Below are 54,683 nucleotides of genomic sequence, written 5' to 3'. Positions count from 1 at the left end.
CAGTCTGCCAAGGTCTTTGACGACATGGCAGAGGAGGAGCACGAGCACCGCCGCCGCTTGATCGAGATGCATCAGCAGCGGTTTGGCGAACAGATCCCGCTGATCTGGCGGTCTCATATTCGTGGCTACTACGAGCGCAAGCCCGACTGGCTGGTCCGTCCGCTGGGACTGGACAAGGTCCGGCCCATGGCAGAGCAGATGGAGGCGCAAGCCTATCGCTTCTATCTGGAAGCTGCCAAGCGCACGAGTGATGCCTCCACCCGCAAGCTTCTCGGGGATCTGGCCGAGGCGGAAAAGGGGCACGAGACCCTTGCCCGCCGGCTGGGCATCGAGCACACGCCTGAGGCCGTTCAGGACGATGAGCGCCATGAGGAGCGCCGCCAGTTCATCCTGACCTATGTTCAGCCGGGTCTGGCCGGTCTCATGGATGGGTCGGTGTCGACGCTCGCGCCGATTTTTGCCGCCGCCTTCGCGACGCAGGACACCTGGCAGACGTTTCTGGTCGGCTTGTCCGCGTCTGTTGGTGCCGGCATCTCCATGGGCTTCACGGAGGCCGCTCACGATGACGGGGTGCTGTCAGGCCGTGGTTCACCGCTGAAGCGTGGTCTGGCCTCCGGCATCATGACAGCCATTGGCGGTCTGGGGCATGCGCTGCCCTATCTCATTCCGGAGTTCTGGACAGCGACCAGTGTCGCGGCGGCCGTCGTCTTCGTGGAACTGTGGGCGATTGCCTGGATCCAGAACAAATACATGGACACGCCCTTCCTTCGGGCTGCCTTCCAGGTGGTTCTCGGCGGGGCCTTGGTGTTTGCCGCAGGCGTGTTTATCGGCAACGCCTGAAGATGAACCCCGGCTGAGCTTCATTGTGGCTGCAGCCGGGGCAACTGATCAGTCGAAATAGATTTCGTTGTCGTCCAGATAGACGTTGCTGGCTTCGCAGATGTCGATGTCGATCGGATCATCGAGAACTTCGCCGCCATCGGTTCCGAGCCAGCCGATGCGCAGGGTCTGCTCGCAGTTCTGGTTGCCCTCGTGGAATTCTGCCTGGGCATCCTCACCCGGGGCGAGGCGGCGGGACAGCCAGTTGGTGCTCCAGCCTTCACCGTCATTTGTGTAGAAGCCGACGACCGTATTGTTGTCGGTGTTATTGTAGATCTGGAAATAGCCTTCGTAGCCAGTGCCGGCAGCCTGGGCTGTTGCACAGCTTGCCGCCGCCGCGAGCAGCATTGCTCCTGCAGCCTTGAAATAGGAATTCATTTTAGAATTAGATCTCCCCCGCTCCGGAACAAAACTGCCCGGACATGCGGCAGATCTATCTATTCTTGGAATTGAGAAGTAATCAATCGGAATCTTGAAAAGAGGAGGTGAAGGCCTCTGCAGGTTGATTTCCGAATATTTCCATTCCGCTGAAGTTGTGTTTGGGAGGGTGGTCCCGCTTTCAGGGGAAGGTGTCCCGGCGAGGAGGCATCCCCTCGCCGGGCGCAGGATCAATAGAGCAGCCAGACGGCTCCCAGAGTAATGCCCGGGAAGAGCGTCAGAATGATCACCCGCAACATGTCTGCCGCAACGAAGGGGACGACCCCCTTGAAGGTCTCGCCAATGGTCACCTGCGGTGCCAGGGCATTGATGATGAAGAGGTTCATCCCCACGGGAGGCGTGATCAGGCCGACCTCGACGACAATCAGGACCAGGATGCCGAACCAGAGGCCGAAATCCTCGACGCCCATGCCGAAGTCCAGACCACTCATCACGGGGAAGAAAATCGGCACCGTCAGCAGAACCATGGAGAGACTGTCCATCACGCAGCCGAAGACGAGATAGAGCAGCAGAACGATTGTCAGGACCAGCCAGGGGCTGTAGCCCTGAGTGGTGACGAAGGTCGACAGTTCCTGCGGCAACTGGGTTGCTGCCAGGAAGGAATTGTAGAGGCCCGCGCCGAGCACGATGATGAAGATCATGCCGGTGGAATTGGCCGTCGACAGGATCGCCTTGACCAGGGCGGAGCCGGTCAGTGTCCGGTTGGCGATGGCGACCAGTGCCGTGCCTGCGGCTCCAATGGCAGCGGCTTCGGTCGGTGTGAAGATGCCGGTGTATATACCCCCGATGACGGCGGTGAAGATCGCGATCACTGGCCAGACGCTCAGCAAAACCTTGAACCGCTCGCCATAGGGCACACGCTCTCTTGCCTGTCCCCCGTCGCCGGTGATGCGGGTATAGACATAGATCGCAAGCATGTAGGAAGCTGCAGCCAGGAGGCCGGGAATGAACGCGGCCGTAAACAGCTTGGCGATGTTCTGCTCGGTCAGGATGGCATAGATCACCAGAATGACCGACGGCGGGATCAGGATGCCAAGGGTGCCGCCAGCTGCCAGCGTTGCTGTGGCAAGGCCACCGGAATAGCCGTATTTGCGCAGTTCCGGCAGGGCGACCTGGCCCATGGTGGCGGCAGTTGCCAGAGATGAGCCGCAGATCGCCCCAAAGCCCGCGCAGGCCGCAATGGCCGACATGGCGACGCCGCCACGCTTGTGGCCGAGCCAGGCTTCAGACGCCTTGAACAGGCTGGAGGACAGGCCGCCAATGGTGGCAAACTGGCCCATGAGCAGGAATAGCGGAATGATCGACAGCGAATAGCTGGAGAATGTGCCGTAAGTCAGATGCTTGAGCTGGGCAAACGTCATCAGCGTCGTGCCGTTCATCAGATAGCTGCCGCCAACGCCAACGGCGAACATGGCAACCCCGATGGGGATCCGGAGAAAGATCAGCAACAGCAGTACGGGGAATGACCAGAGGCCAATTTCCAGACGGGTCATCAGGGGTCACTCCACGGCGCGTTTCAGGCTGCAGCCAAGCTGATAGACGCTGACGATGGTCAGCACGACAGCTCCGAACATGCAGGCGGCATAGGCCTGCCAGACTTGCAACTGAAGAATGAAGGTCGTTTCGAAATAGGACTTCTTGTCCAGCATGCCGAGCCAGAGGCGCCAGGCGATCAGCGCAGCCATCAGCAGGAACAGAAGGTCGCAGATGACATCGATCCACTTGTTGGTCCGGGCGCTGAAGCGGCCGGTCAGCAGCTCGACCGTGGCATGTCCACGCTGCAAATGGCACCAGGGCAGGGAGCAGAAGACAGCAAAGCCGATGCCGATTTCCACCAGTTCGAAGTCGCCTTCGATCGGGCCCAGTCCGAATTGGGACAGGGCACGGCCGGTGACACTGGCGCAGGTCATCAGCACGATGGCGATCAGAACCGCGCCGCCCGCCAAGGCCGTGCCGCTGGCCAAAGCCTTGATGAAGCGCCCGGGAAGACTTGTTGCAATCATGAGCGTGCCCCTTCGGGAATGAGAGACGGCTGGCTGTTCAAGGCGTCGATGGCAAAGCCTGCAATCGCCTTGTATTTGTGGGCATGGGCCGTCAGCTCCTCCTGGGAGATGACGTCATTGACGTGGTTGAACGATCCGCCGCAACGGTCCTCCACCACCTGAAGCACGGCATCGGGGCCGGCGCCCCGGTTCGTCAGGACGATCTTGGCTGTCGCGGGCCGCATCTCGGCTTCGTAGGCCTGCAAGGCGTCTTCGCTTGCACCGTGTTCCAGGAAGGCTGCTCCGAGCTTGCGCGCATCGACAATGGCCTGGCTCGCACCATTGGAGCCGACCGGGTAGGCGGCATGGGCTGCATCTCCCATCAGGCTGACCTTGCCAACGGTCCACTGGCCGATCGGATCCCGGTCGACCATCGGATATTCATAGACCCGGTCTGCTCCGGCCACGAGGGCGGGGAAGTCGAGCCAGTCATAGGTCCAGCCTTCGAACTTCGGCATGAAGTCGTTGATGTCGGCGACCCGGTTCCAGTCTTCCTTGTTCCAGCCCGCACCCGGATCATAGGTCAGTTCGGCAATCCAGTTGATGACGGCAAGGCCCGTTTCCGGATCCGGCTTTGATATGGGATAGGCGACGATGCGCTGGGTCTTGTGCCCGATCATCACCATGGTTGCGCCCGTGCGGAATGGCTTGGCCAGCGCGGTCCCGCGCCAGAGAACTGCGCCGCCCCATTTGGGAGCGCCTTCACCCGGTGCGATCTGAGCCCGGATTGCAGAATGGATGCCGTCAGCTCCGATCAGAAGACTGCCCGTGACGGAGCTGGCTTCACCGGTTGCGGAGCGCAGATGCAGCGTCACACCGTCGGCGGTGTTTTCAAATCCAGTGGCGCGCTGCCCCGTGACGATGCAATCCGGACCAGCCCGTTCGATCAGCGTCTTGTAGAGCAGCATCTGCAGATGACCGCGATGGACGGAATATTGCGGCCAGCTGTAGCCTGCCCACTTTCCCCGCGGTTCTGTCCAGATTTCAAGGCCCTTCTTGGAGAAGAGGCCGAATTCCTGGGTCTGGACGCCGATGCCGGACAGGCCGTCTTCCAGACCAAGTTCAAAAAGCTCCCGCACGGCATTTGGCTGCAGGTTGATGCCCACCCCAAGCGGGCGGATCTCGCTGACAGTTTCGTAAATCCGGAAAGGGAGACCGATCTGATGACAGGTCAGACCAAGGGCAAGCCCGGCGATGCCACCGCCAGCGATTAATACGGTCATAGCGTGCTGCGGGCCGCATTCGCGGCCCGCTCCTGTCTGTCTGGACGTTACTGGGTCTGGTACTTGTCGATCAGGGCATTGGCCTTCTCGATGACTGCATTGCCGTCGATACCGCGTTCCTTGACGCTTGCAACCCAGTGGTCGATCACCGGCTTGGATGCTTCCTTCCAGCGGGCAACTTCAGCTTCATCAAGCGTGATGATGTTGTTGCCGGCCTTCTCGGCGATTGCCCGGCCCGGCGCATCGCCGTCGAGCATCTCCTTGGCAGCCATCGTGCTGAGCTTCATCCCGGATTCAGCATCGATGATCGCACGCAGATCATCCGGAAGGCTGTTGTAGCGGTCCTTGTTCATGGTCATGACGATGGTCGCCGTGTAGAGCGCTTCGTCACCCGAGAACTCGGTGTGGTTCTTCACCAGTTCGGCAAGTTTGATCGACGGGGTCACTTCCCACGGGATAACCGTGCCTTCGATCACTCCCTTGGACAGGGACTCGGGAATTGCCGGGAGCGGCATGCCAACCGGCACGGCGCCCACTTCCTTCAGAAGGTCGTTGATGACGCGGGTCGGGCCGCGCACCTTCTTGCCGGCCATGTCTTCCAGCTTGTTGACCGGGGCTGCGGAATGAATGACGCCAGGGCCGTGAACCCATGCGCCAAGGACTTTCACGTCCTTGTATTCCTCATTCTGCAGTTCCGTTTCGGTGTATTCCCAGAACGCCTTGGACGTGGCGATGGAGCCACGCATCATGAAGGGCAGTTCGAAGACTTCCGTCTTGAGGAAGCGGCCCGGCGTGTAACCGGTCACCGTCATGATGATGTCGACGACACCGTCACGTGCCTGATCGTAAAGCTCCGGCGGGCGCCCTCCCAGCGCCATTGCGTCGTAATGCTCTACCTTGATACGGCCGTTCGAGGCCTTTTCGACATTCTCTGCCCAAGGCTTGAGAATTTTGGCGGGAACAACGGCAACTGACGGCAGGAACTGGTGCAGCCGGAGCGTCACCTCCTGTGCCAGAGAAGCCGTGGTGGCCAGCGTGAGTGCTGCAGCACCCAGCGCGAGATTCCTTGCAATAGTCAAAGGCCGCATTCTATCCTCCCTTGCGTCCTAAACTGCTTTTTCTGATACTTGATATTGTTTATCTTGTAAACGTTCTCTCTGTCCGGCATAGACCAATGGCTCATTGAGGAAACGTCAGGCTGGTTGCGGCTGGTGCCGGAGGTCCGGTCGTTGGTGTTTCCTGACGCAGCGAGAACAAGGGTGAACTGGCCTTGCCTTTGCTGCAAGGCCTTGTTGCCTGCTTGAGTTGCTGGAAATCAAAACCGTGTCCCAGCCGCGGAAAAGAACGAAATCTGGAAACGCCGAGGCTTCTCTCGTCTTATGCCCAACGTGAACTACGGACAGCTCAATGACCTTCTGGGTCATCTTCTGCGCTACGCGGTCAATCGAGGCCACGGAGCGTTTCAGGAGGTCTTTGATCAGGACGAAGTGACCCCGCTGCAATTCATGATCGCCGAATTGATCAATGAGAATCGGGGCATCACCCACTCCGAGATCTGCAAGGCCATGCAGACCTCCGCTTCTGTCGTCACCACGACCTTGAAGCCGCTGCTTGCCGATGGCCGCGTCCGGCGCAGGGACGTGAATGGCGACGCGCGCAAGCTTGCCTATGAGCTCTCGCCCTCCGGCGAGGATTGGTATGCCGGCATCAAGCCGAAGATCGCCTTGAGCGAAGCCCGTCTGGCGGAAGCCTTGACCGATGATGAGCGGACCGCCCTGATCGGCATGCTGAAACGCCTGGCAGGGGTGGAAACATGAACGGAGAAGGGCCGCGGATGCTCGAGCCGAAGCTGAGATATTTCTGTACGCTGACTGTTGAGCTGGCCCCCATTCAGGAGATGGGGCAGGGCATGGCGGGGAAACGCAGGATCATTCCGATCATTGGTGGGACCATTGAAGGACCGGAAATTCGGGGCAAGATCCTGAATGTTGGCGCCGACTGGCAGACCATCTTTGCCGATGGCGTTGCCGAGCTGGATACGCGCTATGCCTTCGAGACGGACGATGGCGCGGTGATCGAAATCCGGAATTTCGGCTATCGCCATGGACCGGCGGATGTGATGGCTGCTGTGGGGCGCGGCGAGGACGTGGACCCGGCGAACTATTACATGCGCACGCAGGCGAGACTGGAAACCGGCGACCCGCGGTATGACTGGGTCAACCGGATGGTGTTCGTCGGTGCAGGCGGGCGCCGGAAATCTTCGGTCGTTGTCGACCTGTTCGTGGTTGAATAATCAGACCACGATATTCAAAGCGCGCATCCGGTCTGAACTCCGGTGCGCGCTTTTGCATTTTAACGGACGGTGACGATAAGGGGCTCGAAGCCGTCGATGGTCGCTTCCATCACATCATCTGGAACCACTGCGCCGACACCGGCGGGGGTGCCTGTCAGAATAACGTCGCCAGCGGCAAGTTCGATGAACCTGGACAGATGTGCGATCATCTCCGGGATCTTCCAGATCATCTGGTTGAGGTCGCCGGTCTGACGTTCCTCGCCATTGACCACGAGCCGGATCGTGCCCTGATGCGGGTGGCCGATGGAGCTTGCCGGAACAAGGGCTCCGACAGGAGCCGACTTCTCGAAAGCTTTCGCGATATCCCAGGGGCGGCCCTGCTTCTTGGCTTCCGCCTGCAAGTCGCGGCGCGTCATGTCGAGCGACACCGCATAGCCGTAGACATGGGCAAGAGCATCTTCTTCGGAAATGTTGACGCCGCCGGATTTCAGAGCGACAGCCAGTTCCACCTCGTGATGCACATCAGACGTTTCGGTCGGATAGGGGAACGTGCCTGTACTGTCCAGATTGTCCGGGTTCTTCTGGAAGAAGAAGGGCGGTTCCCTGTCAGGATCATGGCCCATCTCGACGGCATGGGCCGCATAGTTCCGGCCGATGCAATAGACCCGGCGGACAGGAAACCGGTCATCACTGCCCTTGATGGGCAAACTGGGGCGGGCGGGTTCGGGAATGACGAAGGACATGGGAGCTCCTGGAATGTCAGGCGGCCGGGAAAGGCTCCGGCTTGCTGCGCCGAGAAATGTCCTTCTGCAACAAGGCTGTCAAGGAAAACAGACGATCAACGAGGGCGTGAGATATTTCTGGAGATAGCTTTTGATTGTAAAGAAGTCTTCATACTCGCGTCTCTAGATTTCATTCATTGATATTAGATGATTGCGAGCGTGTGATGAACGTGCAGACCGCTTCGGACGGTGATGCGTCAGACCAGAATGCCCTTCCTGTTACCGTCATTGATCTTGAGAGCCTGAATTGCATTCAGGCGCTGGCGGTCAATTTCAGCGACTGGGGATGCAAGCTCATGGGACCCGAACTGGGGGTCCTCAACAAGAATATCGGTATCCGCCTTGAGGGGGACGACGGTTTCCTGAGGGGCAAGATCACCGGCAAGAAGTCGGATTATGCAACAGTTGTCTTCGATCCGGATGAAAACAGCAATCGCGACAAGCGCCGGGAGACCCGGCATCCGGTAACGGTCGAAGCCGTTCTGACCGATCTGTCCCGGAAGCACAGCTTTCCCTGCACCATCACCAATGCGAGCCGCAGCGGCTGCCGCGTTGATGGCGAGGGGTTGATGGACCTGCCTTCTGAAGTTCTGCTGTGCGTGAAAAGCTTCGGCGCGCCCGTTGTCGGCCAGGTGATGTGGAAGAACGCCACATGTGCCGGCATGGTTCTTAACTGGAACAGTATGCGCAAGGCCAAGACCACGGAAGCCATCAAGAAGACCGCCGCTCAGAAGAAGGCGGAAGAGCATGCCGAAACGATCCGTCTTCAGATTGCCCGGCTTTGAGGTTCATGGCCTTAAATGAAATCAGCCGGGGCATGCCCGGCTGATCCTGATCTTGTCGTGACGGCGGGACGCGGTCAGGTGTTGAACTTGAACAGCAGAATGTCGCCGTCCTTCACCACATATTCCTTGCCTTCGTCACGAGCCTTGCCGGCTTCCTTGGCAGCGGTTTCACCGCCCAGGCTGACATAGTCGTTATAGGCAATCGTCTGTGCACGGATGAAGCCGCGTTCGAAATCCGAGTGGATCACGCCGGCAGCACCCGGAGCCTTGGTGCCAGAGGTGATGGTCCAGGCACGGGTTTCCTTCGGGCCTGCCGTGAAATAGGTGATCAGGCCGAGAAGGTCGTAGCCTGCGCGGATCAGGCGGTCGAGACCCGGTTCTTCCAGTCCAATGGTTTCCAGGAACTCGGCCTGTTCTTCCTTGTCGAGCTGGGAGATCTCGGCTTCGATGGCTGCTGAAATCACGACGGACCCTGCGCCCTGTTCCTTGGCCATGGCAGCAACCTTTTCAGACAGGCTGTTGCCGGTGCCGGCAGAGGCTTCTTCCACGTTGCAGACGTAGAGAACCGGCTTGGAGGTCAGAAGGTTCAATCCTTCAAGGATCTTGCGCTCCTCGAGATCGTCCAGCTTGAGATTGCGCACCGGCTTGCCGTCCTGCAGCAAGGCAAGAGCAGCTTCCATGATCGGCAGAACGGCCTTGGAATCCTTGTCGCCACCGGTAGCCTTCTTCTTCAGCGGCGGAATGCGGCGCTCAAGGCTTTCCATGTCGGAGACCATGAGTTCGGTTTCCACGGTCTCGGCATCGGCGATCGGGTCGATCTTGCCTTCGACGTGGGTGATGTCATCGTCCTCGAAGCAGCGCAGCACGTGCACGATGGCATCAACTTCGCGGATGTTGGCGAGGAACTGGTTGCCGAGGCCTTCGCCCTTGGAGGCTCCGCGCACGAGGCCGGCGATGTCCACGAAGGTGATGCGGGTCGGGATGATTTCCTTGGACCCGGCAATCTTGCGGACGGCTTCCATGCGCGGATCCGGAACCGCCACTTCGCCGGTGTTCGGCTCAATGGTGCAGAACGGATAGTTCGCGGCCTGAGCGGCTGCGGTCTTGGTGAGCGCGTTAAAGAGCGTGGACTTGCCGACATTGGGCAGCCCGACGATGCCGCACTGGAAACCCATGGGTGATCGCTTTCATTCGAATGGCGTGAAACGTTGCCGCTATGTGCCGGATGGAAGCGGGAAGGTCAAGGGTAGCCTCCCATTCCCGGTCCTATTGCTCGTCGCGCAGCTTCTGGAGAATGCCATTGACGGCGGTCAGGATCTTGTCCTGAGCCAGAGCCGATGTGCTGTTCCAGGTGGAGGAGAAACACCACTCGGTTCCGTCCTGAGCGGTCAATGCGTAGGTGAGGTTCAAAACACCCGGCTCATTGCCGCCCTTGAACGCGATGGACTTCCAGTCCTTCTTGTTCAGGTTGCCCGGATTGACCTGGACCGCGGGAATGTCCTTGACCGCGTCAATTGACTTGCAGAGGCTCGAAGCGCTGGCATACCACTCGATGCCTTCCTGATAGGAAGGGGTGACCCGGATCGCATCCGGCAGAGGCAGGTCTGCGAGACCGCTGAGGATTTCGCGTTTTCTATCCAGAGGGGCGGTGGCATAGGCTCCGGCGAGGCTGGTGGAAGCCTTCAGCTGGAAGAACTGGCGCGACTTGAGGAAGGGGATCTGGCCGGAGATCTTCTCAAGGCTTTCCTGAGGGATATGGTCCATCAGGAGATCGGTTGCCGTGTTGTCCGACTGGGACATCATGAGGACTGCGGCGGTCTGAACTGTGACGGGCTGCCCCTCTGGCCAGTCCTGCATGATGCCGGAGGGCAGGGACACCTGGCCGGGCTCCAGCGTCAGAACCGTGTTCCAGTCGAGCTTGCCGGCTGCAATGCTGTCTTTCAGGGCTTCAAGGACGAACAGCTTGAAGGCGGAGCCAATAGCCAGCTTGCGGTCTTCGCGGTAGGTGCCGGCGGGCTCGCCGTTCTTCAGGAGCAGGTAGGATGCGTTGTCTGCGAGCTCAGGCAGATCTCCCAGAAGATCGGTCAGCGAAGCTCGCGAGGCGATCTGCTTGACTTGAAGCGAGTTGATCTTGCCGGCGGTGTTGAGGGCCAGCTGAACCTCGATCGTGTAGCCGCTGGTGGAGATCCGGTAGCGGCCTTCGTCGCCTTCCTCGGTGATGTCCTCGGCCTTGCCATAGGTCTTCTCGAGCTTCTCGATAATGGCCTTCAGCTTGTCATGAGGCACGGCCCGCAGAAACTCGGTCGAAAACGCGGAGGCGTCCGCAGCGCCTGTGTTCCAGGCTTCCATCAACAGCTCGGAACCGGGAGATTTCGCCTGATCATCGGCGGCCTGGACAGGGGAGAGCAGCAGAAAGGTTCCTAGAAGGGCGATGAGGACTCTCTGCATGTCTGCTTTCCTTTTCCGTGGTGTTCCTGGCTGCGAAAGCTCTTGGGTCAGTCTTCCTCTGACTTGCCGAGCAGCTTCTTCAGCATGTCTGCCATCGGACCGGACTTCGGCAGCGGTGGCAGTTTGGTGGTGCGAGCCTGACGGATATGGCTCTGGCCTTTCGGCTTGGCAACCCCGGCAGATGCGGCCGGTGCCGCAGAAGAGGGGGAGGGGGCAGCGGGGCGTGGAGCGCTCTTTCGGGCTTTTTCCGGCTCAAGCGCCAGGGTGAGCTTGTTTGCAAACTGGCTGTCCTTGCCTTCCGCCAGCATGTCGGAATTGTCGGCGATCTGGGCAAGCAGCGGCTCCAGCCACTCGGCGTCGACCTTGGCGAAGTCGCCCAAGACGTAATTGGAGACAAGCTTCTTGTCACCAGGATGGCCGATACCAAGGCGAAGGCGGCGGTAGGTGTCACCGATATGGGCGGAAATGGAGCGCAGTCCATTGTGGCCGCCGTGGCCGCCACCAGCCTTCATGCGGAATTTTGCAGGAGGCAGGTCCAGCTCGTCGTAGATCACGACAACATCCACGGGCTCGGACTTGAAGAAGCGCATGGCTTCGCCAACGGCACGGCCGGATTCGTTCATGTAGGTGGTAGGCTTGAGCAGGAGGACCTTCTCGCTGCCGAGCCGGCCTTCGGACACGAGCCCCTGGAAACGGGGGCGCCAGGGGGAAAAACCGGACTGGCGGCGGTGGATCTCATCCACGGCCATGAAGCCGATGTTATGCCTGTTGCGCTCGTATTTGGCGCCGGGATTTCCGAGGCCGACGATCAATCGCATGGCATTTCCCCGCTTCTGGTGATCCAGTGTGTGTCCGGAAAGCAAGAAAGGCGGACAGGCCGCCTTTCAAAGAACGGGAGACGAAGGGGTCGCCTCCCGCCGATGTGACAGGGAAGATTACTCTTCGCCTTCAGCTTCTGCTTCTTCCTGGGCGCCGCCCGGGGAAGCGATCGTGGCAACCGTGAAGTCACGGTCGGTGATCGTCGGATGGCAGTTGGCCGGAATGGACGTTGCAGAAATGTGCAGGGCGTCGCCGATTTCAGCCTTGGCCAGGTCGAAGACCAGAGCTTCCGGGATGGCGTCAGCCGGAACGATCATTTCTACGGTGTGACGGACAATGTTCAGCATGCCGCCGCGCTTGATGCCCGGGCAGGTTTCTTCGTTGATGAAGTGAACCGGAACTTCGACCGTAAGGGTCGTGCCCTTGCCAACGCGCAGGAAGTCGACGTGCATCAGTTCGTCACGAACCGGGTGCAGCTGGTAGTCCTTGGCGATGACCTGGTGCGCGGTGCCATCGACTTCGATGGTCGCGACGTGCGTCAGGAAGCCGCCCTTGTGCAGGGCAAGCGTGGTTTCCTTCAGCGGAATGGTGATCGGCAGGGCCGGCTTCTTGTCGCCGTAGATAACAGCAGGGATAAGGCCATCGCGACGCAGTGCCCGAGCGGCCCCCTTGCCCACCAGGTTACGTGCCGATGCCTTCAGCTCATAGCTAGCAGCCATGGCAAAACTCCTTCGGATTCATTGAAAATGGACCGGCGTAACGCAAGCAATATGCTCTTGCTCCGGAATCGGTCCAGTTGCGCCTCCTCCAGGGGTGCAGGCGCGCGGGGGTGCTAATAGCCGAAGGTGCGCGGAAGAGCAAGGTTTACGTTGAAAATGTCACGTCGGAAGGGTTGAGAAAGCCGCTGCGTCATTTGGAAACAGATGCGGAGAACCATGATCAGGGTCTCAAGGCTGCCCCATTCAGGCCTCTTTTCACCCTCACTTGCACGGTCGGATTGTTTGATAGCGAGGCTGATTGATGACGCACAGTGGGCAGAACAAACGGATCCAAGGATCTCGTATCAAAGAGATGAGGCAGGCGATCCGGGCAGTTCCGCTTGTCGCGGCCGGTCTGGTTGCCGGCATGGCCGCTTTTCCGGCTCAGGGTATGGCCGGAAACGGGTACGACCGGGTGCCGCCCTCCGAGCAGTTGGAGCAGAGCTGTGATGTGGAGGCCATGAACCGGCTCGATGCAGACAAGGTCATTGCCTACACCTTTGAAGACCCGGTCTACTCCACCCAGCGGATTGATGCGCCCGGCGCGGTGTTCCGCAAGAATGAGGAATGGTATCGCCTGGAATATCATTGCCAGACGGAAAAGGATCACCGGACAGTGGTGTCCTTCGACTGGACGGTCGGTGAAAAGATCCCGAGAAGCGACTGGGACAAGTACTACCTCTATCCTTGAGGCCAAGCGGGTGCCGGTCATCTTGAAGCCGGCACCGCGCCTCTGCGGCTCTCAGTGAGTGCCGCTCTTGATCAGACGCCCTTGAGCCGTCTGTCTGTATTCTCCACGTAGCCACGATCGGTCTTGCGTTGGAAGGAAGCCCGCCAGCTTTCTGCCAGGGGCTTCATGCCTGCCAGTTCAGCAGCCGTCTCCGGTTCCAGCGCCGGGTTGAAGCGGGCGCTGATGAGCCTGGCGAGGGGCCACTGCGGATAGTCGCGCTGGATCAGCCTGACCTTGTCGCCTGCTGCCACATTTCCTTCTTCCAGCACGCGATAGTACCAGCCGGTCTTTCCGGATTTCTGGAAGGATGGGGCCATGGCGGCAATTCCCGTGTGCAGGTTCAGTTTCCAGCAAGGCTGTCGGCCCTGGCAGATCTCCACGGTGGCCGTGCCCATGGTCAGCACATCGCCAAGACAGAGATTGTCTTCGTGCAGGCCCTCGGTCGAGATGTTCTCGCCGAAGCAGCCCGGACGGAAAAGGTCTGCCTTGTCGGGAAACCGGGTCTGCCAGTGGCTCATGTGGTCTGCCGCATAGTGATGCAGCGCCTTTTCCGGTCCGCCATGGACTCTCAGATCCGCTTGTTGATCGCTCGTAAGGCCGGTGAAGGTCAGGCGCTGCGGCCCCTCAACCGGCAGCTTGCCGATTGCACTCGGCTCTTTGCCTTCCCATCGTTGTTCCGGCTTTCCTGCAAAAACGCCCAGAATGGTGGCTTCAAGGGAAAGTGGCATTTATTGCGCTCCTTGGGTTTTGCGCTGGAAAGGCAGTGCAGGGGGAAGGAAAACAAAAAAGCCGGCGCTTGGCACCGGCTTTTTCCGTTTCGTTGCTGCGGTCTCAGACGAAAAGGCTGGAAACCGACTTTTCGAGGGCCGTGCGGTTGATCGCTTCGCCCATCAGCGGAGCGATGGAGATCGTCCGGATGTTTGGCGCTGCGGTGATCGCTGCCGTCGGCTCGATGGAATTGGTGATGACCAGTTCCTTGAGCTTGGAAGAGGACACGCGGGCAACCGCGCCGCCGGACAGAACGCCGTGGGTGATATAGGCGGTTACCGACTTCGCGCCCTTGCTCAGGAGAGCTTCAGCAGCGTTGCAGAGCGTGCCGCCACTGTCGACGATGTCGTCGACGAGGATGCAGTCGTAGCCGTTCACATCACCGATGATGTTCATGACTTCCGATTCCCCAGGCTTGTCGCGGCGCTTGTCGACGATGGACAGCGGTGCCTCGATGCGCTTGGCAAGGGCGCGGGCGCGAACCACACCGCCCACATCCGGGGAAACGACCATGACGTTGTCGGTCGCGTAGCGTTCCTTGATGTCACGGGTCATGACGGGCGCTGCGAACAGGTTGTCGGTCGGAATGTCGAAGAAGCCCTGGATCTGACCGGCGTGCAGGTCGAGCGTCAGAACGCGGTCGGCACCGGCATTGGTGATCAGGTTTGCGACCAGCTTTGCCGAAACCGGTGTACGCCCGGAAGCGCGGCGGTCCTGGCGGGCGTAGCCGAAATAGGGGATGACCGCCGTGATGCGGCGGGCAGAGGAACGGCGCAGCGCATCGATGATGATGAGCAGTTCCATCAAGTGGTCGTTGGCCGGGTAACTGGTCGACTGGACGACAAAGACGTCCTCGCCGCGCACGTTTTCCTGGATTTCAACGAAGATTTCCTGATCGGCAAAACGGCGGACCTGGCACTTTGCCAGGGGCACATCCAGATACTTGGAAATCTCTTCAGCGAGGGCCCGGTTGGAATTGCCCGCGACGATCTTCATAAGCCGCAAGTCCTTCTGGTGTGACGTCAATGTCCGGAGTGCTTGCCGGTCAATCCTTGGACTGAAAGCACTCCGATGAGGTCCCTGTTAAGATAAAGCCGAGCGTCTCATTGCGCCCTTGTCTGCGTGTGGCAGGCGGCGGCGTTGTAACAACCAGTTGGCCTTCCGACAACCACGTGCTTGTGCTGTTTTCGCGCTTTTCGGAATTTAATTAACGCACCTCAGGCAATTAGCCAGCGAGGAAGTCACTTTCGGTTGAGCCAGGCGGAAATCTCGACCGTTGAGCGAACGGCAACGCGCTCAAGGGCCGAGGCGTCGACGGCTTCCCACGGGTCGCCCGTGGAGCCGGAAAGATCCTCGGTACCGGAGACCCGCTTCAGCCGCAGACCGGCGCTGTCCACGATGTCGAAGACGTAGAAGAGGGTCACGGCGGAAGCGCCGCCGGTGACGGACAGATAGCCGTTGACCCGGTAGGTCGCGTCTGCGCCGACCCGGCGCACGAGTGTCAGGCCCTGACCGCGAGCCTGGCTGCCGATCGACTTGGACAGCTCATCGGCAATGTTGCCCGGCGCACCCGTAAAGGGTTCGAAAGCGAAGGTGGCTTCAGCGGCAGGAACGGCCGGAGCGGCAGATCTCGGGGTGAGGGCCGGAGAGGGCTTGCCAGACAGCGGACGGGGTTCCGGCTGGGTCTGGCAGGCGGCAACGGTCAAGGCTGCTCCGATTGCCAGGGCGCGGAACAGGAACGGGGCCGCTGCGGATGCTTTGGAGAAACGGCGGAACGACAGAACATTTGGCATGGGCGCTTTGGGCTCGCTTGGCTTCGGCTCGCAACATTGCCGGCTGCCTGTCCGCGATGCCTTCCGGAATCACAAGGGCTGCCGAATTTTCTAGTGGTTTAGCCTGACTTGATCGGCAGGTCGAGAGGGAGGGAGGACAGGGATTGTGGCCCATCCTCGGTAATCAGGTAGGTTTGACCGAGGGTCATGGCAGTTTCGACAGAGGAATCCATCAGGACCATGTGCTGAAACAGCACCATTCCGGGTGTGATCACCGCGGGATTGGCCTTGTAGGCCATGGGCGGATCCATCCAGCTCGGAGCAAAACGGGCCCCAAGCGAATAGCCGCAGGTGTTGAGCCTGTGGGGCATCATGTCGTGGCTGTCGAGAACCTCGGCGTGAATGTCGAAGAGGTCTCCGAAGGTCGAGCCGGGATAAAGACGTCCCTCGACGGCAGTCAGGGCCTCGCGCGCCGCGTCATAGAGTTCAAGATGCCTGCTGGTCGGCGTGCCGACGACGACCGTGCGCATGGCGGCCGCATGATAATGCCGGTAGACGCCTGCCCATTCGAGGGTGATCTGGTCGTTGTCCTGCAGGGTTCTGCGGCCGCTCTTGTGGCGCACCAGGAGGGCGTCCCGGCCGGAGCCGATGACGAATTCATTGCCCGAATAGTCGCCGCCCCCTTCCAGAACGGCCCCTTGCATGGCCGCGAGGATCCGGCCTTCATCAGCGCCGGGGCGGATTTCTCTGATTCCGGCCTCATAGGCCAGATCCGCAAGTTCCGCTGCCTTGCGGATATAGACGATTTCCTCTTCGCTCTTCACAGCGCGCAGGAACGGGATGATCTGGGACGCGTCCTTCAGTTCGGCGAAGCTGGTCAGAAGCTCCTGCAGTTCGATCCCGACGCGCCCGGTCATGCCGTGTGTGTCATATTCAACGCCGATGCGGGCGCCGAGCAGATCCATCTCGAACAGAAGATCCTTCAGCTGACCGACCGGGCTTGCTTCACCACGGTCGATCCAGATCTGGATTTCCTTGATGTTCGAAGTGTGCCGCGCCTGCCGCTGGTCGGCGGACCGGGTCAGCAGCACGATCCGGCCTTCCCGGGTGACCACAAGGCACTGGAAGAAACAGAAGCCGAAGGTGTCGTAGCCGGTCAGCCAGTACATGCTCTCCTGGGCAAAGAGCAGCATGGCATCCAGTTTTTCTTCTTCCATCCGTGTCTTCAAACGCTCGAAACGGGCGGCAAACTCTTCCGGACTGAAGTGCAGGGCCATGGTCAATCTCCGGTTAGAACGATCACATGCAGCAGGCGGCCATAGTCGGGTTCTTTGCGATGTGTGGTTCTGCGATAGGAGAAGAAACGATCTTCATCCGCATAGGTGCAAAGGTCCAGGTTGACGGCCTGTCCAACGCCGGCAGTCTTCAGCCGGTTCACGATAAAGGCGGGCAGGTCGAAGAAGTGATGATCAGCCCGGTCGGAAGGCGAGAAATAGGCGCTGTTGCCTTCGTCGCTGTCCACAAAGCGCTGTTGGAACTCTGGTCCGACTTCATAGGCCGCGCGGGAAATCGTTGGCCCCAGAACAGCCGTGATCCGCTCGCGCTTTGCGCCGAGCTTTTCCATGGCGGCAATCGTGTTTTCCAGAACACCGGTCACGGCTCCCTTCCAGCCTGAGTGGGCTGCGCCCACGACCCGGGCTTCGGGATCTGCAAAGAGAACCGGGCCGCAGTCTGCGGTCGAAACGCCAATGGCAAGGCCGGGTGTGCTTGTGACCAGAGCGTCCGCCTTGCGGTCCTGATCTTCCGTCCAGGGGGCGTCCAGATGGATCACATCGGGCGAGTGGACCTGATAGGGCGTGACCAGAAGGGATGGATCGACATTGAGTTGCCCGGCAATGCGGCGGCGGTTTTCCAGAACATCGGACCGGTTGTCATCAGATCCCAGGCCCGTGTTGAGGCTGGTATAAATGCCGTTCGAAACGCCGCCCTGACGGGTGAAAAAGCCGTGTGAAATTCCGGGAAACTTCAGTTCCTTTGCCTCGATCATGAGGACTACTCCCTGAGTGGGGACTGTTTTCAATCGTCGAAAGGCACGAGCGATCCGGCATTGCCGCTGATCGCCAGAACCTTGAAAAGCTCGCCCATTTGCTGCGGGGCTGCAAGTCTTTCGACCGCATCCCTGATCTCTTCCTGTGCGCTGTGCGATTTTTTCGCGCCAAGGGTACCGGCTCTTTGGAGAAGTCCGAGCCGCAGGAGGAACTCGCCCTGGGTGAGGGGAGGGAAGACCTTTGCGCCGCCCTTCCGGGCAGCGGACGCCAGTGCTTCGAAGTTCACATGTGCGGTCAGATCCGCCTCTCCCGGATGGGACAGGACATTGTCATAACTGTGGTTGCGCAGAGCCTGAAGCGTGTCGCCATGGGCTGTTTTCAGATAGCCATAGTCGATGAAGAGGGCCGTTCCCCCCTGCTGCACAAGTCTTGCCGCTATTGTCTCTGCAATCGCGTTTGACGCTGGCTGTGTTTCGAGAATGGTGCCGGGCTCCGCCTCCTGGAGATGCGGGGGCAGATCTGCATCGGGCAGCCGTGCAGTCCCTGCGCCGAACTGGAGGGAGCCGTCTGGCCCTGTGCCGACCAGCCGTTCCAGCCAGCCTTCCCTTGCTTTCACATATTGATGGATCGGCAAGGCATCGAAAAACTCGTTGGCGACGAGCAGCATCGGCCCTTCCGGCACGTCTTCGATCCTGTCGGCAAAAGAGGGCGTGAAGCCCGCTTTCTTCAGGGTTTGCTCCTGGATCTGCCTCAATCTCGGACTGGTTTCGACCAGCCAGAGATCTGCAGCTTTCAGGAAGTCCGGCCGGAGCGATGCCATGCGCAGGAGATCGGCCATCAGCGTGCCCCGCCCGGGGCCGATTTCGACCAGCCGGAAGGAGGACGGGTTGCCATGCCTTTCATGGGCCGCCAGGCAGAAGGCTCCAATAAGCTCGCCAAACATCTGGCTCACTTCCGGAGCCGTGATGAAGTCACCCTTTGCGCCGAAAGGCTCCCGGGTCTTGTAGTAGCCGTCCTCGGGATCGGCGAGGCAGGCGGTCATGTACTCGGCGACCGTCATCGGGCCCTGCGCCTCGATCCGGCGGATGAGCCGCTCCTTCAGCTTGCCCGCTGTCATGCGGCGCTCTCGGTTGCGGGGCGGCGCGCTGCCCAGACCATCAGCGCAATGCCGGCCACGATCATGGGAACGGAGAGCAGCATGCCCATGGTCAGCACGCCTGTAAGATAGCCGATCTGGGCGTCGGGAAGCCGGTAGAATTCAGCAACGCAGCGGGCAATGCCGTAGCCACAGGAAAAGGCACCTGCGATGAAGCCCGGACGCTGCAGCATCTGGAACCTGTGCGAGAGGACCCGCAGAACGATGAAGAGCACGATGCCCTCAAGGGCTGCCTCATAGAGCTGGCTGGGGTGACGCGGATCCGGACCGCCATTGGGGAAGACGACGGCCCAGGGCACATCCGCCGGCCGGCCCCAGAGTTCGGAATTGATGAAATTGGCGATGCGGCCAAAGAACAGGCCAATGGGAGCTGCGGTGCCTGCCAGGTCGAACAGTCTCAGGATCGACAGGCCTCTGCGGTGTGCAAACAGGAACATGGCGACGACAGTTCCAAGGAAGCCGCCGTGGAACGACATGCCACCGGTCCAGACCTCCAGCACTTCCAGGGGATTGGCGAGGTACTGGCCGGGATTATAGACGAGCACATAGCCGATCCGTCCGCCAAGGATGATGCCGAGCGTTCCCCAGACGACAAAGTCATCCAGGTCGAGGGCGCTCGGACGGCTGCTGCCGCCCCAGAGCTTGTCGTCCAGCACCAGCCTGCGCATGTAGCGCCAGGCGAGGATGATCCCGACGATATAGGCAAGGGCATACCAGCGCAGGGCAAAGGGGCCGATCTCGAACAGGACCGGGTCGATTGCCGGAAACGGCAGCACAAAAAGCGGCATTGGCCTTTATTCTCCAGAGTGTCTTGCGCTTGTCGCCTGACAGATAGGCAGCCTTGAGGCGGGCGGCCAGACGCTGGCCTATTCGCCCCTGCGGCGTCAAGTCTGGGAGCGAGCACGCATCACCGCTTGCAGTCCCGTGCAAAGCCTCCTAGGTGTGTGGTCAGATTAGTCTGAACCTCAGGAGTTCGCCATGTCCCAGGGTCCCAACCGTCTTTTCGACGATTTCGCCAAGCTGATGACCGATGCTGCCGGCGTGGCTCAGGGTGCCCGCCGCGAAGTTGAAACCGCCTTCCGCGCCCAGGCCGAACGCTTTCTCTCGGATATGGACCTGGTTTCCCGGGAAGAACACGAGGCTGTGAAGGACATGGCTGTGCGGGCTCTCGACCGGATCGAAGAGCTGGAAGCCCGTCTTGCAGCCCTTGAAGCCAAGTCTGCTTCCAAGGCCAAAGCAGCTCCGAAAACTGCCGAATAGCAGTCTTTTTTGACTGATTGCACGTTTTCCGATTTCGGTCAGAAGTTGCGCCCTTGCTGCTTCTGACCGTGTGCAGCTTTGCTGCGGGACGGTATCGTCCACAACTTTCAACGGAATTTGCTTTCAGGAAACTTATGATTAACACTCTGTTGACCTTATATTAGAGGTACAGAGATTCTTCAGCTTGCCTTAAGGCATAACGGGGAACATCTGGGACACTGGGGTTTTTCCCGCCGGCATCGGTCAGGTCATCTTCCTGGTGATACCGATCGCCTCCGGCTCGATAGGGGAGAGGACATCATGAGCCTCATCGAAATCGACTTCGAGCGACCCGGCAATCCTGTCGATACCATCGAAACCATTGCGGCATTGAACGAATGGATGTTCGAGCGGTCAAACGACGATGAAATCACGATCACCGTCGGCGGATATTGGTGCGACTACCACATTTCCTTCTCCTGGATGGAAGAACTGGAAGCGCTCCACCTTGCCTGTGCCTTCGATCTGAAGGTGCCGGAAGCCCGCAAGACTGAAATCGTCCGCCTTCTGGCGCTGGCAAATGAACAGCTCTGGATGGGCCACTTCGATCTGTGGAATCAGGAAGGTCTAGTGATGTTCCGCCAGTCGCTCCTCCTGGCAGGGGGGGCGGAAGCCAATCCCGCGCAGATCGAGGGCATGCTTTCCAATGCGCTGGAAAGCTGCGAACGCTACTTCCAGGCCTTTCAGTTTGTCATCTGGGCCGGTAAGACTGCTTCGGAAGCCGTGGAAACGGCATTGTTCGAAACAGTGGGCGAAGCATGAATTTTACCAAGGAACGGCCTTTCCTTCTCGTTGGTGCGGGAAGGATGGGCGGCGCCATGCTGGCGGGTTGGGTGGCTGACGGCATGGACCCGGCCAGCATTGTGGTCTCGGATCCGCGTCCGGGACCGGAGATGCAGGACTTTCTCTCCAAGCATGGCATCCGCCATGTCACCGAGCCTTCTGCTGATCTGTCTCCGTCCCTGGTTCTGCTGGCCGTCAAGCCGCAGCTGATGGATGCGGTACTGCCAAGCCTCGAAACCTGTGTCCGGGCGGACACGCTGGTCGTGTCCGTTGCTGCCGGAACGCCAATCCGCCGGTTCCGTGAAGCCTTTGGCGACATCGCCATTGCCCGGTCCATGCCGAACACGCCTGCCATGGTTGGTCGTGGCATCACCGCCGTGTTCCCGAATTCCAAGGTATCTGAGGGTCAGAAGGACACCATCGGCAATCTGCTCAGCGCTGTCGGCAAGGTTGTCTGGCTGGAAAACGAAGATCAGATCGATCAGGTGACAGCGGTATCAGGCTCTGGCCCTGCCTATGTGTTTCTGCTGGCGGAATGCCTCGCGGAAGCTGGCCGTGTTGCCGGTCTCCCTGAGGCTCTTGCCCGCGAATTGGCTGAAGCGACAGTCTGCGGCGCTGGCGAATTGATGTATCAGTCCGATGATACGCCTGCCGTCCTGCGCCAGAACGTGACTTCCCCAAATGGCACGACAGCGGCAGCCCTTGCCGTTCTGATGGCAGATGATGGTCTTCAGCCTTTGATGAACAAGGCGGTCGAAGCTGCTGCCCGGCGGGCCCGGGAACTCGCTGGCTAAGGCGATAAAATCAGACCAGATCCATGAACGGCTCCGGAATGCCTTTCCGGAGCCGTTTTTCGTTCCTATCTTGAGGACATACCCAGACGACCAGTGTTCCGGAGGTGTGTGATGGCAACTGCCAAGACTGACGAGAAGATCCTTTCTACCTTCCTCGATCTCCTGTCCCGGCACAGCTATGAGGAGGTCAGCCTGCCGCTGATCGCTGAAGAGGCTGGCGTCAAGCTCTCGGATCTGCGCGCCCGTTTCGGCTCGCGGCTGGACTTGATCGAAGCCTTTGTCGCCCAGATCGACCGGCTGGTCCTCGATGATGCAGATCCGGAAATGTCCGATCAGCCTGCCCGTGAGCGGCTTTTCGATGTTTTGATGACCCGGCTGGATCATTTGACGCCGCATAAGCAGGCTCTCCGGACCCTTGAAAAAGCTGCGCTCTGCGATCCGGGCCTCTTGCTTCACCTGAACCGCATGGCGGTCAATTCCCAGAACTGGATGCTGGCGGCAGCCGGAATTCAAATTCCTGGCGTGAAGGGCAAGCTGGTCACCCAGGGGCTGGCGATTTCCTTTGCCCGCGTCGTTCGCGTCTGGCTCGATGAAGCGGATGAAGGAATGCCGCGAACCATGTCCCGTTTGGACAAGGAACTCGATGCTGGAGAGGACTGGCTTGGCCGCCTCGACAAGGCGCAGAAGATGTCCAAGCCGTTCTTCAGGCTGGCAGGAAAAGTTGCTTGCCGGATTTCTGGCCGCCGCAGTCGGCGCCGCTCCGGTTCGGACTATGGAGCAGATGTAACCCCGGAACCCGGTGGTGAGGATCTTGCCCCGGCCAGCGCCTGATATTGGAAGGTGAAGAGGTTTTGGGGCTGGGGCTTGCCAAGCCGGTTGATGGCTTGGCATTCTTCCGGCCCAACCTTTTGCCTGTCTCTATCCGCGAGCGTTTCCGTGTCCGATCCAAAGCATGACGCCTCCTCAGAGGTGATTTCCTTCGATGATTTCCTGAAAGTCGATATCCGGGTGGGCCGGGTGGTGGAGGCTGAAGTCTTCGCGGAAGCCCGCAAGCCTGCCTACAAGATGGTGATCGATTTCGGGCCTGAAATTGGCCTGAAGAAATCTTCTGCCCAGATCACAAAGCACTACAAGCCGGAGGAGTTGATTGGCCGGCTGGTGATGGGGGTGGTCAATTTCCCACCCCGTCAGATCGGCCCGATGCGCTCAGAGGTCCTGACCCTCGGCGTTCCGGACGCTGTTGGCGAAGTCGTGCTGATTGCCCCGGACAAGGACGTCCCGATCGGCGGCCGTCTGTTCTAACGGGGGCTTGGCAAACTAGCCCGGTATCCTGAGTCGGGCTCGCAGGCCACCCAGAGGACTGTCTTCCAGATAGATGTCGCCCCCATGGCTGCGGGCAATGTCCCGCGCAATGGAGAGGCCAAGGCCGCTGCCGCTGAGGTCCTGATTGCGCGCCGTGTCCAGCCGGTGAAAGGCCCGGAAGGCATCTTCACGGGCCTCAGCCGGAATGCCTGGGCCATCATCGTCGATGGTGATCGTCAACCAGCCATTGGCAAAGGTGCCGGTCACCTCGACCTGTTTTCCGAACTTGGCGGCATTGGATGCCAGATTGGCCAGGCAGCGCTTGATGGCAAGCCGGCGCAGTGCCACTTCAGGAGCGCCGGTAAAGGAGGCGCGAAGATTGGTGCCGGAGATTTCCGCCTCCTCTTCCAGCTCCTCCAGCATCAGGGCCATGTCGGTGACCTGAACAGCTTCGTCCCCGTCGCCTCTTGCGAAGGCGAGATAGTCCTCAAGCATGTGGCTCATCTCGTCCACATCCTTGCGCATGGCTTCGGCTTCCGGGGTCTGCTTGAACAGGGCCACCTGCAGCCGGAGCCGCGTCAGGATCGTGCGCAGATCATGGCTGACGCCTGCCAGCATGGTGGTGCGCTGTTCGATCTGGCGCTCGATGCGGCGGCGCATTTCGATGAAGGCAAGGGCCGCCCTGCGCACCTCGCGCGCGCCACTGGGCCGGAACTCCTCCACGGGCCGCCCCTTGCCGAAGCCTTCAGCCGCATTTGCCAGCCGGATGATGGGCCGGATCTGGTTGCGCAGGAACACCATGGCGATGATGACGAGGACGAGGGACGTGGAGAACATCCAGACGAGGAAGATGTGCGAGTTGGAGGCGAAGGTCTGGCTGCGCCTTGCGAAGACCCTGAGGATCGCATCCTTCAACTGGATGCGGATCTCCACATAGCTGGACCGGCCGACCGTATCGATCCAGAAGGGTTTGCCGATCTGCTCGCTGATCGCCCGGCTCAGGCCTCTGTCGATCACATCGAAGTAGGGCTTGGGCGTGGGCGGCGGCAGAGGCTCCAGCGGCATCAGGGAGGCTGACAGGTTCAGCACACCGCCAAGGGACTCCAGCTTGGTTTCTGCCAGGTCCCTCGGGAAGTTCTCCAGAACGAAGACCATGGAGGCGACTTCCCGCACCACGGCTTCCGACATGCGCTGGGAGACCAGATCGTAATGCCGGTCCATGAAGACCGACACCAGAACCGATTGCAGGATGGCGATGGGGGCCAGGATGATCAGCAGCGCGCGAGTATAGAGCCCCTTCGGCATGTAGCGGTAAAGGAGCTTGCTTGCCGTGATGTAGATCTGCGTCAGGGGCTTGAGCGGTCTCGCCAGCGGGCCGCTGGTCATGTAGCGCTTGATATTGGCCATCTCCGGCGCTCATGCCTCCCAAAGGTCTTTCAATCGCAGACGAGGCGGTATCCGATGCCGCGCACGGTCTGGAGATAGATCGGATTGCCTGGATCGATCTCGATCTTGCGGCGCAAGCGGTTGATCTGGACGTCGACTGTGCGCTCACCGAGGCCGCTTTCGTCACTGACGATCTTGTGGCGGGGAACCGTTGCTCCCGGCTGTTCCGCGAAGATGCCGAGGATCTGCTTCTCCCGGTCGGTCAGACGCACGATCTGGTCGTCGTTCTTCAATTCACCCCGCACCGGATTGAAAACGAAGGGGCCGAACCGCACGTCGCCCAAAAGCTCGGTGCGCTTGGGACCGCCGCGGCGCAGGATGGCGGAAATTCGCAACATCAGTTCGCGTGGCTCGAAGGGTTTTGCCAGATAGTCGTCGGCACCAGCTTCCAGTCCGGCAATCCGGTCCAGTGCGTCGGAGCGGGCCGTCAGCATCAGAACCGGAACGGTGGATTGCTGGCGCAGCCAGACGGCAAATTCCAGCCCGGTCTCGCCCGGCATCATGATGTCGAGGATGATCAGGTCGAAACTCAGGCCACTCAGATACTTCCGTGCTTCGGCCGCGTTGGCAGCCGTGGTGACCCGGTAGCTGTTCTCCATCAGGACGCGGCTCAGGAGATCACGGATACGCGCATCGTCATCGACCAGAAGAATGTGGCTTGCGTTGTCGTCTGGAGGGCTCACTGGGTCTTCCTTGTCTGCGCTGGCCGGACATCATCGGTTCCTGTGCCACTCTACTCGCATGGCGCGAAATAAAGGCGGCAGCAGGGCCGGATCAGAACCGGCGGGAGGGCATACTCGGTCTGTATTTCTTGTTGATCAGCCGCGCAACATCCGGGCGCATTTCCGCGTTGATCATCTGGAACAGAAACTGGCGGACGATGGTCGCAGCTTCCGGCGGGACATCGCCAAAGGCGCGCTCTAGCCGGATGGTCTGGACAGCCATCAGGCGGGTCGCCAGATCATGCCCCTTGCGGGTGGTGTAGAGCAGACGCTGACGGCGGTCGATCGGACCGGGTTGCTGCTCGATGAAATCGAGGTCGACAAGCTGCTTGAGCACACGGCCGAGGCTTTGCTTGGTGATGCCCAGGATTGACAGAAGGTCCGTAACCATGATGCCCGGGTTCCTGTCGACGAAATGCAGGACGCGGTGATGTGCCCGGCCAAAGCCGAATTCGGTCAGCAATTCATCTGCATCTGCCGTAAAGTCACGATAGGCGAAGAACAGCAGCTCCATCATGTCATAGGGCAGGTCTTTGGGAATGCCGTCCTCAGCCTCCTCCGCCGGCCTGCGGTCCTGGCCGGCCAGATCGTGAGTAAGTGGCAGGTTTTTCAAGTTTACGTCAGTCATATTGACTTGTTTCTTGTCGATTGTTACTGAGCGGGCACTCTGGACGAAATGTTTGATCAGTTTGGTGCTCTCAAAGCAATGATCCGAACCGAATCCAACCATTCAATTCCCGGAGATTAAGATACCGATTGTTTGAGCCGTGTGCAAAACACGGGTTCGCACTCAATGATATCGCAGGTGAGAAGCCGAGGGGCAGGGCCTGCGCCAACAAGAACAACCACGCCGTTTGGGCGTTCGGGAGTAATGAAAATGGCAGGTTTGCCTTTCGATCAGCGCGACGGTGTAATCTGGTACGACGGCGAGTTCGTGCCGTGGACAGATGCCAAGGTGCACGTGCTGACGCATGGCCTGCATTACGCAAGCTGCGTCTTTGAAGGTGAGCGCGCCTATGGCGGCCGGATTTTCAAGTCCGAAGAGCATACGCAGCGTCTCCACGCCTCTGCGAACGTCCTGGGCTTCGACATTCCCTATTCCGAAGAGGTCATCAATGCCGCCAAGGAAGAGCTTCTGGCGAAGATGAACCTTGTTGATGCGTATCTGCGCCCGGTTGCCTGGCGCGGCAGCGAGATGATGGGCGTTTCCGCTCAGCACAACACCATCCACCTGGCAATTGCAGCCTGGGAATGGCCGAGCTACTTCAAGCCGGAAGAGCGCCTGAAGGGCATCCGTCTCGACATGGCGAAATACCGCCGTCCGGATCCGCAGACCGCGCCGTTCAAGTCAAAGGCGGCAGGCCTTTACATGATCTGCACGCTCTCCAAGCATGAAGCCGAGCGCAAGGGCTATGCCGATGCCCTGATGCTGGACTGGCGTGGCCAGGTTGCGGAAGCAACAGGCGCCAATGTGTTCTTCATCAAGGATGGCAAGATCCACACGCCGAACCCGGACTGTTTCCTGAACGGTATCACGCGCCGCACCGTGATCGGCCTTGCCCGCGACCGCGGTATCGAGGTCATCGAGCGGGTCATTATGCCGGAAGAGCTGGAAGGCTTCGAGCAGTGCTTCCTGACTGGTACGGCTGCAGAAGTGACGCCAGTGTCCGAAATCGGGCCCTACAGCTTCACTGTTGGCGATATCACCAAGACACTGATGGAAGCCTATGACGCAACTGTTCGCGCAGGGAAGTAAGCTTTAGCCGATTTAATCCATCGGACCGACACAAGACAATGGCGGGGCTTCCCCGCCATTTTTTTGTTTCCAAGCAGGTGTCATTTCACGTGCATGCTTGGAATTGCAGGCACTATGAGTTTAAGTATTTCTGTTTGTATCTGTCTTAGATGGAGTTGAATTTGAAAAAGCTTATTGCGCTGACGCTTCTTGCTGCCGGTTTGGCCGGTCCTGTCTCCGCGGAACCGATGAATGGCAAGGAGCTTTCCGGCTTCATGTCTTCAAATGGCAAGAGCATGCGGTTTTCCGCAGGATCTGTTGCCAGCTTTTCTGGCGGTAAAGTCACGATGAAGCATCAAGGCTCAGCGGCCCTGACCGGCACCTACAGTGTCAGTTCGAAGGGGGTCGTGACCATGAAGCTGAGCGATGGCAGCCAGCATGCGTTCAGGGTCGAGAAGGAAAAGAAGTCTGGGTCATACCCTTATGAGCTGACCTATACGAAGGGTCCCTACAGGGGGCGGTCCTTCACCTTCAAGTGAGGGAATACCTGTGCCTTTCTCTGGTCAGAACCGGCCAGGGGGGCAGATAACATGAATTGGAAAAGCCCGGCATGTTCTATGGGCCGCCGGGCTTTTTGTTGTTTCACGCGGCCTTGTGCAGGGCCTTGAACATACGGCCCTGTTCGGCGAAGAGCACACAAAAGATCGCGCAGACACCGTAGCCGAAGAAGGCAAAACCGAGCGGGATGGTCGTGCCGTCAAAATACTGGCCAACGATATAGCCGAGGCAAGCTCCGCCAAGAGTGGTGCAGAAGCCGATGACGGACGAGGCCGTGCCGGCAATGTCGCCGAGGGGCTCCATGGCCATCGTGTTGAAGTTTGCGCCGACAAAGCCGAAGCAGCCCATGGTGATCGTGACGAGGATCGTGAACAGGACCAGATGTTCGCCCAGGGTCAGCGATGTGATGAGCAGGGCCAGCCCGGTCAGGCAGTAGATCAACGTCGCTGCATGGGAGAGGTAACGCATGCCGATTGCCTCGACCAGCCGCGAATTGACGAAGGAACTGATCGACATGCAGATCGCGATCCCGGCAAAGACAACCGGGAACCAGACGCCGAGGCCGAAGATCTCGACGAAGATCTGCTGGGACATGGTGATGAAGGAGAACAGGCCACCGAACACGAAGGTGACAGCCAGCATGTAGCCGAGGCTCGCCCGGTTGCTCAGCGCCTGCAGATAAGCGCGGCCGATCGTGCCCACATCGAAACTCTTGCGATATTCCTCGGGCAGGGTTTCCGGAAGACGGATCATGCACCAGACCAGCATGATCACGCCGGCAGCCAGCAGCATCGAGAAGATCCAGTGCCAGCCGGCCATAAGCAGGATCACCTGACCAATGGACGGGGCAATGATCGGGACTGCCATGAAGATCATCATCACAAGGGACATGACCTTGCCCATCTGGCGGCCTGTGTAGCAGTCACGCACGACGGAGACCGCGACAACACGGATGGCTGCGCAGCCTATGCCCTGAATGGCGCGGGAGATCAGCAGGAAGTCCAGCGTGTCCGCGAGCAGGCAGGCAACGCTGGCGGCAGCGTAAAGAGCAAGGCCGCCCAGAAGGACGCCCCGGCGGCCGAGAGAATCCGAAATCGGGCCAAAGAACAGCTGTGCGCCGCCAAAGCCTATCAGATAGGCGATCAGCACTTGCTGCCGGTCGTTTTCGTTTGCGATTTGAAAGGCTTTGCCGATTTCAGGCAGAGCGGGAAGCATGACATCCATTGCCAGAGCATTCAGCGCCATCAGCGCCGCGATCATGATCACGAACTCCAGGAATGGAATTCCCGGGTTGGTGTGAACTTCAGTGGATGTTTGCGAACGGGCGGACATGAAACTGACCTCGGGAACCGCTTGAGTGGTTTGGAAAGAGGCGGAAAACCGCCGGGTCGTTCTAAAGAGTGCTTCAGCCGCAAGTGGTGAAGGAATATGTTTTATATATTAGAAGGAGAGTTTTTCTAAGACTCAACCAGGAGTCCAGCGCTTCGCGGCGTCGTCATCTATGGTCTTTGCCTCTACCCAGGATCCTTCACTGCCTTCCTTCAGGTGTTCTTTCTTCCAGAACGGCGCGCGGGTTTTCAGGAAATCCATTAGGTAGTCAGCCGCTTCGAAAGCGGCACGGCGGTGGGAGGAGGCAGCAGCAACGAGAACAATGTTGCCACCTGGAGCAATCTTGCCGAAGCGGTGAATGACAGTCAGTCCGGTGAGCGGCCAGCGGCTGCAGGCTTCCTTGGCGATGCGGGTGATTTCCGCTTCTGCCATGCCGGGATAGTGTTCCAGTTCAAGTGCCGAGAGACGGCCGTCCTCGTCGCGGCACAGACCGGTGAAAGTGACCAGAGCACCCACATCCTTACGTCCGGCGGAGAGTGCGCCGGCTTCCGCCGCAGCGTCGAAGTCCTCAGCCTGAATAAGAACTTTCGGGGTGATCGGGCCGCTCATCTCTTATCCCCCTGTCATGGGAGGGAAGATGGCAATCTCCCGGGCGTTGCCGATCAACTGGTCATGCTCTGAGTGCTCCTGATCGAGAGCGACCCGGATGGTATCCATGTCCTCAAAGGCATGGGCGAAACGTTCATCGCGGTTCTTCAGCCAGGACAGAAGATCGGACACCGTCTGTGTCCCTTCCGGCAGGTCCAGGGTTTCAGCCTCAGTGCCGACCCTTTCGCGAACCCATGCGAAGTAGCGGATTTCAACCGTCATGCCTTTGGTCCTCTCCCGGTTATTCCTCGATCAGATGACCGATGCCGACGCGGAAGTAATCGTAGCCGGTGTAAAGCGTGAGCAGGGCGGCAAACCAGAGCGCGACAAGTCCAGCCAGCACGGTTCCCGGCAGCACAACTTCGCCTGCCGGACCTGCAAGCAGCAAGGCGATGGCGACAAGCTGAACCGTGGTCTTCCATTTGGCAAGTTGCGTCACGGGCACGCTGACCCGCAATTCAGCCAGAAATTCGCGCAAGCCCGAGACGAGAATTTCACGGCAAAGGATGATAATGGCCGCTGCCATGGACCAGCCGCCGATGGTACCGTCCGCGCCGAGCATCAGAAGGCAGACCGATACCAGAAGCTTGTCCGCAATCGGGTCCAGCATCCGGCCCAAGGCAGACTGCTGCTGCCAGGCGCGGGCCAGATAGCCGTCAAAGAAATCCGTGATCGCGGCCACGATAAAGATACCGAGGGCAATCCAGCGCGGCGTGTTGCCTTCAAAATAGAAACAGCCGGCGACGGCGGGAACCGCCGCGATGCGCCCATAGGTGAGAATATTCGGCAGGCTGAGAGCGACGTTTCTTTTCATGGTCTTTCGGATCTTCAGGTCCGGATGGGGAACCGGACACAAGCATGGTACCAGATGGCTGTCAACGCGAGGCAGGTGCTGGCCTGACCATCAGCCGAACAAGGATTGTCCTTGCTGATCAATGACGAGTTTCGCCTTCCGAACCATATTCACTATGGCATCCTTTTCTGACGGCAAGGTGTCAGCACGGATAAACTGATGCACGAGGCGCGTGCCGTCCGGGCCATCCTTCTCAATGCGGCCGGCAATCTGCCATTGGCCATTTACATTGCGCGGGGCGGGAATGATATCGAAGTCCTTGTAGGCGATGGCGGCTTCTTCTTTCGGAGCCTTGGGCTCGGACGATCCCAAAAGCCGTTTCATCAGTCCACCAAGCATGATCTTTCCTTCCACGAGATCCGAGGGCACGGATCCGATGGATCCATCGTCAACGGTTTAGCTTGGTGCGCCCGTCCGCATCAAGTCATACCTCCTGTTGCATGAGCGCTTTTACGGGATCCCGTGCAATCATTGTCGGCTGTGTCCGGTTGCTGGGAGGGAGGAGCTGCAAAATTGCTGCCTTGCATGCTGGCCGGGGCGAGCGGTCCGAGTGCGCAGAAGAGATCGCCGAGGAACGAGCTGTGCCGCCGCCAGCGTCCGACAGATGACTGGTACATTGGCCGGCGCACCTGGGCATTCGAGAAGGTCGTGACCGGCGTGTCGCTGTTGTAGAACTCCAGACAGGCCGCTTCCCAGTCAAGCCCGGCGGATGCAATCAGGTCCCGGCTGACATTCTCCTGATCTGAAACCAGTTTTTCATAGGACAGGGGCTGGATCGTGACGGGAAGGCTCTCCTTCCAATGATCCATCAGACCCGCGTAGGTCCGGAAATATCCGCCGACGCTGGTCTGGCTATGGGCGTAGTTGTGCTCCGGAGACAAGGCATGTGACAGCAGCGACATGCAGGTGTCGGCCGGCTCGCGCTCACAATGAATGAAGGTGGCCTTCGGGAAAAGTAGAGCCATCAGCCAGAGCATCTCGAAATTGTGGGGCATCTTGTCGGTGACCCGTTCGGCGCGCTTGTTGATCCCGTCCAGAACGGCAAGATACCGTGATGCCAGCTTGCGGAAGTCCCGGTCTTCCATTGAACGCAGGCGCTGTTCGAGTGCGGCGCTTGGCTTGCCGGCAAGATCGAGCGCGTCCTGGGCTTCCAGGAAAAAGGACAGTTCTCCACCCGCAGTCACCTTGCTGTGGCGGTTGAAAATCTGCTCGACGAGGGTCGTTCCAGACCGGGGCATGCCGAAAATGAAAAGAGGCTTCTTCGAGGAGGAGCCGGCATCCTGCCGTTCTTCAAAAAACTCTTTCGTGAAGACATCTTTCAGAAAGGCAATCCGTTCTTCATGGGCCACGGCGTCGAAAGGCTTGTAGTGAAGGTTACGGGCGAGCTGGTAGTGCTCCCTTGCACGTTCGGACTCTCCCAAATCGTAATAGACCTTGCCAGCCGCCCAGTGCAGGGAAGCAGCCTCATCCGTGGGCATTTCCTGGCCTGGGGCAGCAAGTATGGCTTCTATCTGGTCGAGTTCCTCCGGGCGCTCCGTGTGCCGGCGGGCGAGTGCCAGACCATGATGAGCGGCACCCAGTTCCTTGCCGGCTGCAATGGCTTTGGAGAACCAATTCTTGGCGCTTTCGATTTCTCCGATTGAGACGTCGAGGCTGCCGAGGCCCACGAGGGCATAACCATTTTCCGGGTCCAGCTTGAGAGCCCGCTCGAAGCATTGCCGGGCCATCACCGGCTTCCGGTCCTGCCGGTAGGCATCGCCAAGCTGAGCGTGCAGCTCAGCCACCTTGGGAGCCAGGGCAATGGCTTTCTTCAAGGCATCCTTGGCGCCCTTGAGATCCCTGTGCTTGAGTAGGGCAAGACCGAGAAGCTGAAAAACCTGAGGGTGCTTTTTGGCTTTCGCGGCCGCGATCTGAAAATGGGCAATGGCTTGGCCGGTCAGACCCGCTTGAAAGGCCGCAATGCCAAGAGAAAAATTGGCCTGAGGATGAGACGGAGACTGATCCAGCACCTCCTTGAAAAGGGAAAGCGCTTCCTCAATGCGTCCTGCATGCTGCAACGCGAGTGCGTCCGCAGCAATGCGTTCGACAGCCTGGTTCATTGTATCGCCAATTTTCTGTTGCGCGGGCTTGGGAGAAAGCGGCGCGGAGAGGGTAAACTCTAGAGTTTAATTTCTGGCAGAAATGGGTCCGAATTAAGGCGTAAATGTGCGAATTTGTATCGGACTGTCTCTGCCGCGAGGGAGGGTTCCAGTAACGCGCTGATATCAGAAAGGCTTTGCAATCCGCCACTTTCTATCATTGCGAAGGTCCTGATCATGTTTTGTTGCCCGCAACCGCAGATTTCCCGGCTCAGGAAAAGTTACAAGCCAGAGGTGCCTGACGGGGATGGCGGTCATTGGCTGCACGGCCTGCTTCAACGGACGATGATCTGATCCCGGGTTCCAGATGCATTTCGCTGGGCGCATGGGGGCCGAGCGCTTCCAGAAGATCACCGAGATAGTCCTTGTGACGGATCCAGCGTCCAACCGAGCTCAGGAAGATCGGTCTGCGGACCTGGGTGTCCGAAATGGTCGTGACCGGGGCGTCGCCCTTGTAGAATTCGAGACAGGCGTCCTGCCAATCCAGGCCGCAATGATCGACAAGACTGCGGCTCTGGTCGACCTGATCATGGACGAGACGCTCATAGCTGAGATCACGGATCTCGACGGGAAGGACCTCCTTCCAGTGCGCCATCAGCGTCATGTATTCCCGGTAATAAGTGCCGACGCTGGTTTGTGTGCGGCAATAATTATGGGCAGGGGACATGGCGTGAGAGAGGAGCGAAACACAAGTGTCTGCAGGTGAGCGGACGCAATGGATGTAGGAGGCCTTCGGGAACAGGATCGCCATCAGCCAGAGCATCTCGAAGTTATGCGGCATCTTGTCGGTTACATGCCGGGTACGGCTGGACACCGCCTTAAGGTCCTCGATGTAGCGTTGTGCAAGGAGCCGGAACTCGCTTTTGCCCATGGCCCGCAGGCGGGCCTCGAGGGCGGCACTCGGTTTTGCCAGCATGCCGAAGTCATTCTGGAAATGACGGAAGAAACGTTGTTCGCCGCCGCTGGCAACATCCGAATGACGGGCGAGGATCTGTTCGGCAAGGGTCGTTCCGGAGCGCGGCATGCCGAAGATGAAGATCGGCTTGGCAGAATTGGTACCCATCCCTGCGCGCTGTTCAAAGAAGCGCTGGTCGAAGGTCTCGCGCAGGAAGGCGAGCCGTTCCTTGTAGGCTGGAATGTCGAACGGGGCGTAATGGATGCGGCGGGCAGTGCGGAAGTGGTCGGAAGCATGGGCTGTGTCGCCCAGGTCATAATAGATCTTTCCGGCGGCCCAATTCAGTTCTGCCTTGGCGGTCGGGTTGGTATCGATTTGACTGCTCTTCAGGAGCTTTTCGATCAGATCGAGTTCTGTGGGACGGGTTTCGTGCTGTTTGGTGAAAGCAAGACGATGGAGGGCCGTTGGCAGTTCCTTGCCGGCCTGAACGGCCTTTGTGAACCAGCCCGTCGCCTGATCGATATTGCCGATGGAGATTTCAAGCTGTCCCATGCCCACCAGTGCGTAGCCATTGGACGGATCCAGCGACAAGGCTTTCTCATAACTCTGGCGGGAGAGGACCGGTTTGTGGCGAAGGCGGTGCAGGTCGCCCATATGGGCATGAATATCTGCGTTGTCCGGGGCGAGGCTGGCAGCCTTGCGCAAGGCGGCGCGGGCACCCGGATATTCGCCTGAGTTCATCAGGGCGAGACCGAAAAGCTGCTGGGTTTGCGGATGCTTGGGGGCTTTCTCGGCAGCAATCGCAAGGTGGGTGAGGGCGGTGCGCAGATCGCCTGCCTGATAGGTGGCGATTCCGATCGAGAAATTGGCCTGTGCATGGGATGGATCCAGCTTCAGGACTTCGCGGAAAAGGGGCATGGCCGCGTCGATCTGCCCGGCATGCTGCAATGCCAGAGCTTCGGCAGCCAGACGGTGGATTGCCTGGGTCATATGTCGCCATTTCCTTGAGAACGAAGCCTGGGAGGAAGCTTCGTGTTTCAGGTAAACTATACAGTGTAGTTTGCGGCGAAATTCGAGTGCAATTGAGGCTAAAAAATGACGAGATGTATCCAGGTGTCACCAGTGGCGGAAATCGGCCTCTTTGGTGACATGAAAAAATCGTGATTGAGACCGCCGTCCGGAAATCGAACTTAGCTGTCGAAGTTGAGATGCTGAAATTACAGGTAACTTCAGACCCTTAGGGAATCAGCTTGGATTTTGAATGTTACAGCTGCAAGCCTAGGGCTTGAGCTTTTTTGCAGCCCAGTGCTTGCGGCAGAGTGAGACATAAGTCTCCTCACCGCCAATCACGACCTGCTCGCCCTCGTCGACAATGTTTCCGTTTGTATCCATACGGGCAACCATTGTTGCCTTGCTGCCGCACCAGCAGATGGTCTTGATCTCCCGCAGATTGTCGGCAATCGCGAGCAGGGCGGCGCTACCGGGAAAGAGCTTGCCCTGGAAATCGGTGCGAAGGCCAAAGCACATCACCGGAATGCGCAGTTCATCAGCAACGCGGGCAAGCTGCCAGACCTGCTTCTCAGTGAGAAATTGAGCCTCGTCGACAAATATGGCGTGAAGTGGCTCAGCGGCCATTGCCGCCTGGATCTGGCTGAACAGGTCATCTTCCCGCTCGAAGATTGTCGCTTCAGAGCTGAGACCGATACGCGAGGCGATCCTGCCCTTGCCGGCACGGTGGTCCAGAGCCGCGATGAACAGCAGCGTGTTCATGCCCCGCTCCTCGTAGTTGTAGGAGGCCTGGAGCAATACGGTCGACTTGCCGGCATTCATGGAGGAGTAGTTGAAATAGAGTTTGGCCATGATCGCTTCCGGCTTGTTATCTGTCGTTCTCGGGAATCGCTTCGCGCGGCCGCGATTGTTTACGCGGCACGCACAAGGCTCAATGATTCTGCGCAAGAACGCGATGATTGACCGGGGAAAACGATCCGCAGGCAAGATCGGTCACGGAGCAAAACGCTCCTATTCGTGGAAATGGTCGTAGACCAGTTTGGCGATGGCCTCTGAAATGCCCGGAACCGCAATCAGGTCATCCATGCCCGCTTTTGACACTGCTTTTGCTGTGCCGAAGTGCCGGAGCAGGGCGCGCTTGCGCGTTGGACCAATGCCGGCAATGTCGTCGAGCGGGTTCTTGGTGATGTCCTTCTTGCGCCGGGCCCTGTGGGAACCGATGGCAAACCGGTGGGCTTCATCACGCAGTCGCTGGACGAAATAGAGCACTGGGTCGCGTTCGGGCAGCATGAAGGACGGCTTGCCCGGAATGAAGAACTTTTCCCGGCCAGCGTCCCGGTCTGGTCCCTTGGCGATGCCGACAAGGGGGACGCCGGTCACACCCAGTTCCGACAGCGTTTCCTGAACCGCGCCGAGCTGCCCCTGACCGCCATCGATCAGCACCAGATCCGGCCAGGCCGGAATGTCCATCGAAGACGCTTCTTCGCCTTCTGCACCAGCCTCCACGGGAAGGTCCGCATCACCCAGGGAAATGTCGTCTTCGGGAGCATCCTGCGTGGTTTCTTCGGGCCTTGCATGTTCCCGCATGAGACGCGAGAAGCGGCGGGTCAGCACCTCCCGCATCATGCCGTAGTCATCGCCGGGCACCAGGTCTTCGGACTTGATGTTGAACTTGCGGTAATGCGCTTTTGCGAAGCCTTCGGGACCGGCCACAATCATGCCACCGACCGCATTGGTGCCCATGATGTGAGAGTTGTCATAGACCTCGATCCGCCGAGGCGTTTCCTTGAGGCCAAAGGCTTCCGCCACGCCTTCCAAAAGACGCGCCTGGCTCGACGTTTCTGCAAGCCGTCGTCCCAGGGCTTCCCGGGCATTGGTCTGGGCATGGTCCACCAGTTCCCGCTTCTCGCCGCGTTTGGGAACGGCAATCTCGACCTTCCGGCCTGCACGTTCGCTCAAAGCCTGCGACAGGAGGTCAAGTTCCTCGACCCCATGGGACAGAAGAATGAGGCTGGGTGCAGGTTTGTCGTCATAGAACTGGGCAAGGAAGCTTTCCAGCACAGCGCTTTCATCGAAGGACTTGTCAGCCTTCGGGAAATAGGCCCGGTTGCCCCAGTTCTGGCCGGTGCGGAAGAAAAACACCTGCACGCAGGTCTGTCCGCCTTCCTGATGAATGGCAAAGACGTCTGCTTCTTCAACGGTCTGCGGGTTGATGCCCTGATGGGACTGAATATGCGAGAGGGCCGCCAGACGGTCACGGTAGATCGCGGCTCTTTCGAAGTCGAGAACCTCCGAAGCGCTTTCCATGTGCTTGGCCAGTTCGGTTTTCACCAGCTGGCTTCTGCCGGAGAGAAAGGCCTTCGCTTCAGCCACCAGTCCGCCGTAGTCCTCGCCGCTGATTTCCCCCGTGCAGGGGCCGGCGCAACGCTTGATCTGGTAAAGCAGGCAGGGCCGTGACCTGTTCTCGAAATAGCTGTCCGAGCAGTTGCGGATCAGAAAGGCTTTCTGAAGCGCGTTGATTGTCCGGTCCACTGCGCCTGCAGAGGCAAAGGGGCCAAAATACTCGCCCTTGCGCTTGCGCGCGCCGCGATGCTTGACGATAGCGGGGGCGGCATGGTCGCCCGTGATCAGGATATAGGGAAAGGACTTGTCGTCGCGCAGCAGAACATTGAACCGCGGACGAAGCCGTTTGATCAGGTTCGCTTCCAGAAGCAGTGCTTCCGCTTCGGTCCGGGTGACGACGAATTCCATGGCAGCCGTGGACATGATCATGCGCATGATCCGGTTCGACTGGCCCTGAAGTCTCGTGTAGTTGGACACGCGCTTCTTCAGGCTGCGCGCCTTGCCGACATAAAGCACGTTGCCTTCTTCATCGAGCATCCGGTAGACGCCGGGCCCCATGGGCAGGCGCTTCACCTGATCGATGATCACGTCCACACCCTTGGCAATCAAAGGAGAGGACTGGTCTTCACCGGTGGTGGCTTCGCCAGTTGGGTCTTGGGTGCTGGGTGTGTCTTGCATGTGTGCTGCTGTCTGGCCGGGCGGCCCCTTGTCTTCGTTCTTCCGGCCGCAGAAAAACTCTATCCGATTCCGTGGTCTGAGGTCATTCCCCGACGTCCGTGACATCCGGTGTCTGCCAGGCCAGATGCTGGCCGCCATCCAGGGCGATCATCTGGCCGGTAACCGAAGGTGCGGACCAGAGATAACGGATCGTCGCGCCGAATTCCGAAGGGTCTGGGCCACGTTGCAGCGGCACGGCATCCTTCTGCCTGGCAAAATCCGTCTCGCTTTGCCGTGGGCTCTTGAAGCTTGGACCGGGGCCAATGGCATTGACGCGGATCTTCGGAGCCAATGCCTGGGCCAGAACCTGTGTCGCAGTCCAGAGCGTGGCCTTGGACAGGGTGTAGGTCAGTGCCTGGGGCGTCAGCTTCCAGACCCGCTGATCAATGATGTTAACCACCAGGCCTTGCTGCCCGTCATCGAGGCTGCTGGCAAAGCCATCTGCCAGGAACAGGGGAGCCTTGGCATGGATGGCCATATGGGCATCGAATTGCGCGGGATCCAGATCTCCTGCGCAGTCATCCTCGAAGATCGATGCATTGTTGATCAGGACATCTGCCCCGCCGAAAGCCTCTAGCGCCTTGCCGAGAAAGCCCTGCCTGGCGCTGTCGTCGGTGAGATCTGCGCTGAGTTCAACCGCCCGGCCGCCACGCGTTTGAACTTCTGCGGCGAGGTCCCGGATCTTGCTGCCATTCCTGTGAGCGTGCAGCACCAACGACCAGCCGGCTTCCGCCAGATCAAGTGCGATGGCACGGCCGATGCGGCTCGATGCGCCGGTAATGATGGCAACGGGCGGCGGTGTTGCAGCCATGATCTCTCCTGTTTCACCATTCCGGCAGAAGAAGATTTCGCCGGAGAACTGGGTACTTACGCAGGTCGCAAGCCGTCAGATCGGGGTGTTGAGGGAATAGACCATAAATGTGTAGAGGCCATAGGCAAGACACAGCAGGGCGCCGGTGATCTTGCCGAGACAGACCCGGCAGCGGGCAAGAGCGAGCAGCAGCACGGCACAACCCAGCATGACCCAGACATCGAAGGAGATGATCTGCGCCGGAACGTGCAGCGGAACGATCACGCTGGTGATGCCGATGATGGCAAGCAGATTGAAGATGTTCGAACCGATCACGTTGCCGATTGCGACTGCGCCCTGTTGACGGATCGCAGCCATGACAGAGGTGGCAAGTTCCGGCAGGGACGTGCCAAGGGCGACGACGGTCAGGCCGATCACTGCATCACTGACGCCCCAGGACTTGGCAATCTCCGTTGCCCCTTCAATGGTGAAATGAGCGCCGAGCGGCAGGCCTAGCAGACCAAGCAGAATATAAAGACCCGCGAGCCACATGGTCTCCGGCACGCCTTCCACTTCTTCCAACTCGTCGTCATCACCGCAGCAGGCCGCCTTGTCCTTGCGGTGGCGGCGGGTGGCCATCACGGAATCGAACAGGAACACGCCCAGCAGCGCCAGAAGCACGAGGCCAGCGAAGAAGCCGATGGGTGAGAGATAGCAAAGGCCGATGAAGACCACCGACACGAAGACCATGAAGACCGAATTGCGGGTTGCCCCGTCTTCGCCGCAGGGGGTGGCCGCAATCAGGGCCGGCATGCCGAGGACGAGCAGGACATTGGCAATGTTGGATCCCACCACATTGCCGATCGCAAGGCCACCCGCGCCATCAAGGCCCGCGCCAAGCGAAATGAACAGCTCGGGGGCAGAGGTGCCGAAGGCGACGATCGTCAGGCCGATGACCAGATTGGGAATGCCGAGACGCTTTGCGATGCCGACGGATCCTCTCACGAGGATGTCCCCTGCCACGATGAGCGCGACAAGGCCGCCTACAAGGCTAACGTATTCAAGCAGCATTTCCTGGAGATCCGATTTTGGGCGTGTAATTTATGAGCGGTGAAGCCCGCCTGAACATGGGTGTTCTGGCGCGCCGGTCTTATAGACAATAGATAGTTGCAGGGGAACCCATCCGCTAGGACCCCCTTGTAAATTTGCAAAATGCGAAAAACTTAACGTGCTGGTAAGCACGTCAAGGAATGACCTTATTTTGCCTCTGAATCTTCAAATTTTACGAATTCATTGGCCACAATGGCTGCTCATAACTTCAGACGGGTGAGGATGGGGACTGCCGGGTGGCGGTCCGCATTTCATACTGGACTAGTACATCTGGAGTTATGATCATGAAGCGTCTCGCACTTGCAGGACTTTCCGCCGTCGCCATCACCGGCGTAGCCGCGCCTGTGTTCGCGGCCGACCTTCCGCAGCCGGCGGAACCGGCACCCTATGTCGACAACTACGCACCAGCCGCTCGCTTCGACTGGTCGGGTTTCTACGCCGGTGCCAATCTGGGCTGGGGTTTCGGCAACTTTGACAATCGCAACGCTCCCGATATCGACGCCAACGGCGTCACCGGCGGCATTCACGCCGGTTACAACATCATGCTGAACCCGAATGTTCTGGCTGGTGTTGAAGCCGACTTCATGTTCTCCGACATGGAAGATTCGAAGACGGTTGGTGGCAACACCTTCAAGAACAGCTCGTCCTGGAACTCCACGGTTCGCGGCCGTCTGGGCTACACCTTCGACAAGTTCATGGTCTACGGTACGGGTGGTCTGGCAATTGCCGATCTTGAAACCAAGGTCAATGGCAACAAGAAAGACAAAACTGCAGTGGGCTGGACCGTTGGTGCCGGTGTTGAAGGCGCCATCACGCAGAACGTGACCGCCCGCATCGAATACGACTATCAGGATTACGGTTCTGAAAAGTACTCGATCGGTGGTGCCGGTTACCGCACTGACTTCGACCAGAGCCTGGTTCGCGCCGGCATCAGCTACAAGTTCTAAGAGCTGAACCGGGGCAAGCCCCTTGCGTTGAGAATTAGGAAAGGCCCGGGCATGACCCGGGCCTTTTGCTTTGGAGCACTTAGCGCAAGGTCGCGACCGTGGCCGGAACCGGAGCCGGATCCAGACGGGTTTCCCCGAAGGCGGGGACTGCCGCATCGAAGCTGTCGAGCCAGGCCACCAGATTGGGGCGGCCTTCCCGCCAGGCGCTTGCAAAGCGCAGGTCTAGATATCCCAGCGCACAGGCAAGAGCGATCGTTCCGGCATCGGCATCTGCGGCAGAGGTCAGTGCTGGAGGCGTGTTGGCCTCAAGCCAGTCCAGGCCGCGGGTGACCTTGGCCTTCTGATAGGTCATCCAGTCCGGGAAACGGTATTCCTCGGGCTTGAAGCGCAGTTCATAGACCTGGAGGATGGAGGCATCCACGATGCCGTCTGCCAGCGCCTGAAGTCGCAGGACGGGGAAGCGGGCTTCGCCTTCCGGCAGCAGACGGTTTCCGCCAGCCATGAAATCAAGATATTCGGTGATGACGCGGCTGTCATAGAGCACGCTGCCATCATCCAGCACGAGCGCCGGGATCTTGCCGAGCGGGTTTTGGGCACGCAGGCTGTCATCCGGATTGGCAGTGTCAGCCACCTCGATGGTGATCTTGTCCATCAGGCCGAGCAGCTTTGCGGCAATCTTGATCTTCCGTCCGAAGGGCGAGGGAGGGGAAGAGCGAAGCACAGGCATTGGTTTGTCCTTTCCAGAGCTCCGGAGTGCCGGAGCGGGAGTGAAGAGAGGCTGCGCCGGTCAGCGGACCGGAGGCGGGATCTTGATCTTTGAAGAGCGGCAGCCTGCCCGGTCGACCGCTTTGCAGGTGCGGAATTTCAGGTCCTTCGTCAGGCAGATGCGGACCTCGTCAATCTCGCCGCGGGAGCAGGTGACGGCCATGGCGGCATCATTGAGGCCCGGATTGGCAAGGCGGAAAGCCTTTTCGACGGTTTCAGGTGCCGCCAGATAGGTCTTGTTCGAATTCTTCAGCGCTGGCGGTATCCGGATCTTCTCGAAGGCAGCGCGAAGCGTGTCCAGATATTCGCCCGCGGACAGGCCCGAGCAGGTGCCGTGCTTGCGCCATTCATGATTGATCAGGCCCCGGCTGGGCATGATGTCGAGCACGGCATCAACCTGGCTCCGGGTCGGACCGGCCACGCCCGTGCGGCAGAAGTCGGGCCAGCCCCGCTCATATTGCGGCCAGAGCCCATGGACGATGAAGCCGAAGGGCTTAGCTGCGCGGCATTGGGTGGGATCGGCATCGCGCCCCTTGGCCGCGCAATAGCTGGGCGACCAGGACAGCGAGAGCACATAATAGTCGAAGTCGCCTGCCTGATCCTCAGCCTGAACAGGCCCCTGGCTTGCGAGCAATGCGGCGGCAAGGACCAGGGTTGTTCTGGCCTTGCGGAAAAAGGATTGGAACATTCGAGGGCAGTCCTCGGCGATCAGCGGGGACGGACAGTGCTGCAGCTTGCGCCGTAGACATGCCATCTGTCGAAGGAGGCAAGGCAGGCCTCGACATTCCAGCTCAGGCCGACAAAGCCCGCATATTCTTCCAGCTTGTAATAGACCGTGTGCTGGCTGCCGTCTGTCAGCCGGGCCAGACCGGTGCAGTAGCGCCGCTCCAGCGGGCTGATGCCATTGGTGTGATTGGCAAGCTCGCGGACACCATCAAGTCCGGTCACCGTGTGGGGATTGCCGGAGTAATGGGCTTCCTGTGCCAAACGGCCACCGACTGCTGCCTGTACGGAGGCCGCTTCGCAGGCCGGAAGGCGGCTCGTGTCCGCAGGGCCATAATAGGGCGCATCCGCTGCCAGTGCACCGGAGATGGGCGTGGCCGCACCCAGACAGAGAGCGGCGGCAAGCAGGGTTCTGAACTTTTTCACGGGGCAGATCTCCAGCCTTCTAAGCAAAAGCGACGATGGGGGAGGCTGGAGACAAGGTCAAGTCATGGAATGGAACTTGAGGTTCATTCCGGAATGATCTGCTTCATCTTCCAGTTGGCATCCGCCCCTTCTCCAAGGATCTCCGTCAGCCAGGGCAGGACGATTTCCATCTCGCCTGCCAGGGTGAAGGGTGGATTGATGATGGTCATGCCGGATCCGAGCATTGGCGTGTCCGGGCCGCTGCGGCCTGTGTTCAGCTCCAGAGCCAGAACATCCCGGACGCCAGCGTCTTCAAGGGCTGCGTGAAAAGCCGCAAGGCCCCAGCGATCCTTCAGAGGATACCAGATGGCAAAGACGCCGGAAGACCAGCGCTTCCATGCCTTGACCACGGCCTTGCCCATCCGGTTGAATTCGTCGGTCACTTCAAAGGCCGGGTCGATGATGGCAAGCCCGCGTTTCTCCTTGGGCGGGACGAAGCTGCCCATGGCGAGCCAGGCGTCCAGATGGATGGTCTTGACCTGATGATCGCCAGCAAAAAGATCAGCCAGCGTCTGGAAGTCCTTGGGGTGCAGCTCTGTCAGCGTCAGCCGGTCGATCGAGCGCATCAGCTTGCGTGCCAACGTCGGAGAGCCGGGATAGGCAGTCAGTTTGCCCTCGCCATTGACGCTGTGAACCACATCAAGCCAGGGCTTCAGGATCTCCGCGACCTCTACGGGTGGCTCGGAAGCCAGAACCTTGCCGATGCCCTTCTGCCATTCGCCTGTCTTCTGGGTTTCTTCAGAGGTCAGGTCATATGTGCCGATGCCCGCATGCGTATCAATGATGCGGAAGGGACGGTCCTTGCGCTGCAGATAGACAATCAGGCGCGCGAGAACGGCATGTTTTAGCACGTCGCCGATGTTGCCGGCGTGATAGGCGTGACGGTAGTTCACTTGCGTTCTGTTCCTTGAGTGGCTGCGTCGTGCTGGAGAAAGACCACGGCCATGTCACCATAGTCCGCCGTGCCGATTTCGTGAAAGCCGATCCGCTCGTGAAAGCGCCGGGAGCCCGGGTTGTCGGGCCGTGTATTCACCTCGCAGACGACCGGGCCATCCTCTGGCGTCAATTGGGCGATGATATGCCGGTAGAGCATTTCGCCTGCGCCAAGATTTCTGGCATGCGGCGCCAGGCAAATCCGGTCGACATAGGCAAAGCGCTCAATCCGCTCGCTCAGCCAACGATAATTCCGGCTGGGGTAGGCGGTGCCTTCCGGCAGGCAGAGAAGAAAACCGGCGGCAGTGCCGTCAAGCTCGGCGGTGACCGCGTGGCTTGCCATGGCAACCAGACCGTCCAGCTTGTCTTTCGTCAATTCACCAACCGCGGGTACGGCCGCATTGTTCATGGCGAGCAGACTGTCGAGATCCTCCGCTCTAATGGGGCGGATCGTGACTGAAGAGGAGGTGTCAGTTGGCATGGTCATCGGTTCAGGGCACGCAACAGGTGGTTCAGGCGGATCATCATTCGCTGTACGCGGCGGAACTGGGAAAGCCGCTCAGGCTGGCTGGGCGAGACGCGCTTGCAGTCAACGGCGCTTCATTCGTTTGCCCGGCGTCATCTCACAAAGGTGGCTCTTGTGCAATCGCCCCCCGAGAGCGAGGAGGACGCGCGATTTGCGCAAGGTGATGACGGTGAAAGCAATGGCGAGGCATGTGCCTGGGCCAGATGCTCTATAATCAACAAAGAAAAGGCGGCGGTCCGTGCGAACCGCCGCCCGTTTCCAAAAGCCTTCAAGGCTTTAGATGTTCTCAGTCTTCGCTGTCGAAATCTGCGTCGGAAGCGTCTTCGCCGCCTTCAGCAATTTCCTGCAGGTTGACGGCCTTCGGGCCCTTGCCGCGACGATCCGGCTCGGTTTCGAAGGAAATGCGCTGACCGCTGTCGAGCGTGGTCAGACCGGAACGTTCCACCGCAGAGATGTGAACGAAGACATCGGCTTCGCCGTTGTCCGGAGTGATGAAGCCAAAGCCCTTGTCGGACTTGAAGAACTTTACCACGCCATCCTGACGCGGGCCGCGTTCGACCGGAGTGTCGAATTCCGGACGCGGACGACGCGGACGGAAACCGCCTTCGCCACCTTCGCCGCCTTCGCGATTGCCGCCGCCGAAGCTGCGTCCGCCGCCGTAGCCGCCGCCACCTTCACGGTTGCCGCCGCCGTAGCCACCTTCACGGCGTCCACCGCCGTAGCCGCCGCCGCCTTCACGGTTGCCGCCGCCATAGCCACCGCCGCTACGGCCACCACCGTAACCACCGCCGCCTTCACGGTTGCCACCGCCGTAGCCGCCGCCGCCTTCGCGGTTGCCGCCACCATAACCACCGTCACGGCCGCCGCCGTAACCGCCACCTTCACGCCGGCCGCCGCCATAGCCGCCGCCGCCATCGCGTCCGCCGGCATAGCCACCGCCGTCACGGCCGCTGCCGTAACCGCCGTCGCGTCCACCGCCGTAACCGCCGCCAAAATCGCCGCCGCCAAAATCGCTGCCGAAGTCCTGCGGACCGCCAAACTCGCGCTTGCCGCCGCGACGTCCACGCGACCGCCGGTCCGAATCGCCATCGTGCATTACTTATTCACCTTAACTTCGTGCCTACCGCTAAAGGCACTTAACCCATTATAATTGCTCGAATTTTTGTACGAGCCGTTCCTTGCGAAACGCATGCCCTGCGTCCGCTACCACTTACAGGATTGGGTTGAAACAAGGATGCCGCATCCCCATCCAGTCCGCTGCACCATCATCATAAGGCTGTGTGCGGGAAAATCGCAAGTGAATCCTTGGAAGGATGCTATTTGGTTGACGTTGGGGCAGGCCAGAGAAGCGGCCAATCCCGGAGCGGCGTTTCCGTTCCATCGCATGTCATGCGTGACGCCTCCGCCGAGAGGGCGAAGGTTGCCCCCGTCCAGCGCCATCTGTTCCAGGTGCCGCAGTCGCCAATTCCCGACCCCTTGTAGAGACCATCAAGCTCCAGCGTGCCCGGGGTCCATCTCGCATTGTAGATGACATCGGATGCAATCGGTCCCTGCTCGGACAGCCGGGCCATCTGCAATTGACGCGCCTTTCCGTCCGCATAGGCCAGCACAGTCACATAGGCCGTGTTGTAAGCGGTTGGGGACCCGCAGGGCAGCAGATAAAGGGTTGTCTTGTCCGGCAGGGGGGCTGCAATCGCATCAAGTCCGGCAAAGATGGCCGGGTCGATCGTCGAGCATGTGCGGCTATGGTCCCAGGCCTGGCGCACGGCAGGCGGCAGGGTTTCCGGAACCAGTACGGGAATGGCATGTGGGGCATCCTGGGGCATGCCGTCACCGGAAATGGCAAGTGCAGTCTGGCTTCCGGAGCGTTGCTGCCGTTGGTCCATCCAGGCAAAGGCCTGCCGCAGTCCCTTGAGCGGAATTGTGATCTCCGACTGGGCGCCGTTCACGGGCAGCGAAATGGTCAGCTGGTTGCCGGCGCGCATGGAATCGAGCAGGGCCATCGTTGCGGGGCCCGCCGGATACCAGAAACCCTCGCCACCGATCGGGCGGAAGCCGGTTGGCGAAACAATGGAGGTTTGAGCCTCAGTGAGTTCCTTGACGGTGAAGGTTTCGATTTCCCGGCCGTCGATGCTCAGAGTGACCGTGCCATTGCCGGCGAGCGGGCTGTTGGCCGTCACCCGCACAAGCGGGGCAGCACCTGCCTGCCAGTCCCGGACGATCCGGATGTCGACCCAGGCAGATTGGCCCCGAACCAAAGAAGAAGTCAGGCACAGGCCGGTGTTACCGCAATCGACGGCCCACTTTCCCCAGGACGGCATGGTGCGGTCGCCGTCTGCCATGGCACCATGTGCCTGAAAGACGGTGAGGGCTGCCACAAGTGTGGTCCGGAAAAGCGTCTGCATCATCGGTTGGATATCCAAATCAGTCTGCTGGCTATCCAGCAGCCTTATCTTCTTGTACGAAAAGCAGAACCGAAGGTGAAGCGGCCCAGGCCTGATAAACGCGCCGGGAAGCCCACTTTGCCCAGCAATTCTCAATTCTCCGCATGACGGGGCAACCGGAGCATATCCTTGTCACAATCCTCCAACGGCTCTGCCGAGGCCGAACTTCCGCCCATCCAGATCCTGATCATCCCGGTGACGCCGTTTCAGCAGAACTGTTCGCTGATCTGGAACCCGGCGACGATGAAGGGGGCGGTGGTAGATCCGGGCGGAGATGTGCCGGAAATTCTGAAGGCAATCCGAGAACATGGCGTCGAGGTGGAAAAGATTGTTCTGACCCACGGCCACATCGATCATGTGGGCGGCGCAGCGGATCTGGCCTCGCAACTAGGCATCCCCGTTGAAGGCCCGCATGAAGAGGACCGGATGCTGATCAAACGGGCTGCGGATCAGGCCAGGCAGTTCGGTCTTCCGCCGGTTGAACCGGTCGAGCCGGACCGCTGGCTGGTGGACGGGGATGTGATGGAGATGGCGGGCCGGACGTTTGACGTCCTGCATTGCCCAGGCCACGCGCCGGGTCATGTGGTGTTCTTCGACAAGGAATTGCGTCTGGCGATCTCGGGTGATGTGCTCTTCGCGGGATCTGTTGGCAGGACGGACCTGCCAGGAGGTGACCATGCGACACTGATCCAGTCGATCAAGACGAAGCTCTATCCGCTGGGTGATGATGTCACGTTCCTGCCGGGGCACGGTCCGGCTTCGACCATCGGCCAGGAGCGGGCGACCAATCCGTTCCTGGTGTGAAGTTCGTGAAACAAAAAGACCGGGCAAACTGCCCGGTCTGAATTCAGAGTGATCCAGCGGATCCAGAAGGCAGTGCCATCAGAGGACCGAGCGGATCTTTTCCAGCCGGTCGTTCACCAGCCAGCCATAGTAGTTTTCGCTGGGCCAGGTGGCGCCGCTGCGGCGGAAACGGGTGGCCCGCTTCCAGGGGTCGCCAAGGTTATAGAGCGTCGCAGTGATGCCCGGGTTCTTGGAGATATCGACCTTGCCGACAGACTTGTAGGCTTCGATCGCGTCCTGGATGACTGCGGCCATATATTCCAGCGAAATATCCGGATCCATGGTGGCCTTGTAGACGGCCTTAGGGTCGGAGGCGCTCAGGGGCCGGTTCCGGCTCTGCCGTGCGACCCGGTCGGTCATCTTGAGGACCGTCAGCGGGCTCAGCTGGCCAAGGCCGAAGCTCTGGCCGGAGAACAGCGGCTGGAAAAAGGTCTCGTTGAAGTTGGTGCCCGGAAACCGAGTGCCGGAAACGCGCTTGTTGCGGAACTTGGATTCCCAGACAGTTTCGTAGCAGCCCCAGCGGCGGTCGCTGTGCTGCTGGATGGACTTGGTCTGGCACCGGTCAAACTCCGGTCGCTGGACGAAGTCTTCGACATTCTCGCCATTGTATTCGAACTTCAGCGGAATGCCTGCGTAGTTCAGTGCCTTGATGTAATAGGACTGGGCACTGTCGAGCGTGTCGTAGTTATAGGTGTGCTCGCCAATGATTGCCCCGATCATGTGGATCGGGTCGATGTTGTATCGGCCGGCGACCCGCTTGATCTTCGAGATGAGGCTGCTGTCGCGCTTCAGGACGGCGATGATCTTGTCGAACTTCTGATCATAAGTCGACTGGGCAGCCTTGGTTCTGCGCGCGGAAGAGAACGGAATGGCAGGCTGGCTTTTATTGCGGTTGCCTTCCGGTACCACGCGGGCACCAGCGGCCTCCGCGGTTGAGGACAAGGCAAGGCTCACAGACAGGCTGCCTGCCGGTACGGCGATCGAAAGGCAGGTGAGACCAATAAGAGCGGCTTTGAAGGTATAACGGAAAGTCACGGGTTTACGCATCGCCTGTTGCTCAGGCCCTCGTCTCTTGGTCGCCACAGTGTCACGCAGACCAAGCCGGGAGGGGCCGAATCGCGTAGTGAACGCTACGGTAGCAGGTGGTTGATCAGGAAACCTGCCCCTGCAGGTAAAAACGGCCGTCGGCACTTGAAAAATCGCCGCCAAAGAACCATTGCTTCTCACCAGTTGCAAGAGCGTGCTTTTGATGTGTCCCCAGTCTGATAGCGCAGAATGGGGAGCAAGCCGCTTCGGTTCTCGGCACCTGTCTTTTAATTCAATGGCTTGCATGTGTGTCATGCTGCTTTTCCAGATGTGGATAGGCGGTGGGTTTGCGCGTTTGGCAGCTTTTGGCGGAGGCCTGTGGATCAGGGTAGGGCTGCGGCCTTTCTTGGCAATGGCGCTGCGTCATTTTGGCAGCGCCGATTTGCCAGCCATCCAGATCGCCGGTGCACGCTGCGCCTCCCCCTGCATTTTGCATCCTCATCTCCGCTTCGGTTCGTTTCCAGGCTTGCCTTGCCCGCCCGCCGCCACAAGGGGCATAGTTTGTCATTCTGGGCGTGTCTGTGATGGTGGACACGGAAACTTCATCCCCACTTGCCAAGTTCATCGGCCTCCGATACGCGGTGAGCCATGAACCGTCTGACCGCCAATTCTCTTCTTTTGCTGGCCGCTGCCCTTTGGGGATCGGCCTTTGTCGCCCAGTCCACAGCAATGGAGGACGTCGGCCCGTTCTACTTCACGGGCATCCGGTTCTTGATCGCGGCGCTCGTCCTTGCGCCTTTCGCCTGGCGCGAGCGGACTGCCCGGCGGAATGATAGATTGACGCAGGGGCACTTGGCTAGGTTCGGCTTGATTGGTGCGGTGTTCTTTTTGGGCATCGTCATTCAACAAATCGGCATGATGACCACGACGGTCACGAATACGGCCTTTTTGACCTCGCTCTACGTGGTTCTTGTGCCGGTGATCGGTTTTGCCTTGTTCCGGGACATTCCCCATCCGGTGATCTGGCCCGCTGCCTTTGCCGCGCTGACGGGTATCTGGCTGCTTGGGGGCGCCAGCCTGGATACGCTGAACTGGGGCGATGGGGCGGTGCTTGTCTGCGCAGTTTTCTGGGCGCTGCACGTGGCCCTGCTCGGTCATGTGGGCCTGACCAGCGGCAGGCCTCTTGCGCTTGCTTTCTCGCAGTTCCTGATTGCCGGTCTTGCAGGTGTCCTGTGCGGGCTGGCAACCGAGGAAATCAGTTTTGCCCAGATCCAGGCCGCCGGCTTCGAGCTGTTCTATACGAGTGTCGTATCAGGATGCCTGGCCTTCACCCTTCAGGCGGTGGCCCAGAGATGGACCCGCGCGGCGGATGCGGCAATACTTCTCGCCTCGGAAGCGCTTTTTGGCGCCATGTTCGGCGCGATCCTGCTGGGCGAGCGGCTTGGCGGTCTGGGGCTCGTTGGCTGCGCACTGATCCTGCTGGCGATCGTTTCCGTTCAGCTGGTGCCGTTGATCCGGCGTCCGGCGCGGGCCTGAGCCCCAAGTTTCAGCTTTTCTGAAACTGCTTTCTGAGGGCTGCCGGAACTGGTCCGCAGCTCAACCGTACGTCACGGGGCACGCCCATCTCGTTGAAAAACGCCTGGTGTTTCAGCAGTCCGCACAGCTCACGCTGGATGGTCACATGCCACAGGGCTTCGCCTGCCTCGGCGACGCGCAGCTGACGGATCAATTGCGTCTCTTCGGTTTGATCCTCTTCCTGAACAGGGATCCGCTTCAGTGCGGTTTCCAGCTTCTTGTTCAGGCGGGAAAGTGTTCCGATCTTCTCCCCCAGGATTTCCTGTTCCAGAGCGGCTGTGATTGGATCAGTCTGCTGCGCACTATAGGCCTTGGGCGGGCGGACGCTCATGACGCGGATCGGTCTCCTGATCTTTTCCGGAGGTTGCAAGGGCTTTGCGAAGATCATGCAATGGAGATCTTCAAGGAGCAATGGCTTGCCTTTGCCCGATCAACCAGATGAGGGTCAAGGCCTTGAGCACACAGGGGATTGCCGCATAGGCCAAAGAGAGCCAGAGGCCGGTGCCAGAGGTCATCTCCATGCCGGGTTGATAGCCCGCAAGACCCAGGAGCGGCAAGGCAATGCCGGTGGCAACTGCAAGCGCTCCCTTCGAGATCAAGGCCATCAGGGCGAAGAGCCGAGACGCTTCACCTGCCCCTGACGTCCGGTCGATATGGTCTGCCAGAAGGGCAGGCGGCAGGGCGAGGTCGGCGCCGAGTGCCAGACCGGAAAGTGCGCAGACGGCTGCGTACATGATCACATCTCCGGGTCCCAGAAAGACGGCCCAGAAGAATGTCGCTGTGGCCAGGGCCATTGAGGTGGCCCAGGCGATGACCTTACCCTTTCGTTTTGCGAGGGTCTCCCAAAGTGGCATGGCGCCAACGCCGGAGAGAAAATAGAGCAGCAGAAAGGAGCCGGTGAGGTGACCCGCCTCGAGCCGGTCACGGATGAAGAAGAGCACCAGGACGGCGGGTATGGCGCTGGCGCAGGTGTTGAGCGCATAGAGCCCGAAGAAGTGCCTCCTCCACGGATGCCGGAGCAGGAGTTTCCACCCGAAGCCGGCGGAAGACTTGGCAGCTAGCTGGAAGTGCGAGCGTCTCATCCAGCGGGTCAGCACGATCAGGGCAGCAGTCGAAAAGGGAACGACACTGAGGGACAGGAGGTTGAATGCGGCCTGTGGGGCGGCCTCCGCATTCAGCAGCGTTGGAGCGATGGAAGCTGCCAGAAGCCCTGCAAGGCCGAAGCCTTCGCGCCAGGTGGTGACTTTTGTTCTGGACGCTTCCGGCACCCGCCAGGTTCCGCCGAGGGCCTGCAGATTGATCGCGACCACGGAATAGCCAGTGGTGCAAATGAAGACGGACAGTGCCAGCGACACCAGGGGGGCATCGGGAATTGGGTGAAATATCATCCAGAAACCAGCTGCGAGTGCGGTGGTGCCGAGGCTGAGGATGAGTGTCCTGTGTCTGTTCCAGCGGTCGCTGAGACTGCCGATCAGCGGATCCTGAATTGCGTCGATGACACGAAGGGCAAGCAGAACGAGGCCAAGCAATGACAGCGGCTGGCCGAGGGTCCTTGCGTAGAAGTCCGGGGCATGCAGATAGATGGGCAGGCCCGCAAAGGCTAAGGGGAAAGCCATCATCCCATGGGCCATCAGAGCCCGGCGTGATGGGGAATTATCGTCTGGGGAGCTCCTCAGGAACGCGCTCCTACCAGCCTGTTCCGCAGGTCAGGGTTCTGGGTGTTCTGGCCAAGCCATATGGCGAAGAACCGCTTGGTGAACTCCGGATCCTTGATGGTGCCGATCGCCTTGCTGCCGGAATAGAACACCGTATTTCCCGCGCGGTCACGGACGCCGGTCAGGGACTGGCCCTTGGAGACGTTCGGAAAGATCCGGTTCATCTGATCGGTCCAGACTTCTAATTTTGCCACGTCCTTCATCCCTTGGCGGCGCATCTGCTTGGCGGTTTCGGCGGCGATGGCAGTGCCTTTGAAGCTGCGAAGATAGGTCAGCTTCAAGGCAAAGGGTGCGCTCGGCTTGTATTGGCCTTGGGGAGCGTAGAGTTCCGCGTCAAAGATGGCGAAGCCCAGGAATGTCATCTGGCCTTCGCCAACCAGACTTGCTGCGGGGACTGAATTGCCTGCTGCCCCCAGTCCGGCAGAGGCCGGGCGGGGAAAGAGCATGACGAGACTGAGGGCAAGCAGGACAAACAGCGCAACGGCAAATGCCGGTCGAGCGAATGCTGACGATTGCGATGGGGCAGCCAGTGTTCTGGTCTTCACGTGCATCCGGGTCTCCCAGGAAAGTGCGCATTGCCTCTTTCCTACGCTGGGGAGCCGGAGCTGGATCAGTCAGGCGGCAGAAAATATCCGCCGCCTGAATTTCTTCCGCAGGATCAATAGCCTGCTGCGTGGCCGTCCTTGCGCGGATCAGAGCCGGCGATGAGCAGGCCCTGGTGACGGTCGATCATGATGGCCTGGCTGCCACCGATGGGGGCCGCAGCCCGGCGGACCACATGGCCCAGGGACTCAAGCCCGTCGATGGCGCGTTGCGGGATCATCTTTTCCGCTTCCAGCGCGTGGGTCTTCAGATCGAAGAACATGCGCGGCATGTCGATCGCCATCTGAACATCCATGCCGTAGTCCACGATGTTGGAGACGAGATGCGCATGGCCACAGGCCTGGTAGTGACCTCCCATGACGCCGAAGGAGAGCCACGGCAGACCGTCCTTCAGGCCGAAGGCCGGGATGATCGTGTGCATCGGGCGCTTGCCGCCTGCAATGGAATTTGCGTGGCCCGGCTTGGCGTGGAAGACCGCCCCGCGGTTATGCAGCAGGACGCCGGAATTCTTGGCCAGAATGCCGCTGCCAAACTCGTTGAAGATCGAGTTGATGAAGGAGACGGCAAGGCCATCCTTGTCGACCACGGTCAGGTAGATCGTGTCGGTCTGGGGCGCGAGGCTGGTTGCCGGAAGGTCCACGAGACGCCGGTCGAGACGGATCAGACGCGAAAGCTGCGTGATATAGTCCTCGGCGATCAGCGAGGTGTGGCAGGCATCCATGTAGCCCGGGTCCGTGACGAATTTGTCGCGAACGGCGTAGCCGATGCGGGCCGCTTCCATTTCCAGATGCAGACGTTCCGGGCCGAGCGGGTCGAGGTTCGGCAGGTCGAAGCGTTCCAGCAGGCCCAGAATGACCAGCGCAATGATGCCCTGGCCGTTGGGCGGAAGCTCGGCGATCGTATGGCCGCGGTAATCGCGCATGACCGGCGACACTGCGGTGGTGTGGCAGGCACCGAGATCCTCGAGGGTCATCACGCCGCCCAGCTCCTTGAGCGTCTTGACGATATCCTCTGCGACGGGGCCGGAATAGAAGGCATCCGCCCCACCGGAGCCGATGGCGCGCAGGGTTTCTGCCAGCTTCGGGAACTTGAGGATGCTGCCGACTGCCGGCGCTTCGCCGTCCACCAGATAGGCAGCGGCTGAAGCTGGGCTGGCTGCCAGCTTGGCAACGTTCTTTTCCCAGTCCCGGTTGACACGCGGGGCGACCGGGAAGCCGTTTTCCGCATAGTCGATGGCCCGGCGGAACAGCTTGTCGAAGCCACGTGTACCGTGGGCCTTGAGCAGGGTTTCCCAGGCCCGGATCGCGCCGGGCACAGTGACTGCATGCGGCGAAGTGGGGGCCAGTTCCTCTACGCCCCGTTCGGCGAGAAGCTCCGGTGTCAGCGCACGGGGCGAGGCGCCCGAGCCGTTGAAGCCGGTCATGTGGCCGTCCGGTTTCGTCACGATTGCGAAGCAGTCACCGCCGATACCTGTCATTTGCGGCTCGACCACCGCTTGCACGGCGGCGGCGGCAATTGCGGCGTCCACGGCGTTGCCGCCCGATTGAAGCACTTCAAGCGCGGCGCTGGTTGCCAGCGGGTGGGAAGTGGCCACGGCGGCCTGGCGGGCAAAGACGGGCGAACGCCCGGGTGCCTCGAAATCGCGTCTCACGTTAGTCTCCAGACTGTTTCCTTCAGGGAGGAAATGCTTGGTTGATTTGGCCAGTGGTCCGCACGGGTCCGGTCTGATAGCCCTGAAAAAGATGCTCAGGCCGGACAGGGAGTTGCCTCCCGATCCGGGTTCGTCGACTGGCCCGCACAAATCGCTGCGATCAATTAGTAGGGAGAGAAATCACCATGCGCAAACTGAACCTTTCAACGGCACAGCAAATCATTTCTGCCGCTTTCGAAAAGGCGGAGGCGCTGGGCCTCAAGCCGCTGACCGTTGCGGTGATGGATGATGGCGGCCATCTGGTCGCTCTGGCCCGTCAGGATGGATCGTCAATCCTGCGTCCGCAGATCGCTTGCGGCAAGGCCTTCGGTGCGCTGGCTGTCGGCACGGGCACCCGGTTCCTGAACACGGCGGCCGAAGTGCGCCCGCATTTCGTCCAGGCCCTCAACGGCGTTGCCGGCGGCGCGATCGTTCCGGTGCCGGGCGGTGTCCTCGTGCGGGATGGCGCGGGAGAAGTGCTGGGCGCGGTCGGCATCACCGGCGACACTTCGGACAATGATGAAGCTGCCGCTCTGGCCGGTATCGCTTCCGTGGGCCTGGAAGCCGACTGCGGCTAACGCCACCGCCTCTGCGCCGTCCCGGACGAAGCAAAGCGGAGATCCGGGACCTCAAATTTGCGGAGGCCCGTTTGGGGTGGTCCCTGCTCAAGGCCGGGACGGCCCGGAGGAAACGCATTCGGCGTCCTCAAATTCGGACAACAAGAAATCAGGCACCGGATCTTTCAATAAAGATCCGGTGCCTGACTTTGGTTTTGAACGGCTGAGGATCAGTCCCGCAGACGCACGATTACGCCGTCGTCGTCCCCGCCGTTGTCGTCCGGGCCGCCATCATCCTGGCTGCCTTCCAGAAGACCGGCCTCTTCTGCCGGATCGTAGTTCCGGGTTAGACCCAGTTCTTCCGCCGGTCCCCGGCCTTCCATGGCACGCTGGTAGTTGTTGATCACGCCCTTCAGCTGAATGATCTGGTCGTTGGTGGTGTCGACCTGGATCCTGTATT

At 59.9% G+C, this 54,683-nt stretch carries 60 protein-coding genes (2 of these 60 cut by a window edge); 16 read left to right on the top strand and 44 right to left on the bottom strand.

Annotation, left to right across the window (positions count from 1 at the left end):
* Positions 1-840, top strand: the 3' portion of a protein-coding gene (gene mbfA, locus BUA94_RS11480) for an iron exporter MbfA (protein ID WP_073013841.1). It extends 144 nt beyond the left edge of the window; only the last 840 of its 984 coding nucleotides appear in the window; the start codon falls outside the window, past its left edge; it ends in the stop codon at positions 838-840.
* A gap of 48 nt (positions 841-888) precedes the next feature.
* Here mbfA and BUA94_RS11475 read toward each other — a convergent pair whose 3' ends face one another.
* The 5 genes from BUA94_RS11475 to BUA94_RS11455 form a co-directional block, all read right to left on the bottom strand.
* Positions 889-1,257 (bottom strand): hypothetical protein, encoded by a 369-nt coding sequence (locus BUA94_RS11475; RefSeq protein WP_073013167.1) that lies wholly within the window; start codon positions 1,255-1,257, stop codon positions 889-891.
* Between the two features lie 230 nt (positions 1,258-1,487).
* Entirely contained in the window at positions 1,488-2,810 is a 1,323-nt protein-coding gene (locus BUA94_RS11470) for a TRAP transporter large permease (protein ID WP_073013165.1), read from the bottom strand.
* A gap of 6 nt (positions 2,811-2,816) precedes the next feature.
* On the bottom strand, positions 2,817-3,320 hold the full coding sequence (locus tag BUA94_RS11465; protein WP_073013163.1) for a TRAP transporter small permease: 504 nt from the start codon (positions 3,318-3,320) through the stop codon (positions 2,817-2,819).
* A complete protein-coding gene (locus tag BUA94_RS11460; RefSeq protein ID WP_073013161.1) occupies positions 3,317-4,582 on the bottom strand; it encodes a flavin-dependent oxidoreductase in 1,266 nt (421 codons plus the stop codon). Before BUA94_RS11460 ends, BUA94_RS11465 begins: the two co-directional genes overlap by 4 nt.
* Before the next feature lie 47 nt (positions 4,583-4,629).
* Positions 4,630-5,670, bottom strand: coding sequence for a TRAP transporter substrate-binding protein (locus tag BUA94_RS11455; RefSeq protein ID WP_139251095.1), 1,041 nt, complete (start codon positions 5,668-5,670; stop codon positions 4,630-4,632).
* A 291-nt stretch (positions 5,671-5,961) separates the two neighbouring features.
* On the opposite strand from BUA94_RS11455, the gene BUA94_RS11445 reads away from it, so the two are divergent.
* Together BUA94_RS11445 and BUA94_RS11440 are read left to right on the top strand one after the other, a co-directional pair.
* Positions 5,962-6,399, top strand: coding sequence for a MarR family winged helix-turn-helix transcriptional regulator (locus BUA94_RS11445; protein WP_073013157.1), 438 nt, complete (start codon positions 5,962-5,964; stop codon positions 6,397-6,399).
* Between the two features lie 17 nt (positions 6,400-6,416).
* Entirely contained in the window at positions 6,417-6,875 is a 459-nt protein-coding gene (locus BUA94_RS11440) for a DUF3237 domain-containing protein (protein ID WP_073013839.1), read from the top strand.
* A 59-nt stretch (positions 6,876-6,934) separates the two neighbouring features.
* On the opposite strand, the gene BUA94_RS11435 is transcribed toward BUA94_RS11440, so the two are convergent.
* Entirely contained in the window at positions 6,935-7,618 is a 684-nt protein-coding gene (locus BUA94_RS11435; protein ID WP_073013155.1) for a fumarylacetoacetate hydrolase family protein, read from the bottom strand.
* A 203-nt stretch (positions 7,619-7,821) separates the two neighbouring features.
* Between BUA94_RS11435 and BUA94_RS11430 the strand changes: the two genes are divergently transcribed.
* Positions 7,822-8,442 carry a PilZ domain-containing protein gene (locus BUA94_RS11430; RefSeq protein WP_073013153.1) on the top strand — a complete coding sequence of 207 codons (621 nt, stop codon included), beginning with the start codon at positions 7,822-7,824 and terminating at the stop codon, positions 8,440-8,442.
* Positions 8,443-8,516: 74 nt separating this feature from the next.
* Here the strand turns inward: BUA94_RS11430 and ychF are convergent, their stop codons facing one another.
* The 4 genes from ychF to BUA94_RS11410 form a co-directional block, all read right to left on the bottom strand.
* On the bottom strand, positions 8,517-9,617 hold the full coding sequence (ychF, locus tag BUA94_RS11425) for a redox-regulated ATPase YchF (RefSeq protein WP_073013151.1): 1,101 nt from the start codon (positions 9,615-9,617) through the stop codon (positions 8,517-8,519).
* Positions 9,618-9,708: 91 nt separating this feature from the next.
* A complete protein-coding gene (locus tag BUA94_RS11420; RefSeq protein WP_073013149.1) occupies positions 9,709-10,890 on the bottom strand; it encodes a serine hydrolase in 1,182 nt (393 codons plus the stop codon).
* 47 nt (positions 10,891-10,937) lie between these two features.
* Positions 10,938-11,708, bottom strand: coding sequence for an aminoacyl-tRNA hydrolase (gene pth / locus BUA94_RS11415; protein WP_073013147.1), 771 nt, complete (start codon positions 11,706-11,708; stop codon positions 10,938-10,940).
* Positions 11,709-11,825: 117 nt separating this feature from the next.
* Entirely contained in the window at positions 11,826-12,428 is a 603-nt protein-coding gene (locus tag BUA94_RS11410) for a 50S ribosomal protein L25/general stress protein Ctc (protein WP_073013145.1), read from the bottom strand.
* Between the two features lie 352 nt (positions 12,429-12,780).
* Between BUA94_RS11410 and BUA94_RS11400 the strand changes: the two genes are divergently transcribed.
* Entirely contained in the window at positions 12,781-13,158 is a 378-nt protein-coding gene (locus BUA94_RS11400; RefSeq protein WP_073013140.1) for a DUF930 domain-containing protein, read from the top strand.
* Between the two features lie 71 nt (positions 13,159-13,229).
* Here the strand turns inward: BUA94_RS11400 and BUA94_RS11395 are convergent, their stop codons facing one another.
* The 7 genes from BUA94_RS11395 to lgt form a co-directional block, all read right to left on the bottom strand.
* A complete protein-coding gene (locus BUA94_RS11395) occupies positions 13,230-13,925 on the bottom strand; it encodes an MOSC domain-containing protein (RefSeq protein WP_073013138.1) in 696 nt (231 codons plus the stop codon).
* Positions 13,926-14,028: 103 nt separating this feature from the next.
* Entirely contained in the window at positions 14,029-14,961 is a 933-nt protein-coding gene (locus BUA94_RS11390) for a ribose-phosphate pyrophosphokinase (protein WP_073013136.1), read from the bottom strand.
* Between the two features lie 245 nt (positions 14,962-15,206).
* Entirely contained in the window at positions 15,207-15,758 is a 552-nt protein-coding gene (locus BUA94_RS11385) for a hypothetical protein (protein WP_139251093.1), read from the bottom strand.
* A 98-nt stretch (positions 15,759-15,856) separates the two neighbouring features.
* Complete coding sequence (locus tag BUA94_RS11380; protein ID WP_073013133.1) at positions 15,857-17,014, bottom strand: M24 family metallopeptidase; 1,158 nt, start codon at positions 17,012-17,014, stop codon at positions 15,857-15,859.
* Positions 17,015-17,016: 2 nt separating this feature from the next.
* Positions 17,017-17,784, bottom strand: coding sequence for a peptidoglycan editing factor PgeF (gene pgeF, locus BUA94_RS11375; RefSeq protein WP_073013131.1), 768 nt, complete (start codon positions 17,782-17,784; stop codon positions 17,017-17,019).
* Positions 17,785-17,813: 29 nt separating this feature from the next.
* The gene (locus tag BUA94_RS11370) at positions 17,814-18,902 is read right to left on the bottom strand and encodes a class I SAM-dependent methyltransferase (protein ID WP_073013128.1); all 1,089 of its coding nucleotides are present in this window, start codon (positions 18,900-18,902) and stop codon (positions 17,814-17,816) included.
* Positions 18,899-19,729: a prolipoprotein diacylglyceryl transferase gene (gene lgt, locus BUA94_RS11365; RefSeq protein ID WP_073013126.1), complete on the bottom strand. Its 831-nt coding sequence runs from the start codon at positions 19,727-19,729 to the stop codon at positions 18,899-18,901. Before lgt ends, BUA94_RS11370 begins: the two co-directional genes overlap by 4 nt.
* Positions 19,730-19,919: 190 nt before the next feature.
* Here lgt and BUA94_RS11360 point away from each other — a divergent pair, with 190 nt between their 5' ends.
* The 5 genes from BUA94_RS11360 (at position 19,920) to BUA94_RS11340 (ending at position 23,119) form a co-directional block, all read left to right on the top strand.
* Entirely contained in the window at positions 19,920-20,201 is a 282-nt protein-coding gene (locus BUA94_RS11360; protein WP_073013124.1) for an accessory factor UbiK family protein, read from the top strand.
* A gap of 300 nt (positions 20,202-20,501) precedes the next feature.
* On the top strand, positions 20,502-21,002 hold the full coding sequence (locus BUA94_RS11355) for a type III secretion system chaperone family protein (protein WP_073013122.1): 501 nt from the start codon (positions 20,502-20,504) through the stop codon (positions 21,000-21,002).
* Positions 20,999-21,817 (top strand): pyrroline-5-carboxylate reductase, encoded by an 819-nt coding sequence (gene proC / locus BUA94_RS11350; protein ID WP_073013120.1) that lies wholly within the window; start codon positions 20,999-21,001, stop codon positions 21,815-21,817. The genes BUA94_RS11355 and proC overlap by 4 nt, the downstream gene beginning before the upstream one ends.
* A gap of 111 nt (positions 21,818-21,928) precedes the next feature.
* Positions 21,929-22,648: a TetR/AcrR family transcriptional regulator gene (locus tag BUA94_RS11345; RefSeq protein WP_073013118.1), complete on the top strand. Its 720-nt coding sequence runs from the start codon at positions 21,929-21,931 to the stop codon at positions 22,646-22,648.
* A 105-nt stretch (positions 22,649-22,753) separates the two neighbouring features.
* Positions 22,754-23,119: a tRNA-binding protein gene (locus tag BUA94_RS11340; RefSeq protein WP_073013837.1), complete on the top strand. Its 366-nt coding sequence runs from the start codon at positions 22,754-22,756 to the stop codon at positions 23,117-23,119.
* 15 nt (positions 23,120-23,134) lie between these two features.
* On the opposite strand, the gene BUA94_RS11335 is transcribed toward BUA94_RS11340, so the two are convergent.
* The 3 genes from BUA94_RS11335 to BUA94_RS11325 all read right to left on the bottom strand — a co-directional run bounded on the left by BUA94_RS11335 (position 23,135) and on the right by BUA94_RS11325 (position 25,915).
* Positions 23,135-24,505 (bottom strand): ATP-binding protein, encoded by a 1,371-nt coding sequence (locus BUA94_RS11335; protein ID WP_208980082.1) that lies wholly within the window; start codon positions 24,503-24,505, stop codon positions 23,135-23,137.
* Between the two features lie 50 nt (positions 24,506-24,555).
* A complete protein-coding gene (locus tag BUA94_RS11330; protein WP_073013114.1) occupies positions 24,556-25,248 on the bottom strand; it encodes a response regulator in 693 nt (230 codons plus the stop codon).
* A gap of 91 nt (positions 25,249-25,339) precedes the next feature.
* Positions 25,340-25,915 (bottom strand): MarR family winged helix-turn-helix transcriptional regulator, encoded by a 576-nt coding sequence (locus BUA94_RS11325; protein WP_084082018.1) that lies wholly within the window; start codon positions 25,913-25,915, stop codon positions 25,340-25,342.
* 249 nt (positions 25,916-26,164) lie between these two features.
* Between BUA94_RS11325 and BUA94_RS11320 the strand changes: the two genes are divergently transcribed.
* Both BUA94_RS11320 and BUA94_RS11315 read left to right on the top strand, forming a co-directional pair.
* A complete protein-coding gene (locus tag BUA94_RS11320; protein ID WP_073013835.1) occupies positions 26,165-27,043 on the top strand; it encodes a branched-chain amino acid aminotransferase in 879 nt (292 codons plus the stop codon).
* A gap of 161 nt (positions 27,044-27,204) precedes the next feature.
* Positions 27,205-27,561 (top strand): hypothetical protein, encoded by a 357-nt coding sequence (locus tag BUA94_RS11315; protein ID WP_073013112.1) that lies wholly within the window; start codon positions 27,205-27,207, stop codon positions 27,559-27,561.
* 103 nt (positions 27,562-27,664) lie between these two features.
* On the opposite strand, the gene BUA94_RS11310 is transcribed toward BUA94_RS11315, so the two are convergent.
* From BUA94_RS11310 to BUA94_RS11260, 11 genes are all read right to left on the bottom strand, one after another.
* A complete protein-coding gene (locus tag BUA94_RS11310) occupies positions 27,665-28,912 on the bottom strand; it encodes a multidrug effflux MFS transporter (protein ID WP_073013110.1) in 1,248 nt (415 codons plus the stop codon).
* 132 nt (positions 28,913-29,044) lie between these two features.
* On the bottom strand, positions 29,045-29,518 hold the full coding sequence (locus tag BUA94_RS11305; protein ID WP_073013108.1) for a molybdenum cofactor biosynthesis protein MoaE: 474 nt from the start codon (positions 29,516-29,518) through the stop codon (positions 29,045-29,047).
* 3 nt (positions 29,519-29,521) lie between these two features.
* Positions 29,522-29,779: a molybdopterin converting factor subunit 1 gene (gene moaD / locus BUA94_RS11300; protein ID WP_073013106.1), complete on the bottom strand. Its 258-nt coding sequence runs from the start codon at positions 29,777-29,779 to the stop codon at positions 29,522-29,524.
* A 19-nt stretch (positions 29,780-29,798) separates the two neighbouring features.
* Positions 29,799-30,371, bottom strand: coding sequence for a CDP-diacylglycerol--glycerol-3-phosphate 3-phosphatidyltransferase (pgsA, locus tag BUA94_RS11295; RefSeq protein ID WP_073013104.1), 573 nt, complete (start codon positions 30,369-30,371; stop codon positions 29,799-29,801).
* A 90-nt stretch (positions 30,372-30,461) separates the two neighbouring features.
* A complete protein-coding gene (locus BUA94_RS11290) occupies positions 30,462-30,749 on the bottom strand; it encodes an HlyU family transcriptional regulator (RefSeq protein ID WP_073013102.1) in 288 nt (95 codons plus the stop codon).
* A gap of 80 nt (positions 30,750-30,829) precedes the next feature.
* Positions 30,830-32,509, bottom strand: a complete 1,680-nt coding sequence (locus BUA94_RS11285) for a tetratricopeptide repeat-containing sulfotransferase family protein (RefSeq protein WP_073013101.1) — start codon at positions 32,507-32,509, stop codon at positions 30,830-30,832.
* A gap of 250 nt (positions 32,510-32,759) precedes the next feature.
* Positions 32,760-34,433, bottom strand: a complete 1,674-nt coding sequence (locus tag BUA94_RS11280) for a tetratricopeptide repeat-containing sulfotransferase family protein (protein WP_073013099.1) — start codon at positions 34,431-34,433, stop codon at positions 32,760-32,762.
* A gap of 288 nt (positions 34,434-34,721) precedes the next feature.
* Positions 34,722-35,303 (bottom strand): thymidine kinase, encoded by a 582-nt coding sequence (locus tag BUA94_RS11275; protein WP_073013096.1) that lies wholly within the window; start codon positions 35,301-35,303, stop codon positions 34,722-34,724.
* 159 nt (positions 35,304-35,462) lie between these two features.
* Positions 35,463-37,472, bottom strand: coding sequence for an excinuclease ABC subunit UvrC (gene uvrC, locus BUA94_RS11270; protein ID WP_073013094.1), 2,010 nt, complete (start codon positions 37,470-37,472; stop codon positions 35,463-35,465).
* Positions 37,473-37,554: 82 nt separating this feature from the next.
* The gene (locus BUA94_RS11265) at positions 37,555-38,322 is read right to left on the bottom strand and encodes an SDR family oxidoreductase (protein WP_073013092.1); all 768 of its coding nucleotides are present in this window, start codon (positions 38,320-38,322) and stop codon (positions 37,555-37,557) included.
* Between the two features lie 75 nt (positions 38,323-38,397).
* The gene (locus BUA94_RS11260; protein ID WP_073013090.1) at positions 38,398-39,372 is read right to left on the bottom strand and encodes a calcium/sodium antiporter; all 975 of its coding nucleotides are present in this window, start codon (positions 39,370-39,372) and stop codon (positions 38,398-38,400) included.
* Positions 39,373-39,695: 323 nt separating this feature from the next.
* Between BUA94_RS11260 and BUA94_RS11255 the strand changes: the two genes are divergently transcribed.
* Positions 39,696-40,358: an outer membrane protein gene (locus BUA94_RS11255; RefSeq protein ID WP_073013834.1), complete on the top strand. Its 663-nt coding sequence runs from the start codon at positions 39,696-39,698 to the stop codon at positions 40,356-40,358.
* Positions 40,359-40,437: 79 nt separating this feature from the next.
* Here BUA94_RS11255 and BUA94_RS11250 read toward each other — a convergent pair whose 3' ends face one another.
* From BUA94_RS11250 to BUA94_RS11220, 7 genes are all read right to left on the bottom strand, one after another.
* The gene (locus BUA94_RS11250; protein WP_073013088.1) at positions 40,438-41,085 is read right to left on the bottom strand and encodes a glutathione S-transferase N-terminal domain-containing protein; all 648 of its coding nucleotides are present in this window, start codon (positions 41,083-41,085) and stop codon (positions 40,438-40,440) included.
* A gap of 60 nt (positions 41,086-41,145) precedes the next feature.
* Entirely contained in the window at positions 41,146-41,811 is a 666-nt protein-coding gene (locus tag BUA94_RS11245; RefSeq protein ID WP_073013086.1) for a ribonuclease T2 family protein, read from the bottom strand.
* A gap of 20 nt (positions 41,812-41,831) precedes the next feature.
* The gene (locus BUA94_RS11240) at positions 41,832-42,272 is read right to left on the bottom strand and encodes a hypothetical protein (protein WP_208980056.1); all 441 of its coding nucleotides are present in this window, start codon (positions 42,270-42,272) and stop codon (positions 41,832-41,834) included.
* An 83-nt stretch (positions 42,273-42,355) separates the two neighbouring features.
* A complete protein-coding gene (locus tag BUA94_RS11235) occupies positions 42,356-43,204 on the bottom strand; it encodes a 23S rRNA (adenine(2030)-N(6))-methyltransferase RlmJ (RefSeq protein ID WP_073013084.1) in 849 nt (282 codons plus the stop codon).
* On the bottom strand, positions 43,201-43,725 hold the full coding sequence (locus BUA94_RS11230) for a GNAT family N-acetyltransferase (protein ID WP_073013832.1): 525 nt from the start codon (positions 43,723-43,725) through the stop codon (positions 43,201-43,203). Before BUA94_RS11230 ends, BUA94_RS11235 begins: the two co-directional genes overlap by 4 nt.
* 331 nt (positions 43,726-44,056) lie before the next feature.
* Positions 44,057-44,866 (bottom strand): cold-shock protein, encoded by an 810-nt coding sequence (locus BUA94_RS23940; protein WP_073013082.1) that lies wholly within the window; start codon positions 44,864-44,866, stop codon positions 44,057-44,059.
* Between the two features lie 220 nt (positions 44,867-45,086).
* Positions 45,087-46,178, bottom strand: a complete 1,092-nt coding sequence (locus BUA94_RS11220; protein ID WP_208980055.1) for a DUF1176 domain-containing protein — start codon at positions 46,176-46,178, stop codon at positions 45,087-45,089.
* Between the two features lie 165 nt (positions 46,179-46,343).
* Here BUA94_RS11220 and BUA94_RS11215 point away from each other — a divergent pair, with 165 nt between their 5' ends.
* On the top strand, positions 46,344-47,018 hold the full coding sequence (locus BUA94_RS11215; RefSeq protein WP_073013080.1) for an MBL fold metallo-hydrolase: 675 nt from the start codon (positions 46,344-46,346) through the stop codon (positions 47,016-47,018).
* A 78-nt stretch (positions 47,019-47,096) separates the two neighbouring features.
* On the opposite strand, the gene BUA94_RS11210 is transcribed toward BUA94_RS11215, so the two are convergent.
* On the bottom strand, positions 47,097-48,038 hold the full coding sequence (locus BUA94_RS11210; protein ID WP_408011943.1) for a DUF1402 family protein: 942 nt from the start codon (positions 48,036-48,038) through the stop codon (positions 47,097-47,099).
* 693 nt (positions 48,039-48,731) lie between these two features.
* Between BUA94_RS11210 and BUA94_RS11205 the strand changes: the two genes are divergently transcribed.
* The gene (locus tag BUA94_RS11205) at positions 48,732-49,619 is read left to right on the top strand and encodes a DMT family transporter (RefSeq protein ID WP_073013076.1); all 888 of its coding nucleotides are present in this window, start codon (positions 48,732-48,734) and stop codon (positions 49,617-49,619) included.
* A 10-nt stretch (positions 49,620-49,629) separates the two neighbouring features.
* Here BUA94_RS11205 and BUA94_RS11200 read toward each other — a convergent pair whose 3' ends face one another.
* The 4 genes from BUA94_RS11200 to ggt form a co-directional block, all read right to left on the bottom strand.
* The gene (locus BUA94_RS11200; protein ID WP_073013830.1) at positions 49,630-49,989 is read right to left on the bottom strand and encodes a DUF6665 family protein; all 360 of its coding nucleotides are present in this window, start codon (positions 49,987-49,989) and stop codon (positions 49,630-49,632) included.
* A gap of 70 nt (positions 49,990-50,059) precedes the next feature.
* Positions 50,060-51,274, bottom strand: a complete 1,215-nt coding sequence (locus BUA94_RS11195) for an MFS transporter (RefSeq protein WP_073013829.1) — start codon at positions 51,272-51,274, stop codon at positions 50,060-50,062.
* A 56-nt stretch (positions 51,275-51,330) separates the two neighbouring features.
* A complete protein-coding gene (locus BUA94_RS11190; RefSeq protein WP_208980054.1) occupies positions 51,331-51,924 on the bottom strand; it encodes a chalcone isomerase family protein in 594 nt (197 codons plus the stop codon).
* A gap of 107 nt (positions 51,925-52,031) precedes the next feature.
* Positions 52,032-53,627 carry a gamma-glutamyltransferase gene (gene ggt, locus BUA94_RS11185; protein WP_073013074.1) on the bottom strand — a complete coding sequence of 532 codons (1,596 nt, stop codon included), beginning with the start codon at positions 53,625-53,627 and terminating at the stop codon, positions 52,032-52,034.
* Positions 53,628-53,812: 185 nt separating this feature from the next.
* Here ggt and BUA94_RS11180 point away from each other — a divergent pair, with 185 nt between their 5' ends.
* Positions 53,813-54,244 (top strand): GlcG/HbpS family heme-binding protein, encoded by a 432-nt coding sequence (locus BUA94_RS11180; RefSeq protein ID WP_073013072.1) that lies wholly within the window; start codon positions 53,813-53,815, stop codon positions 54,242-54,244.
* A gap of 209 nt (positions 54,245-54,453) precedes the next feature.
* Here BUA94_RS11180 and BUA94_RS11175 read toward each other — a convergent pair whose 3' ends face one another.
* Positions 54,454-54,683 carry the final stretch of a coiled-coil domain-containing protein gene (locus BUA94_RS11175; RefSeq protein ID WP_208980053.1) on the bottom strand. The gene runs 1,135 nt beyond the window's last position, so 230 of the gene's 1,365 nt are visible here — the last part of the coding sequence; its start codon lies beyond the right edge, outside the window — the gene reads right to left on this strand; the stop codon is at positions 54,454-54,456.

Source organism: Roseibium suaedae, assembly GCF_900142725.1.
GTDB lineage: Bacteria > Pseudomonadota > Alphaproteobacteria > Rhizobiales > Stappiaceae > Roseibium > Roseibium suaedae.
The sequence above is the reverse complement of the archived record's forward strand: the minus strand, read 5'-3'. Positions and strand labels throughout refer to the sequence as shown.

Coding starts and splice junctions, on each gene's coding strand:
- BUA94_RS11475 (WP_073013167.1), bottom strand. CDS start 1,257: ATGAATTCCTATTTCAAGGCTGCAGGAGCAATGCTGCTCGCGGCGGCG.
- BUA94_RS11390 (WP_073013136.1), bottom strand. CDS start 14,961: ATGAAGATCGTCGCGGGCAATTCCAACCGGGCCCTCGCTGAAGAGATT.
- BUA94_RS11255 (WP_073013834.1), top strand. CDS start 39,696: ATGAAGCGTCTCGCACTTGCAGGACTTTCCGCCGTCGCCATCACCGGC.
- BUA94_RS11410 (WP_073013145.1), bottom strand. CDS start 12,428: ATGGCTGCTAGCTATGAGCTGAAGGCATCGGCACGTAACCTGGTGGGC.
- BUA94_RS11470 (WP_073013165.1), bottom strand. CDS start 2,810: ATGACCCGTCTGGAAATTGGCCTCTGGTCATTCCCCGTACTGCTGTTG.
- BUA94_RS11395 (WP_073013138.1), bottom strand. CDS start 13,925: ATGCCACTTTCCCTTGAAGCCACCATTCTGGGCGTTTTTGCAGGAAAG.
- BUA94_RS11205 (WP_073013076.1), top strand. CDS start 48,732: ATGAACCGTCTGACCGCCAATTCTCTTCTTTTGCTGGCCGCTGCCCTT.
- BUA94_RS11190 (WP_208980054.1), bottom strand. CDS start 51,924: ATGCACGTGAAGACCAGAACACTGGCTGCCCCATCGCAATCGTCAGCA.
- BUA94_RS11285 (WP_073013101.1), bottom strand. CDS start 32,509: ATGAACCAGGCTGTCGAACGCATTGCTGCGGACGCACTCGCGTTGCAG.
- BUA94_RS11275 (WP_073013096.1), bottom strand. CDS start 35,303: ATGGCCAAACTCTATTTCAACTACTCCTCCATGAATGCCGGCAAGTCG.
- BUA94_RS11180 (WP_073013072.1), top strand. CDS start 53,813: ATGCGCAAACTGAACCTTTCAACGGCACAGCAAATCATTTCTGCCGCT.
- BUA94_RS11385 (WP_139251093.1), bottom strand. CDS start 15,758: ATGCCAAATGTTCTGTCGTTCCGCCGTTTCTCCAAAGCATCCGCAGCG.
- BUA94_RS11230 (WP_073013832.1), bottom strand. CDS start 43,725: ATGCCAACTGACACCTCCTCTTCAGTCACGATCCGCCCCATTAGAGCG.
- BUA94_RS11345 (WP_073013118.1), top strand. CDS start 21,929: ATGGCAACTGCCAAGACTGACGAGAAGATCCTTTCTACCTTCCTCGAT.
- BUA94_RS11420 (WP_073013149.1), bottom strand. CDS start 10,890: ATGCAGAGAGTCCTCATCGCCCTTCTAGGAACCTTTCTGCTGCTCTCC.
- uvrC (WP_073013094.1), bottom strand. CDS start 37,472: ATGCAAGACACACCCAGCACCCAAGACCCAACTGGCGAAGCCACCACC.
- BUA94_RS23940 (WP_073013082.1), bottom strand. CDS start 44,866: ATGCACGATGGCGATTCGGACCGGCGGTCGCGTGGACGTCGCGGCGGC.
- BUA94_RS11360 (WP_073013124.1), top strand. CDS start 19,920: ATGTCCCAGGGTCCCAACCGTCTTTTCGACGATTTCGCCAAGCTGATG.
- BUA94_RS11260 (WP_073013090.1), bottom strand. CDS start 39,372: ATGCTGCTTGAATACGTTAGCCTTGTAGGCGGCCTTGTCGCGCTCATC.
- moaD (WP_073013106.1), bottom strand. CDS start 29,779: ATGACGGTTGAAATCCGCTACTTCGCATGGGTTCGCGAAAGGGTCGGC.
- BUA94_RS11325 (WP_084082018.1), bottom strand. CDS start 25,915: ATGACTGACGTAAACTTGAAAAACCTGCCACTTACTCACGATCTGGCC.
- BUA94_RS11250 (WP_073013088.1), bottom strand. CDS start 41,085: ATGCCTGTGCTTCGCTCTTCCCCTCCCTCGCCCTTCGGACGGAAGATC.
- BUA94_RS11455 (WP_139251095.1), bottom strand. CDS start 5,670: ATGCGGCCTTTGACTATTGCAAGGAATCTCGCGCTGGGTGCTGCAGCA.
- BUA94_RS11195 (WP_073013829.1), bottom strand. CDS start 51,274: ATGGCTTTCCCCTTAGCCTTTGCGGGCCTGCCCATCTATCTGCATGCC.
- BUA94_RS11220 (WP_208980055.1), bottom strand. CDS start 46,178: ATGATGCAGACGCTTTTCCGGACCACACTTGTGGCAGCCCTCACCGTC.
- BUA94_RS11305 (WP_073013108.1), bottom strand. CDS start 29,518: ATGAGCGGCCCGATCACCCCGAAAGTTCTTATTCAGGCTGAGGACTTC.
- BUA94_RS11380 (WP_073013133.1), bottom strand. CDS start 17,014: ATGGCCCTGCACTTCAGTCCGGAAGAGTTTGCCGCCCGTTTCGAGCGT.
- BUA94_RS11310 (WP_073013110.1), bottom strand. CDS start 28,912: ATGTCCGCCCGTTCGCAAACATCCACTGAAGTTCACACCAACCCGGGA.
- BUA94_RS11465 (WP_073013163.1), bottom strand. CDS start 3,320: ATGATTGCAACAAGTCTTCCCGGGCGCTTCATCAAGGCTTTGGCCAGC.
- lgt (WP_073013126.1), bottom strand. CDS start 19,729: ATGCCGCTTTTTGTGCTGCCGTTTCCGGCAATCGACCCGGTCCTGTTC.
- pgsA (WP_073013104.1), bottom strand. CDS start 30,371: ATGAAAAGAAACGTCGCTCTCAGCCTGCCGAATATTCTCACCTATGGG.
- BUA94_RS11200 (WP_073013830.1), bottom strand. CDS start 49,989: ATGAGCGTCCGCCCGCCCAAGGCCTATAGTGCGCAGCAGACTGATCCA.
- BUA94_RS11430 (WP_073013153.1), top strand. CDS start 7,822: ATGAACGTGCAGACCGCTTCGGACGGTGATGCGTCAGACCAGAATGCC.
- BUA94_RS11370 (WP_073013128.1), bottom strand. CDS start 18,902: ATGACAGCGGGCAAGCTGAAGGAGCGGCTCATCCGCCGGATCGAGGCG.
- BUA94_RS11440 (WP_073013839.1), top strand. CDS start 6,417: ATGCTCGAGCCGAAGCTGAGATATTTCTGTACGCTGACTGTTGAGCTG.
- BUA94_RS11355 (WP_073013122.1), top strand. CDS start 20,502: ATGAGCCTCATCGAAATCGACTTCGAGCGACCCGGCAATCCTGTCGAT.
- BUA94_RS11320 (WP_073013835.1), top strand. CDS start 26,165: ATGGCAGGTTTGCCTTTCGATCAGCGCGACGGTGTAATCTGGTACGAC.
- BUA94_RS11435 (WP_073013155.1), bottom strand. CDS start 7,618: ATGTCCTTCGTCATTCCCGAACCCGCCCGCCCCAGTTTGCCCATCAAG.
- BUA94_RS11280 (WP_073013099.1), bottom strand. CDS start 34,433: ATGACCCAGGCAATCCACCGTCTGGCTGCCGAAGCTCTGGCATTGCAG.
- BUA94_RS11245 (WP_073013086.1), bottom strand. CDS start 41,811: ATGTTCCAATCCTTTTTCCGCAAGGCCAGAACAACCCTGGTCCTTGCC.
- BUA94_RS11335 (WP_208980082.1), bottom strand. CDS start 24,505: ATGACCAGCGGCCCGCTGGCGAGACCGCTCAAGCCCCTGACGCAGATC.
- proC (WP_073013120.1), top strand. CDS start 20,999: ATGAATTTTACCAAGGAACGGCCTTTCCTTCTCGTTGGTGCGGGAAGG.
- BUA94_RS11460 (WP_073013161.1), bottom strand. CDS start 4,582: ATGACCGTATTAATCGCTGGCGGTGGCATCGCCGGGCTTGCCCTTGGT.
- BUA94_RS11290 (WP_073013102.1), bottom strand. CDS start 30,749: ATGCTTGGTGGACTGATGAAACGGCTTTTGGGATCGTCCGAGCCCAAG.
- BUA94_RS11445 (WP_073013157.1), top strand. CDS start 5,962: ATGCCCAACGTGAACTACGGACAGCTCAATGACCTTCTGGGTCATCTT.
- pgeF (WP_073013131.1), bottom strand. CDS start 17,784: ATGATCGAGGCAAAGGAACTGAAGTTTCCCGGAATTTCACACGGCTTT.
- ychF (WP_073013151.1), bottom strand. CDS start 9,617: ATGGGTTTCCAGTGCGGCATCGTCGGGCTGCCCAATGTCGGCAAGTCC.
- pth (WP_073013147.1), bottom strand. CDS start 11,708: ATGCGATTGATCGTCGGCCTCGGAAATCCCGGCGCCAAATACGAGCGC.
- BUA94_RS11400 (WP_073013140.1), top strand. CDS start 12,781: ATGAGGCAGGCGATCCGGGCAGTTCCGCTTGTCGCGGCCGGTCTGGTT.
- BUA94_RS11265 (WP_073013092.1), bottom strand. CDS start 38,322: ATGGCTGCAACACCGCCGCCCGTTGCCATCATTACCGGCGCATCGAGC.